Origin of the sequence: Jiella avicenniae, from assembly GCF_021390325.1 — a bacterium.
Lineage (GTDB): Bacteria > Pseudomonadota > Alphaproteobacteria > Rhizobiales > Rhizobiaceae > Jiella > Jiella avicenniae.
In genome coordinates, this window is the sequence record NZ_JAJUWU010000009.1 from 56,397 (window position 1) to 109,671 (window position 53,275).

At 64.0% G+C, this 53,275-nt stretch carries 67 protein-coding genes and 1 pseudogene (2 of these 68 only partly in view); 52 read left to right on the top strand and 16 right to left on the bottom strand.

The window, feature by feature from the left end; genetic code table 11:
• Positions 1-1,043, bottom strand: the 5' portion of a protein-coding gene (locus LZD57_RS10555; RefSeq protein ID WP_233719584.1) for a YcbK family protein. The gene continues 4 nt to the left of window position 1, outside the view; only the first 1,043 of its 1,047 coding nucleotides appear in the window; its start codon is at positions 1,041-1,043; its stop codon lies beyond the left edge, outside the window.
• A 258-nt stretch (positions 1,044-1,301) separates the two neighbouring features.
• Positions 1,302-1,742: a VOC family protein gene (locus tag LZD57_RS10560; protein ID WP_233719585.1), complete on the bottom strand. Its 441-nt coding sequence runs from the start codon at positions 1,740-1,742 to the stop codon at positions 1,302-1,304.
• Between the two features lie 538 nt (positions 1,743-2,280).
• Here LZD57_RS10560 and LZD57_RS10565 point away from each other — a divergent pair.
• Together LZD57_RS10565 and LZD57_RS10570 are read left to right on the top strand one after the other, a co-directional pair.
• Entirely contained in the window at positions 2,281-2,856 is a 576-nt protein-coding gene (locus LZD57_RS10565) for a cold-shock protein (RefSeq protein ID WP_233719586.1), read from the top strand.
• Positions 2,857-3,040: 184 nt separating this feature from the next.
• Positions 3,041-3,505 (top strand): DUF192 domain-containing protein, encoded by a 465-nt coding sequence (locus LZD57_RS10570; RefSeq protein ID WP_233719587.1) that lies wholly within the window; start codon positions 3,041-3,043, stop codon positions 3,503-3,505.
• A gap of 218 nt (positions 3,506-3,723) precedes the next feature.
• On the opposite strand, the gene LZD57_RS10575 is transcribed toward LZD57_RS10570, so the two are convergent.
• From LZD57_RS10575 to LZD57_RS10625, 12 genes and pseudogenes are all read right to left on the bottom strand, one after another.
• Positions 3,724-4,833: a tyrosine-type recombinase/integrase gene (locus tag LZD57_RS10575; protein ID WP_233719588.1), complete on the bottom strand. Its 1,110-nt coding sequence runs from the start codon at positions 4,831-4,833 to the stop codon at positions 3,724-3,726.
• Between the two features lie 20 nt (positions 4,834-4,853).
• A pseudogene (locus LZD57_RS24240) lies at positions 4,854-5,141 on the bottom strand (hypothetical protein); the annotation flags it as partial.
• Positions 5,041-5,355, bottom strand: coding sequence for a hypothetical protein (locus LZD57_RS10580; RefSeq protein WP_233719589.1), 315 nt, complete (start codon positions 5,353-5,355; stop codon positions 5,041-5,043). The pseudogene LZD57_RS24240 and the gene LZD57_RS10580, both read right to left, overlap by 101 nt.
• Positions 5,348-5,599 (bottom strand): hypothetical protein, encoded by a 252-nt coding sequence (locus LZD57_RS10585; RefSeq protein ID WP_233719590.1) that lies wholly within the window; start codon positions 5,597-5,599, stop codon positions 5,348-5,350. Before LZD57_RS10585 ends, LZD57_RS10580 begins: the two co-directional genes overlap by 8 nt.
• Positions 5,596-6,228 carry a hypothetical protein gene (locus LZD57_RS10590; protein ID WP_233719591.1) on the bottom strand — a complete coding sequence of 211 codons (633 nt, stop codon included), beginning with the start codon at positions 6,226-6,228 and terminating at the stop codon, positions 5,596-5,598. The genes LZD57_RS10585 and LZD57_RS10590 overlap by 4 nt, the downstream gene beginning before the upstream one ends.
• A 35-nt stretch (positions 6,229-6,263) precedes the next feature.
• A complete protein-coding gene (locus tag LZD57_RS10595; protein WP_233719592.1) occupies positions 6,264-6,605 on the bottom strand; it encodes a hypothetical protein in 342 nt (113 codons plus the stop codon).
• Positions 6,602-6,751 (bottom strand): hypothetical protein, encoded by a 150-nt coding sequence (locus LZD57_RS10600; RefSeq protein WP_233719593.1) that lies wholly within the window; start codon positions 6,749-6,751, stop codon positions 6,602-6,604. The genes LZD57_RS10595 and LZD57_RS10600 overlap by 4 nt, the downstream gene beginning before the upstream one ends.
• Positions 6,748-7,062 (bottom strand): hypothetical protein, encoded by a 315-nt coding sequence (locus LZD57_RS10605; RefSeq protein ID WP_233719594.1) that lies wholly within the window; start codon positions 7,060-7,062, stop codon positions 6,748-6,750. Before LZD57_RS10605 ends, LZD57_RS10600 begins: the two co-directional genes overlap by 4 nt.
• On the bottom strand, positions 7,059-7,247 hold the full coding sequence (locus LZD57_RS10610) for a hypothetical protein (RefSeq protein WP_233719595.1): 189 nt from the start codon (positions 7,245-7,247) through the stop codon (positions 7,059-7,061). The genes LZD57_RS10605 and LZD57_RS10610 overlap by 4 nt, the downstream gene beginning before the upstream one ends.
• Positions 7,247-7,993 (bottom strand): DUF7666 domain-containing protein, encoded by a 747-nt coding sequence (locus tag LZD57_RS10615; protein WP_233719596.1) that lies wholly within the window; start codon positions 7,991-7,993, stop codon positions 7,247-7,249. The genes LZD57_RS10610 and LZD57_RS10615 overlap by 1 nt, the downstream gene beginning before the upstream one ends.
• A 63-nt stretch (positions 7,994-8,056) precedes the next feature.
• Entirely contained in the window at positions 8,057-8,350 is a 294-nt protein-coding gene (locus LZD57_RS10620; protein WP_233719597.1) for a hypothetical protein, read from the bottom strand.
• Between the two features lie 97 nt (positions 8,351-8,447).
• On the bottom strand, positions 8,448-9,068 hold the full coding sequence (locus LZD57_RS10625; RefSeq protein WP_233719598.1) for a S24 family peptidase: 621 nt from the start codon (positions 9,066-9,068) through the stop codon (positions 8,448-8,450).
• A gap of 182 nt (positions 9,069-9,250) precedes the next feature.
• Between LZD57_RS10625 and LZD57_RS10630 the strand changes: the two genes are divergently transcribed.
• The 34 genes from LZD57_RS10630 to LZD57_RS10790 all read left to right on the top strand — a co-directional run bounded on the left by LZD57_RS10630 (position 9,251) and on the right by LZD57_RS10790 (position 34,975).
• Positions 9,251-9,481 (top strand): helix-turn-helix domain-containing protein, encoded by a 231-nt coding sequence (locus LZD57_RS10630; RefSeq protein WP_233719599.1) that lies wholly within the window; start codon positions 9,251-9,253, stop codon positions 9,479-9,481.
• Positions 9,482-9,779: 298 nt separating this feature from the next.
• Entirely contained in the window at positions 9,780-10,130 is a 351-nt protein-coding gene (locus tag LZD57_RS10635) for a hypothetical protein (RefSeq protein ID WP_233719600.1), read from the top strand.
• A gap of 18 nt (positions 10,131-10,148) precedes the next feature.
• Positions 10,149-10,553 carry a hypothetical protein gene (locus LZD57_RS10640; RefSeq protein ID WP_233719601.1) on the top strand — a complete coding sequence of 135 codons (405 nt, stop codon included), beginning with the start codon at positions 10,149-10,151 and terminating at the stop codon, positions 10,551-10,553.
• Positions 10,554-10,644: 91 nt separating this feature from the next.
• Positions 10,645-11,181, top strand: coding sequence for a RusA family crossover junction endodeoxyribonuclease (locus tag LZD57_RS10645; RefSeq protein ID WP_233719602.1), 537 nt, complete (start codon positions 10,645-10,647; stop codon positions 11,179-11,181).
• Entirely contained in the window at positions 11,162-11,971 is an 810-nt protein-coding gene (locus LZD57_RS10650; RefSeq protein ID WP_233719603.1) for an ATP-binding protein, read from the top strand. Before LZD57_RS10645 ends, LZD57_RS10650 begins: the two co-directional genes overlap by 20 nt.
• Before the next feature lie 12 nt (positions 11,972-11,983).
• A complete protein-coding gene (locus tag LZD57_RS10655; RefSeq protein WP_233719604.1) occupies positions 11,984-12,532 on the top strand; it encodes a DUF669 domain-containing protein in 549 nt (182 codons plus the stop codon).
• A 95-nt stretch (positions 12,533-12,627) separates the two neighbouring features.
• Positions 12,628-12,927, top strand: coding sequence for a hypothetical protein (locus LZD57_RS10660; protein ID WP_233719605.1), 300 nt, complete (start codon positions 12,628-12,630; stop codon positions 12,925-12,927).
• Positions 12,927-13,181 (top strand): DpnD/PcfM family protein, encoded by a 255-nt coding sequence (locus LZD57_RS10665; protein ID WP_233719606.1) that lies wholly within the window; start codon positions 12,927-12,929, stop codon positions 13,179-13,181. Before LZD57_RS10660 ends, LZD57_RS10665 begins: the two co-directional genes overlap by 1 nt.
• The gene (locus LZD57_RS10670) at positions 13,178-13,576 is read left to right on the top strand and encodes a zinc-finger-containing protein (RefSeq protein ID WP_233719607.1); all 399 of its coding nucleotides are present in this window, start codon (positions 13,178-13,180) and stop codon (positions 13,574-13,576) included. The genes LZD57_RS10665 and LZD57_RS10670 overlap by 4 nt, the downstream gene beginning before the upstream one ends.
• A complete protein-coding gene (locus LZD57_RS10675) occupies positions 13,576-14,538 on the top strand; it encodes a hypothetical protein (protein ID WP_233719608.1) in 963 nt (320 codons plus the stop codon). The genes LZD57_RS10670 and LZD57_RS10675 overlap by 1 nt, the downstream gene beginning before the upstream one ends.
• Positions 14,535-14,882 carry a transcriptional regulator gene (locus LZD57_RS10680; protein ID WP_233719609.1) on the top strand — a complete coding sequence of 116 codons (348 nt, stop codon included), beginning with the start codon at positions 14,535-14,537 and terminating at the stop codon, positions 14,880-14,882. Before LZD57_RS10675 ends, LZD57_RS10680 begins: the two co-directional genes overlap by 4 nt.
• The gene (locus LZD57_RS10685) at positions 14,879-16,030 is read left to right on the top strand and encodes a DNA polymerase III subunit beta (protein WP_233719610.1); all 1,152 of its coding nucleotides are present in this window, start codon (positions 14,879-14,881) and stop codon (positions 16,028-16,030) included. Before LZD57_RS10680 ends, LZD57_RS10685 begins: the two co-directional genes overlap by 4 nt.
• Before the next feature lie 14 nt (positions 16,031-16,044).
• Positions 16,045-16,671: a hypothetical protein gene (locus LZD57_RS10690; protein WP_233719611.1), complete on the top strand. Its 627-nt coding sequence runs from the start codon at positions 16,045-16,047 to the stop codon at positions 16,669-16,671.
• Positions 16,668-18,077, top strand: coding sequence for a helicase-related protein (locus tag LZD57_RS10695; RefSeq protein WP_233719612.1), 1,410 nt, complete (start codon positions 16,668-16,670; stop codon positions 18,075-18,077). Before LZD57_RS10690 ends, LZD57_RS10695 begins: the two co-directional genes overlap by 4 nt.
• Complete coding sequence (locus LZD57_RS10700) at positions 18,074-18,973, top strand: DNA-methyltransferase (protein WP_233719613.1); 900 nt, start codon at positions 18,074-18,076, stop codon at positions 18,971-18,973. Before LZD57_RS10695 ends, LZD57_RS10700 begins: the two co-directional genes overlap by 4 nt.
• Positions 18,970-19,461, top strand: a complete 492-nt coding sequence (locus tag LZD57_RS10705; RefSeq protein ID WP_233719614.1) for a hypothetical protein — start codon at positions 18,970-18,972, stop codon at positions 19,459-19,461. Before LZD57_RS10700 ends, LZD57_RS10705 begins: the two co-directional genes overlap by 4 nt.
• Positions 19,454-21,070: a DEAD/DEAH box helicase gene (locus LZD57_RS10710; RefSeq protein ID WP_233719615.1), complete on the top strand. Its 1,617-nt coding sequence runs from the start codon at positions 19,454-19,456 to the stop codon at positions 21,068-21,070. The genes LZD57_RS10705 and LZD57_RS10710 overlap by 8 nt, the downstream gene beginning before the upstream one ends.
• A complete protein-coding gene (locus tag LZD57_RS10715; protein ID WP_233719616.1) occupies positions 21,070-21,420 on the top strand; it encodes a DUF2493 domain-containing protein in 351 nt (116 codons plus the stop codon). The genes LZD57_RS10710 and LZD57_RS10715 overlap by 1 nt, the downstream gene beginning before the upstream one ends.
• Entirely contained in the window at positions 21,417-21,842 is a 426-nt protein-coding gene (locus LZD57_RS10720; RefSeq protein WP_233719617.1) for a helix-turn-helix domain-containing protein, read from the top strand. Before LZD57_RS10715 ends, LZD57_RS10720 begins: the two co-directional genes overlap by 4 nt.
• Positions 21,823-22,206, top strand: coding sequence for a hypothetical protein (locus tag LZD57_RS10725; protein ID WP_233719618.1), 384 nt, complete (start codon positions 21,823-21,825; stop codon positions 22,204-22,206). Before LZD57_RS10720 ends, LZD57_RS10725 begins: the two co-directional genes overlap by 20 nt.
• A 2-nt stretch (positions 22,207-22,208) precedes the next feature.
• Positions 22,209-24,572: a bifunctional DNA primase/polymerase gene (locus LZD57_RS10730; RefSeq protein WP_233719619.1), complete on the top strand. Its 2,364-nt coding sequence runs from the start codon at positions 22,209-22,211 to the stop codon at positions 24,570-24,572.
• Positions 24,573-24,996: 424 nt separating this feature from the next.
• Positions 24,997-25,536 (top strand): transcription termination/antitermination protein NusG, encoded by a 540-nt coding sequence (nusG, locus tag LZD57_RS10735; protein WP_233719620.1) that lies wholly within the window; start codon positions 24,997-24,999, stop codon positions 25,534-25,536.
• Positions 25,537-25,716: 180 nt separating this feature from the next.
• Positions 25,717-26,253: a terminase small subunit gene (locus LZD57_RS10740; protein WP_233719621.1), complete on the top strand. Its 537-nt coding sequence runs from the start codon at positions 25,717-25,719 to the stop codon at positions 26,251-26,253.
• On the top strand, positions 26,234-27,472 hold the full coding sequence (locus tag LZD57_RS10745) for a PBSX family phage terminase large subunit (RefSeq protein WP_255699899.1): 1,239 nt from the start codon (positions 26,234-26,236) through the stop codon (positions 27,470-27,472). Before LZD57_RS10740 ends, LZD57_RS10745 begins: the two co-directional genes overlap by 20 nt.
• The gene (locus LZD57_RS10750; protein ID WP_233719623.1) at positions 27,472-28,908 is read left to right on the top strand and encodes a DUF1073 domain-containing protein; all 1,437 of its coding nucleotides are present in this window, start codon (positions 27,472-27,474) and stop codon (positions 28,906-28,908) included. Before LZD57_RS10745 ends, LZD57_RS10750 begins: the two co-directional genes overlap by 1 nt.
• A 670-nt stretch (positions 28,909-29,578) precedes the next feature.
• Positions 29,579-30,694, top strand: a complete 1,116-nt coding sequence (locus tag LZD57_RS10755) for a DUF2213 domain-containing protein (protein ID WP_233719624.1) — start codon at positions 29,579-29,581, stop codon at positions 30,692-30,694.
• A 3-nt stretch (positions 30,695-30,697) separates the two neighbouring features.
• The gene (locus LZD57_RS10760) at positions 30,698-31,159 is read left to right on the top strand and encodes a structural cement protein Gp24 (RefSeq protein ID WP_233719625.1); all 462 of its coding nucleotides are present in this window, start codon (positions 30,698-30,700) and stop codon (positions 31,157-31,159) included.
• A 12-nt stretch (positions 31,160-31,171) separates the two neighbouring features.
• A complete protein-coding gene (locus tag LZD57_RS10765) occupies positions 31,172-32,101 on the top strand; it encodes a DUF2184 domain-containing protein (protein ID WP_233719626.1) in 930 nt (309 codons plus the stop codon).
• A gap of 2 nt (positions 32,102-32,103) precedes the next feature.
• On the top strand, positions 32,104-32,454 hold the full coding sequence (locus LZD57_RS10770) for a hypothetical protein (protein ID WP_233719627.1): 351 nt from the start codon (positions 32,104-32,106) through the stop codon (positions 32,452-32,454).
• Between the two features lie 4 nt (positions 32,455-32,458).
• On the top strand, positions 32,459-32,932 hold the full coding sequence (locus tag LZD57_RS10775) for a DnaT-like ssDNA-binding protein (protein ID WP_233719628.1): 474 nt from the start codon (positions 32,459-32,461) through the stop codon (positions 32,930-32,932).
• A gap of 3 nt (positions 32,933-32,935) precedes the next feature.
• Positions 32,936-33,355, top strand: a complete 420-nt coding sequence (locus LZD57_RS10780; RefSeq protein ID WP_233719629.1) for a hypothetical protein — start codon at positions 32,936-32,938, stop codon at positions 33,353-33,355.
• A complete protein-coding gene (locus LZD57_RS23995; RefSeq protein WP_255699900.1) occupies positions 33,355-33,480 on the top strand; it encodes a hypothetical protein in 126 nt (41 codons plus the stop codon). Before LZD57_RS10780 ends, LZD57_RS23995 begins: the two co-directional genes overlap by 1 nt.
• On the top strand, positions 33,480-34,526 hold the full coding sequence (locus tag LZD57_RS10785) for a phage minor head protein (RefSeq protein WP_233719630.1): 1,047 nt from the start codon (positions 33,480-33,482) through the stop codon (positions 34,524-34,526). Before LZD57_RS23995 ends, LZD57_RS10785 begins: the two co-directional genes overlap by 1 nt.
• Positions 34,523-34,975: an HK97 gp10 family phage protein gene (locus tag LZD57_RS10790; protein WP_233719631.1), complete on the top strand. Its 453-nt coding sequence runs from the start codon at positions 34,523-34,525 to the stop codon at positions 34,973-34,975. Before LZD57_RS10785 ends, LZD57_RS10790 begins: the two co-directional genes overlap by 4 nt.
• On the opposite strand, the gene LZD57_RS10795 is transcribed toward LZD57_RS10790, so the two are convergent.
• Positions 34,968-35,231 carry a hypothetical protein gene (locus LZD57_RS10795; protein ID WP_233719632.1) on the bottom strand — a complete coding sequence of 88 codons (264 nt, stop codon included), beginning with the start codon at positions 35,229-35,231 and terminating at the stop codon, positions 34,968-34,970. The genes LZD57_RS10790 and LZD57_RS10795 overlap by 8 nt on opposite strands.
• 18 nt (positions 35,232-35,249) lie before the next feature.
• On the opposite strand from LZD57_RS10795, the gene LZD57_RS10800 reads away from it, so the two are divergent.
• The 12 genes from LZD57_RS10800 (at position 35,250) to LZD57_RS10850 (ending at position 49,898) form a co-directional block, all read left to right on the top strand.
• Complete coding sequence (locus LZD57_RS10800; protein WP_233719633.1) at positions 35,250-35,666, top strand: phage tail terminator-like protein; 417 nt, start codon at positions 35,250-35,252, stop codon at positions 35,664-35,666.
• Between the two features lie 28 nt (positions 35,667-35,694).
• The gene (locus LZD57_RS10805) at positions 35,695-36,879 is read left to right on the top strand and encodes a phage tail tube protein (protein ID WP_233719634.1); all 1,185 of its coding nucleotides are present in this window, start codon (positions 35,695-35,697) and stop codon (positions 36,877-36,879) included.
• Between the two features lie 18 nt (positions 36,880-36,897).
• A complete protein-coding gene (locus tag LZD57_RS10810; protein ID WP_233719635.1) occupies positions 36,898-37,152 on the top strand; it encodes a hypothetical protein in 255 nt (84 codons plus the stop codon).
• 110 nt (positions 37,153-37,262) lie between these two features.
• Positions 37,263-37,694, top strand: coding sequence for a hypothetical protein (locus LZD57_RS10815; protein WP_233719636.1), 432 nt, complete (start codon positions 37,263-37,265; stop codon positions 37,692-37,694).
• A gap of 116 nt (positions 37,695-37,810) precedes the next feature.
• The gene (locus LZD57_RS24245; protein ID WP_420844794.1) at positions 37,811-38,056 is read left to right on the top strand and encodes a phage tail assembly chaperone; all 246 of its coding nucleotides are present in this window, start codon (positions 37,811-37,813) and stop codon (positions 38,054-38,056) included.
• Between the two features lie 7 nt (positions 38,057-38,063).
• A complete protein-coding gene (locus tag LZD57_RS10820) occupies positions 38,064-41,822 on the top strand; it encodes a phage tail length tape measure family protein (RefSeq protein ID WP_233719637.1) in 3,759 nt (1,252 codons plus the stop codon).
• 3 nt (positions 41,823-41,825) lie between these two features.
• A complete protein-coding gene (locus LZD57_RS10825) occupies positions 41,826-42,251 on the top strand; it encodes a hypothetical protein (RefSeq protein ID WP_233719638.1) in 426 nt (141 codons plus the stop codon).
• Positions 42,242-42,802 (top strand): hypothetical protein, encoded by a 561-nt coding sequence (locus tag LZD57_RS10830; RefSeq protein WP_233719639.1) that lies wholly within the window; start codon positions 42,242-42,244, stop codon positions 42,800-42,802. Before LZD57_RS10825 ends, LZD57_RS10830 begins: the two co-directional genes overlap by 10 nt.
• 9 nt (positions 42,803-42,811) lie before the next feature.
• Positions 42,812-43,156, top strand: a complete 345-nt coding sequence (locus LZD57_RS10835) for a hypothetical protein (RefSeq protein WP_233719640.1) — start codon at positions 42,812-42,814, stop codon at positions 43,154-43,156.
• An 88-nt stretch (positions 43,157-43,244) separates the two neighbouring features.
• Positions 43,245-43,661, top strand: a complete 417-nt coding sequence (locus LZD57_RS10840; RefSeq protein WP_233719641.1) for an NlpC/P60 family protein — start codon at positions 43,245-43,247, stop codon at positions 43,659-43,661.
• 269 nt (positions 43,662-43,930) lie between these two features.
• On the top strand, positions 43,931-47,362 hold the full coding sequence (gene gpJ, locus LZD57_RS10845; RefSeq protein WP_233719642.1) for a TipJ family phage tail tip protein: 3,432 nt from the start codon (positions 43,931-43,933) through the stop codon (positions 47,360-47,362).
• On the top strand, positions 47,283-49,898 hold the full coding sequence (locus LZD57_RS10850) for an SGNH/GDSL hydrolase family protein (RefSeq protein WP_233719643.1): 2,616 nt from the start codon (positions 47,283-47,285) through the stop codon (positions 49,896-49,898). The genes gpJ and LZD57_RS10850 overlap by 80 nt, the downstream gene beginning before the upstream one ends.
• A 4-nt stretch (positions 49,899-49,902) precedes the next feature.
• Here the strand turns inward: LZD57_RS10850 and LZD57_RS10855 are convergent, their stop codons facing one another.
• Positions 49,903-50,745 carry a class I SAM-dependent methyltransferase gene (locus LZD57_RS10855; protein WP_233719644.1) on the bottom strand — a complete coding sequence of 281 codons (843 nt, stop codon included), beginning with the start codon at positions 50,743-50,745 and terminating at the stop codon, positions 49,903-49,905.
• Here LZD57_RS10855 and LZD57_RS10860 point away from each other — a divergent pair.
• The 4 genes from LZD57_RS10860 to LZD57_RS10875 form a co-directional block, all read left to right on the top strand.
• Positions 50,711-52,141 carry a phage tail tip lysozyme gene (locus LZD57_RS10860; protein WP_233719645.1) on the top strand — a complete coding sequence of 477 codons (1,431 nt, stop codon included), beginning with the start codon at positions 50,711-50,713 and terminating at the stop codon, positions 52,139-52,141. The two genes, LZD57_RS10855 and LZD57_RS10860, sit on opposite strands and share 35 nt — an antisense overlap.
• Positions 52,142-52,219: 78 nt before the next feature.
• Positions 52,220-52,756, top strand: a complete 537-nt coding sequence (locus LZD57_RS10865; RefSeq protein ID WP_233719646.1) for a hypothetical protein — start codon at positions 52,220-52,222, stop codon at positions 52,754-52,756.
• Between the two features lie 2 nt (positions 52,757-52,758).
• The gene (locus tag LZD57_RS10870; protein WP_233719647.1) at positions 52,759-53,127 is read left to right on the top strand and encodes a hypothetical protein; all 369 of its coding nucleotides are present in this window, start codon (positions 52,759-52,761) and stop codon (positions 53,125-53,127) included.
• A gap of 22 nt (positions 53,128-53,149) precedes the next feature.
• Positions 53,150-53,275: the 5' portion of a spike base protein, RCAP_Rcc01079 family gene (locus tag LZD57_RS10875; protein WP_233719648.1), read on the top strand. 141 nt of this gene lie beyond the right edge of the window; only the first 126 of its 267 coding nucleotides appear in the window; its start codon is at positions 53,150-53,152; its stop codon lies off the right edge, out of view.

Below are 53,275 nucleotides of genomic sequence, written 5' to 3' on the forward strand. Positions count from 1 at the left end.
CGCCGGCGGCAGCGCCAGTTCCAGTCCCGCTTCGGCCCGACGTCGACATGGATCGCGTCGGTGTGGCAGTAGGTGCCGACGCCGCCGCGGCCGGGGAGCGATCGGGCATAGGCCGCGACCGCCAGATGGTCGGCGCCCGGAATGAAGAGGTCGGCCGCCTTGCAACCCATGTGCTGGGAACGCCGGGCGCCGTTGACGCGGCGATTGTGGTCGGGGCTGCGATAGCCCGACGTGATCACCGCCTTGGAACCGAAACGCCGTTCGAGCGCGCGGATCTGCGCGACCAGATCGGCCGGAAAGCACGAGGTCTGAACGTCGTCGCGGGCGACGCGCAGCCCGTTCGGCGACAGCCGCGCGAAGCCGCCGAGCGAGGCGACGCGGTAGGACGTCGACATCACGTCGTCGATGGCATCCGCTTCGTTCGCCGAGGCCTTCTGGCCGATCTCGAAGAGCGAGGAAGGATCGACGCCCGGCAGGTTCTCGATGCCGCCGGGAGCATCGGCGGGCTCGTCCCGCTTCAGGACGATCCGCCGGCCTTTGCTCTTCTCGGCGTTGGCGATGGGCGTGCGCGCCTTTTCCTGGGCGAAGAGCGAGGCGAAGAGCGACTGCTGCGCCGGACGCTCGCCGCGATCCCCGGCGATCGCGTCGCCTTCCGAAACGGTGCCGCCGGCATAGGCGGCGACGGGTCTCGCCGTGGTCATCCGGTCGCGCAAGGTGGCGGCTTCGGCCGCCTGCATAGCCTCGGCGGAAGAGCCGTCGTCGGATGATCGAGGCGCGGTCGGCCGCTGCGGATCGACGGACGCGACCTCTGGCCCCTCCGCATCGGCAGCTTCCGCGACGGCCTCGGCTGCGCTCTCGCCGCCGGCAGCTCCATCGCCCGGCGACGTCGCCTTGCTGGCCGTTGCGCCGGCGAAGCCGAAGGCCGAGGTGTCGTCGACCGCCGAGACGCAAGAGCTGAGGAAGGGCAGGGCCGCAAGAAGGGCTCCCGCAAAGATTGCCGAACCGACCAAGCGGCCCGTGGCGACCGGTGATCTGGCCGTCAACGTTTCCCTCTCCGCAACGGACCGACCCCCGATCCGTCATCCCCCAGGCGCGTGATCGCGCCGATTGACCGTTTCCGGAGACCTTTTCGGCCAGCCGGCATTTCTTTCGTCGTCCCCGATGCCGCCGCTTTCCGATCCCCATCGGAAGCCGCAGGGTCATCCCTGCGGCACGAGGCCATGAGACGTCGGGTTGCTTCGTATGTCCAGAATGTGGCGATACGACGTTTACAACTTTTTCATGAAGATGGCGAGTCGCCGTTACCAGGATCCGGTATTCTGCATCGAGGCCCAAGGTTCGGCCGCGTCCTTCGCCTCGCCTTTCTGCAGGAGCTCGAAGGAGATGCCGTCCGGCGACTTGACGAAGGCCATCCGCCCGTCGCGAGGCGGCCGGTTGATCGTCACGCCGGCGTCCATGAGGCTCTGGCAGGTCGCGTAGATGTCGTCGACCTCGAAGGCGAGATGGCCGAAATTGCGGCCGCCCGAATATTCCTCCGGATCCCAGTTGTAGGTGAGCTCCATCAGCGGAGCCTTGGTTTCCTGAGCCCCCGGCATGTCGCCCGGCGCGGCGAGGAAGATCAGCGTGTAGCGGCCCTTTTCGCTGTCGATGCGGCGGGTTTCGACGAGGCCGAACTTGTTGCAGTAGAAATCGAGGGATTCGTCGATGTCCGTGATCCGGACCATGGTGTGGAGATAGCGCATCATCGCTCCTGAAGTGGGCGGCCTCGTTCGCGCGGACTTTCGGCGTCGCGGCGAGCGAATGCAAGCGGCGTCGGCCAAAGCGTCGTCGCATTGGTTCGAATTCCGGCACCTGCCGCTGTGGGCTCGCATGGTTCCGCCGTCCAATCCCGTCCTTTGTCTCGCCGGCAGGCGACGGCGGCCCGTATCTTAGGGCCGATGGTGCGCCCGCCAAGGGCCTTCGCCGCCCCTGCGGATCGTCGTGCCGCCGATCCGGGACCCTGCCCGGAAGGTGGAGGCGGGCGAGGAATTGCCGCAGTTCGATGGCATGAGGGGCCACGGGGCGATCGGCAGTGCGGCGACGACGACGGAAAGGTTGCGAAAGCATCCGCTGACGGGAGCGTTGCTTCTGCCGATAGAGCCTAATCTAGTGAACGGGAAGAGTTTGGGGATTTTCGGGTGAGACAAGCCATTTTACCCTACGGCCTCTTGCGGTCCATGGCACAGTTAATGCTAAGTTTCATGTTCGCGATTCGGTTGGCGTAGAAGGCGGAACCCCCGAATGCCGGAAAGACTTTCGACACAGATCCGTACCGGTGGTGACGAGGCCGCGAGCGGCGACGTCGGCCTCACCGTCGTTTCCGGACACATCAAATGGTTCGACGCATCGAAAGGGTTCGGCTTCATCGTGCCGGACGATCACGGGCCGGACATTCTGCTCCACGTCACCTGCCTGAGGCGCGACGGCTATGCGGCGGCGCCCGAGGGCGCCCGTCTCGTCTGCGAGATCCAGCGCGGCGAGAAGGGTCTGCAGGCCTTCCGCATCCTCTCGATGGATCATTCGACCGCGGTCCATCCCGCGCAACTGCCGCCCTCGCGCACCCACGTCAGCGTGGTGCCGGAAAGCGACCTGGTCCCGGCCGTGGTCAAGTGGTTCAACCGGACGCGGGGCTACGGCTTCCTCACCCGCGGCGAGGGGACGGCCGACATCTTCGTCCACATGGAGACGCTGCGCCGATACGGATTGTCCGAGCTTCGCCCCGGCCAGGAGGTGATGGTTCGCTTCGGCGCGGGCGACAAGGGGCTGATGGCGGCCGAAGTCCAGGCCATGAACGGCAGCGGCCCGGCGATCCACTGAGCGTCGCCCGCACCCGCCGCGGCGGATCGGGCGGGGAGGGCCGGTATGCCCCGACGGGCCCTCGGGGTGATCGCTTCGCACGCATCCTCTGGCGCGGGGCGGCAAAACCGTGCATGAAAAGGCCGCCGCCGGCGCGCGCGCGTCGGCGGGTCGGGATTGCAGAACGCTGGGGCGCGGGGTCCGAATGAAACCGAAGAAGCTCTTCGCCGGTCTTGCCGCGGCGATCGTCGCGGTCCTTGCGGCGGGCTATCTCGCCTTTGCCGCCGGCGATCTGTCGAAGGCCGTGCTCCACACCAAGGGCGGCGAGCGAAAGATCATGGTCGAACTGGCGTTGACGCCCGAGCAGCGCGAGGTCGGGCTGATGAACCGGTCGCAGATGCCGCAGGACCAGGGCATGCTCTTCCGCTTCGACGAGACGCGAAACGTCGCCATGTGGATGAAGAACACGCTGATTCCGCTCGACATGCTGTTCATGGACGAGAGCGGCGAGATCGTGACGATCAAGACCAACGCCCAGCCGCTGTCGCTTGCCATCATCCCGTCGGGCCAGCCGGTGCGCTACGTGCTCGAACTGAACGGCGGCGCGGCGGCCCGCTACGGCGTCTCGATCGGCGACCGTCTCGAACACGACGCCATTCCGCCGGAGTGACGCCGCCCGCGTCTCCCTGCGGGGACGCGCCGGCAACGGCGCCGCATGGCGATCGGCAAACGCCGCTTCAAAGCTTGACTCGGCGGGCAAAGCTCGGCAGATCGCTGATGGCGAACGGGTCACCCCGTGCGGAGCGTAGCGCAGCCTGGTAGCGCATCTGGTTTGGGAGCTTCGAGGCTTCCGAAAAATCCGCCAGCGATTTCAAGATCATGCGACAATTATTGCGCCTTGCGGGCGCTTGTTCCGGGACTATTCCGGGATTTGGCGTTGAGGCCCTCGAAGAGATCCTCGTCGAGGACATGGGCGTAGCGCATGGTCGAGGTGATCGAGGAGTGGGCAAGCGCCTTCTGGACGAGGGCGATGTCGCGGGTGGCGCGCAGGAGTTTGGTCGCAAAGTCGTGGCGCATGTCGTGGCGGCGAAAGTCGGTGACGCCGGCGTTCTTCAGCGCGGTCTCCTGGCTGCGGCGATAGCCGGTGAGGGTGAGGGGGCGGCGCATGCCCTTTTCGCGGCCGCGCTGGACCTCGTAGGTCCAGACCTCGGGCAGCGGCGACTTCTTCATCTCGCCTTCGATCAGGGCGGCGTCGGCGTCGGAGATCGGCGTCCAGCGCAGGCCCTTGCCCTTGATCCAGACCCTGATCCGTCGCCGCGGCAGGTCGACGTCGAGCTTCTTCAGGCCGAGGGCGGCGGCGAGGCGGAGGCCCCGGCCGAGGAGGAATGCGGTGAAGGGGTGGAAATCCGCGCGCAACTCCCGCCAGAAGGCGGCCGCCTCCTCGTCGGTCAGCTCGCGCTCGCGGGGCGCGGCCTCGCGGCGGCGGAGCTTCGGCCAGTCGATCCTGTGGGGTTCGCAGCCGACGCCCCAGACGCGGGCGGCTCTGGTCATGACGGCGCGCATCGGCTCGATGACGTTGCGGTTGACGGTGGCGCCGGAGACGAGCTTCGGGTTCTTCCTGCCGTGGGTCTCGGCGGCGCGTCTGAGGACGGCCTCGGCGATGTCGTTGGCGGTGATGTTGGCGAGGCGGCGATCGCCGCCGATCAGGCGCTCGCAATGCTGCAGGCCGATGACCGTGTCGAGGCCGCCCGGCTTGTCGGCGAGAACCTCGCGGGCGTAGCGCTCGATCGCCTCGGTCAGGGTGAGGTCGTCGTTCGGCCCGCTTCTGAGGACGCGGCGGCGCTCCTTCGCTTCTGCCGCTTCAGCCGCTCTAACAGTTCGCTCCCCTGTCGACCCGTGAAAGCGACGACGTTCGCCGTGGATCTTGACGGTGAAATCGAAGTGGAAATAGGGCGTCTTGAAGTTGCCGTCCTTGTCTTTCGGCCGGTAGACGGACATGCGGCGTCCCTTTTCAGATAGGCCTCGATGTCCTCGCGGGCATAGACCCGGCGCCGGCGGCGGAGGCGAAAGGCGATGTTCCCCTCTTCCCGCTCGCGGCGCAAGCTCGCCGGCGAAAAGCCGATGATCCGGGCGGCCTCGGCCTCGGAGACCAGCGGACCGGCGGCGAAGGCTGCGTCGAGGCTGGCGAGGAGGGAGGGCGGGAGGTCAGGCATCGCCGCCGCCGTGGCTGATCGTCGGCGCGGCGCCTCCATCCTTTTCCCGCCGGATGGCGTCGGCGATGCTTCGAGCCGCAAAAACCTCGTCATGCCACGAAGACTCCAGCCATTGTTCCGCAATCTCCGCAGCCCTCTCCATCCCCTCAGCCCTAGCGGCAGCAAGGCGGGCGTCGGAAGTGCGGTCTTTGAGTATAGCCTCTGCGATAGGGTCTGTTTGGTCGGCGTTTGGCGTCTCGGTGTTGCACGCCTCTTGTGCAGCAAGCCACGCCAGCGTCATGACGTCCTGCGGGATCTCGTCAGCCATGGTCTTCGCCCTCCTTGCTGGTGAGGGCGGCGAGGCCTAATGCGGTGAGTGAGTAAACCCTGACAGTGTAATCCGGGCCTTTCCCCATTGAAGGATGTCGCTCGGTCCACTCACGACGGAGTTCAACCAATCCCTTGCGTTCTAACGATTTCGCAACCCGTAGATTGTCAGCGTGACCTCGCGCAAACTGACGTTTATCACCAATGATATTCAATTCGCGGCGCTGCTTTTTCGTCAGCTTCACCTTATCGCTCCCTTGCTGGCGAGGGCGGCGTCGATTTCAGCGAGAACGTCCTGCGCTGCGTGATCCCCTCGGTCACTGACGATCTCACGCGCGGCCATCAGCGCCTTCTCCGCCCGATCCAGCCGGGCAAGGGCGTCTTCGTAATCCCTTTGCATGCTGGCAAACGGGCCGCATGGTTCCGAGAAGTCTTCGATGCAGCAGTTGCTTTCGATGGCGCCCTCGCTGTCCTGCTGAAGACATGCGAGGATGCGGCGCTCGGCCTCCAGAATGATGATCTCGACGACCTCGATGGTCGGCCGTTCCCAGTTCTGTTGAGCGACGACGCCAGCAACATCCTCCAGCATCGTGATCGGGAGCGTCCAGCCTTGACTGCTCTGGTCTGATGGGGCGCGATCCAGAGGTTTGACACGCGCCGGCTGGTCGAGGCTGGCGGCGGCAAACCCCGACAGCGCGAAGTCGCGATAGGTGTCCTTCTCGACGTCGAGGGCGTTGAGCATCCACTGATCCTGGGGATGCCATTCGGTATGGCCGAACCAGACCCGCTCGGGGATGATCGTCCGGTCCGCCGTCTCGCCGCGCCAGTTCGTGTAGCGCAGCGTGATTGCCAGCGGTTTCGTCTTCTCACTCATGCTGCCTCCGGCGGCTTGAAGGTCGCGGGCGGGCCTCATCGCGGATTCCTCCGGTCAAGGCCGCAGGCGACGAGGGCGCGGAAGAGAAGGTCGTAGACGCCGCGGCGGGTGCGGTGGTGGCCGGTGACAAGGGCGGTGATCAGCTTTTCGTCCTCGCCGGCGATGGCGCCGTTCAAAGCGGCGTCGTCGCTGGTCACGCGGCCCTTCTTCCAAGCCGCGCGCAGCGCGCCAGCAAAAGGCGGCGTCTTTTTCAGGGCAACGGCGTAATCCGCCGTGCCGTCGAGGCGCGTCGCGACATTGGCGATCTCCATGATGCCGATCGTGCGGGCGCGGGCTTCATCGCCGCCGGGCAGGAGGTCGAAGGTCACGCGGATCATCGGACAATCCCCCGATAGGCTGTGAAGCGCTCCTGGTCGGCGGTGTCGACCGCGCCGAGGCGGGCGTTGCCGGTGGCGAGGCCGAGGAGGAACAGGAGGGCGGCGAGTGTGAGCGCGCCGGTGCGGCGAGTGGCGCGGGCGGTCATTCTGCTGCCTCGATCATGCCGGTCTCTGCGAAACGTTCGATCCGAGGGCGCCCGTTGGCAACGTTCCGAACATTGATCCAGACGCGGCCGTAAACGGCATCGGCAGTCGAGACATCGCCACCAAACAGTCTGATCGTTGCCTTCACGATCTTCGGGCGGCGCATCACGACGTCCAGATCGTCGAACGTCGGAGCGCTCGCCACGTCCGGGTCCTTCATCACCTCGGAAATCTGCGACCCGGTGACGACACAGTGGCCGAGATCTCGCGCTGTCTCGGCAATGAACGCGGCGTCGGTGAACGGAACCATCATGCAGCCCTCCTGATAGCGCTTTCGGTTGCGGCAATGGGTGGTAGGAACGGTGCGGCGAGGTCGTGATCGGCGACGCAGAGACGGCCGAACCTGTTCAGCCATGCGGCCCAGAACATTTCCTCGATCATCCGCTGCATCACCGCCTCCCCGGCGGTGTTGCGCTCTTCCTGGGTGCGGGCGTCCATCACGCCGCCTCGGCCGGAATGAGCTTCCCGCCTTCGCAACGGTACAGGACGCCTGCCTTGATGCCGTCCTTGCCGGTCACGCCGAACGCCGCGTCGAAATGCGCGTAAGTCGAGCCGTTCCATCGAATTTCGTGGATGCAGAGAACGCACCCGTCCTTGTCGGCGCGAACGCGAACGTCTTCGCCGGTCGCCATGGAGCTTGAGGCGTCGCCGGACGTGGCCGCCGTGCTCCGGTCGCCGGACGTGGCCGCCGTGCTCCGGTCGCCGGACGTGGCCGCCGTGCTCTGGTAGCCGGACGTGGCCGCCGTGCTCCGGTCGCCGGACGTGGCCGCCGTGCTCCGGTCGCCGGACGACGTCTGATCCGCCTTCATCGCCTTCACCTTGGCGAAGACGAAATCTATTCCACGACGGATAATCTCCGGCAGCGCCACTTCAGCCTTGATGGTGATTTCGGCCGACGCGATCTTGCTGTCATCGTCATGTCGGCAGAGCGAGCCGCGCTGATCGACATCGGCGAAGACCGAAGTCGCAGCCGGGTAGTACCAGAACACCTCGAACGGGTTGCCCTCAATGGCGTGAAAGCCGGCGCGGCAAGCCTCGACATGTCCATCGTGCTTGTAGGTCTCGCCGATCGCGTACTGAAACCCGCGACAGGTCCAGTCCTTGTTGAAGCCTTTGATCGCCGTGACGACCTCTTCGGCTGCCGCTTCCGACACTACTGCGGTTTCTGTTGTCTTCTTTACCATTTGCCTGATCTCCGTTGCATGGCCTTCAGTGCTCGGCGCCCCTGACGCGCCGAGTGGAGAAGGTCACGCCGCCTCGGCCGCGCGGGGCTGGGTGCGGACGACGAAGAAGGGCTCGCTCTCGCGGTCGAAGACAGCGACGACGTCCTTGCCAAAGCGGTTTTCGAGCCCCTTGCGGTCGAGCGTCTTGCGGCTCTGCAGGGCGATGGTGGCGATAAACTCGTCGCCTCCGACTGCATCGCGCTCGCCGGCCATGTCGATGATCTTGGCCTTGAGCGCTTTCTCACGCTCCTGCAGCTCGGCGATCTTGGCCTTGACGTCGACCAGCTCGTCGACAGGGTGGCGGTTCGTCTGTGGCATTAGGCGGCTCCATCGGTTTGGGTGTCTCGATGAGCCAACAAATACGCTTCGTATTAACAGCAGTCAATACCGATCGTATGAAAAAATGCGATGCGTATCAGATTGCGGTGATGCGGCCTCGGACGCGGCCGATGATCCGCGCTTCCCCCTCGACGACCTCGTAGGGCTCGTAGTGCGGATTGCGGCTCGACAGGCGCAGGCGGACAGGCTCCGAGCCGCGAACGACATCCACCAGCTTCACGACAAGGCCAAGGCCATCGTGAACAAGGAAGGCGCCGGGCGGACTAGGGCGCGTGTCCGAAAGATCGACGATTACACGATCGCCGGGGAAGAGTGAGCCGGGCGCATAGGCGTTGTCGGGATTATAGCCGCTATCGCCGGTGACCTCGATCACGGCCGCGCGGCTGGCGGTCATCCGCAGTTCCGAGCGCAGATAGTCGTCGGGCAGGCCCCATCGGCTGCGGATCACGTCGGCCGAGATGATGACCTGGCCGGATGTCGCCGCCATCTCTCCGCCGGCCATGCCGCCGCCGCCGGCTCCGGCGCGGATGTCGATCTCCGGCACGCCTGCGGAAGCAATCTCAGTCTGTCGAGCAACGCCAAAGAGCAGCCATTCCGGCGTCGTCTTGAAGCGCCGGGCATAGGTCACGGCATCGTCCGGCCCGTAGGCGCGCGTACCGTTCTCGTGATGGGTATAGGTCGGAATGCCGACGCCCATCGACCTCGCCGCGTCGGCCACGCTCGCAAAATTCGCCGCTACCCGAGCCGAGCGCAACCGCGCCGCCCGATCTTCCTTCGTATCGCTCATCCGATACGCTTCGCAGCTTTTTTAATACGGCGGGTATTGACGCGCATAAATACGCAGCGTATTTGTCTCCTCACTGAAACCGGAGAGGCGAGATGACCGGCAGCGAAGTTTCCATGACAGGCAAGCAGGTGAAAGCGGTCCGCACTGCGCTGGGCGAAAGCCAGGCGAAGTTTGCCGCGCGCCTCGCGGTCAGTCAGCCGGTCATCCATCGTCTCGAGAAGCGTGGCGGCGAAGTGCTGCGTGGCCCGGAGATCATTCTCATTCATCAGATTGCTGTCGAGCATGGCCTGATCCGTGATCCGGCCGGAGCTGTCGCAGCATGATCGCCGCACTCGCCCTTTCAGCCTCCGCGTTCTGCGCCGGATCTGCGCTCGTCATGCTTTTGTTTGAAACGCGGCGAGGCGGGTCGGCTCTCGCCTCCCGCTCTCCGCTTTCTGATTTCGGCGACGATCGTTCCCGCGATCTCTCCGATGCTTCTCGGCCCCGTTTCGCTGCTCTGCGTGGTGGGCCTCTGGCAGTTGGCAATCTCTCGCTCCGTTCTGGTGTGTCCGTCCATGTCCGAGACATTGGCACGGAGAACCAAGCATGGCGTGCGGAGAAACTAAGTATCCGGTACGGAAAATGACCGCCGCAACGAAACAGTACATCGATCGCATGATCGCGATGGAAAGTCGCGGGTGGGGCGATCAGAAGAACGCAATCGAACGACTGGCGAGACGCTACGGGCTGCCGTTCTGGTCTCTAGAACACGCCAGGACGCGGGCAAAGACATTCCGAGACGACTTCGCGGCCATGGTGCGCACCGCGTACCTCGCCGAGTGCGAGCGCCAGATCGTCGCTTTGCAGAACGAAATCGCCGCCGAGCGCGCGAAAGGTCGGATCGATGCTCTGGAAGATTTTGAGATTGAGGCTGCGGCTTTGGCTGAACGCCTTGCTGCGGCGCGACAGGGCTCGCTTCCGCGAGCGCGATGAAACCGAAGGAGACCCAACGTGAAGCGTTCTCTGGCCGTCATTGCCGGCATTTCCATTCCATCCGGGCACGACGAGGTTGTCGCGTTGCTGCGCAGCAATGACCTCGCAGTCGAGCCCGTCGTCGACACGATCCTCGGCAACGTCACGTTCGAGAAGTCGTGGATTGGCGACATCTTTTCTCACCACACCATGCGCCGGGTCGCTCGCGACTTCGTAGAGCGTGTGAAGGTCGAGATCATCAGTTCGGAGAATGAGGGAGGCCAGCGCACCGGTGTGGCCCAACATCAAGTTGCCTCTCCATTCTCCGATGCGCAGCGGGACCATTTGAAATTTGCCACCCAGCGAACCTCTGTCCCGTCGCGCCCTCTTCTGTCACCGTCTCGGCGAACCTCGCTGCCCGGCTCGGCATGGCGCAAACCGTGACCAACCCATCCGCTTCAGCGGGCGGGCGAGACCCAACGGCATGTGAAACCCTACGTGGCTTTGTCTCGCCCGCATTTTTGGAGGCCGCAGAGTGACTGCGGCGCTCGCCAAGACCGGAGCCCGGAGACGGGGGATCGGTGAGCCGGGCGAGGGGGCGGCGGATGCCGTCGCTCCTTCCCTGCCGGTGTCCTTCACGATCCCGACGCCTCCGAGCGCGAACCACTTGTTTCGCAATGTGAAGGGCGTCGGGCGGGTCAAGGCGAAACACTATGAGGACTTCCAACGCATGGCCGTCGCCGCCGTGCGCCGGCAGAAGGTTCCGTCCTTCGACGGCCGCGTGATTCTCGTGTTCGGCATCGAGCGCATGGATGACCGGTCGGACATCGATAATCGGCTCAAAGGCGCGATCGACGCGCTCGTGGTGGCCGGCATCATTCAGGACGACCGGTTCGTCACCGCGCTCTGGGCAGCATGGCTGCCGCCCGCGAACGGACTGACGCACGTCATCATCGCGCCGGCCACGGAGCCGCTGCGCGTCGAGTTCAGGCCCGCGACTTCCGGCGCGTGCGGGTCCTGGTTCTTAGCGCCGTCGAACGAAGGAGATCACGATGGCCATCAGCCTCAGTGATTTGCGCACCGTGCGGGCCGACAAGCCTCCGCGCGTGCTCATCTACGGCAACGAGGGCGTCGGCAAGACCACGCTCGCGTCCGAATTCCCGAACCCCGTCTTCCTGCAGGCAGAGGAGGGCACGCCGGGCGAACTCGAGCTGTCGTCCTTCGGCACCCTGCCGACCTTCGGCGCGGTCATGGAGGCGATGGAAGCGCTCTACAACGATGAGCACGACTTCAACACCGTCGTCGTCGACAGCGTGACCGCGCTGCAGCGGCTGATCTTCGTCGAGACCTGCCGGCGCGGCGACGAGTACGGCAACGCGAAGGCCCGGATCGAGGATTTCGGCTACGGCAAGGGCTACGTCAACGCCAAGGTTGTGCTGCGGGAGTTCCTGGAGGGCTGCGATCTCCTGCGGCGCGACCGCGGCATGGCGATCGTCCTCATCGCCCACAGCGTCGTCACGACGTTCAACGATCCAGAGACGGCGAGCTACGACCGCTACGAGATCGACCTCCACAAACAGCTGCTCGGCGAGGTGACGCGCGATCTGGACGCGATCCTGCTCCTCAAGAAGCCGGTGAAGACCGAGGAGGAGAAGAAGGGCTTCAACGGCACCCGCACCCGCGCGTCCGGTGCAGCCACCGTCGTCCTGATGCACCCGATCGGCAAGCCGGCCTTCGTCGCCAAGAACCGCTACGGCATGCCCGAGAGCCTGCGCTTCGATCGCGGCAAGGGCTTCGAGGCGCTGGCCGGCTACTTCCCGAATTGGACCGAAACCACCGCGACGGCCAAGGCCGCGGCGTAAGGAGCAACGAACATGGTCAACATCGCAGGAAGTTACGACGAGCAGGCCGAGGCACAGGGCGAATTCGAGCCCATCCCCGCCGGCGATTATCGTGCCAAGATCATCGAGGCGTCGATCGAAGACGTGTCGCCCAACGACGACAAGGGTCGGTGCCTCAAGCTGACGTGGCAGATCGAAACGGGCACGCACGACGGTCGTCTCATTTGGCAGCGGCTCAATCTGTGGGCCAAAAACTTCAAGAGCAAGAAACCGAATAAGACGGATGCGCAGGTTCTGCAGGAATCCATCTCAATCGCCAACTCGCAGTTCGCCGCGATCCGGCAGGCCTGCGGCAAGCCGATCGTGCAGGACACGGACGAGCTTCTGCACATCCCCTGCACGATCCGGGTGAAGCTCCGGAACGATCCGCAGTACGGCGCGAGCAACGAGGTCGGCAGCGTTAAGCCGGTGGCCGGCGCCGGGCCTACGCAAGGAGGCGGCGCGCCGCAGCGCTTCACTCCGCCGGCGAACAGCGCGCCGCAGCAGTCGTCTAACGGCTGGCCGAAGCGCAACACCGCGTGACGCGGCGGCCGGGCGGGTCCTGAGATTGGCGTCCTAGCCCGCCCGGCACTCTCCCACCCCGACACGAAACTCGCATCGCGAAGGAGGCTTCTGCGATGACAGGAAATCTTTGCCCAGAAAAGGGCAAGCGCCCGAGCCGCACCGGCTGGCTCAAGAACCCCAAGATGGCGCGCAAGGGTGAGACAATCGGCGGCGGCTGGTTCGTCTTCCGCCGCGGCGACGACACCCGCCGCATCCGGCCCGCCTGGTGGCCGTTCGAATATGGCAGCCGTGAAGAGGCCGCCGCCGAGGCGCGCCGGCTCGCCACGCTCAATCCCGGATACCGCTTCGATGTGGTCGGTGTCGCCGACAGCTTCACGATCGCGGCCGTGGCGCGGACGGCGGAGGCGGCGTGATGGCTCGCTTCATCGTCTCCTACACGTTCCACGCCAGTGCGAGCGACTCGATAGAGGCTGCCTCAAAAGAGGAGGCGGAACGTCTCGTCTCTGAGCGCATCGAAGCCGACGATTTCCAGCTCGACGCCGATGAGATCGACGATGTGGATTTCTCCGTTCAGGAGTTCCACCCGGTCACGCGCGACGGCAAGCAGATGTGGACGACCCACGTCCGCGATGGCGACACGCCGGGACATGTGGAGGCCGGCCAATGACCTCCCGCTCAATCTGGTGCTGCGGCTGCGGCGCCGAGGTCTCCGCTTGTCTGACGGACGGCGGAGAGGTCTATCCGCATCGCCGTGACTTGGCCGACCTGCCGTTCTGGAAGTGTGACGGCTGCGGCAACTTCGTCGGCTGTCACCACAAGACGAGGAAACGAACGCGCCCGCTCGGCTGCATCCCGACGCCCGAGATCAAGAACGCGCGGCAGCACATTCATCGGCTGATCGACCCGCTTTGGAAGAGCGGAGCGATGTCGCGTCGGGGCGTATACACGGCAATTGCCGACGTTCTCGGCATCCCGGAATTCCACACCGCCGAAATCCGATCTGTCGAAGAGGCGCGTCGTGTCTATGCGGCAGCGCAGTCGATCGCGAAGGAGGCCGCCTGATGGTCGCGCTTCCTTCCACCGCCATCTCGCCGACCATCGCGGCGATCGATGCGCATTATGAGGCGCATCAGGACACGAAGCATAATCAGCGCCTGACTGGCCGGATGCTGGCGGCTGAATGCGATCGTCGGATCTGGCTCGAGTTCCGATGGGCGGCGGAGCCTGCATCGTTTCCGGGATATATCGTCCGCGCCAATTTGCGGCGTGACGATGCCATCCAGGACGTCGTTCAAGCGTTAATCAGCCTTCGGATCTCCGTCCCTGATCTGGTCGTCGATCTCGTCGACCGGAAGACGCTTCGCGAGTTTCAGATCACCGCGATCGACGGTCATTTCGTGCAGAAGGTTCACGGAATGATCTCTGGGCTAATCGAAGCCCCGAAACGCGTGCATCTACTCTACACCGACAGACAGCGAGAGAAGGCGTTCAACCAGATCAGAAAAATGGGCCTCGCCGAAGCGGCTCCGGCCCGGATGCCCGCCATCCAGATCGGCATGCACTTCTTTGGCTTGGAGCGAGCATTTTACGTCGTCGAGAACAAGGACTCGAACGAGCTTCACGGCGAGCGCATCCGCTATGACGCGGCTCATTGCTACGCTCTGATGGCACGGGCGGATCGCGTCGTCGAAGCGTCGCGACCTCTGCCAAAAATCAGCGATGAACCGGATCACTGGATCTGCAAACGCTGTCCTTCGCATCCCGTCTGCCACGGCGGCGCCTTCGCACTCCGAAACTGCCGGACGTGCCTCCATAGCACTCCTGTCCCTGGCGGCGACGCGAAGTGGTGGTGCGAGCGCGACGGCCGCGAGCTGTCGATCGACGATCAGCGGGCCGGCTGCGGCAAGCACCTGTTTTTGCCCGATTTGGTTCCCGGAGATCAAGTCGACGCGGCCGAGGACGGATCGTCGGTCACGTACCGCATGCCGGACGGGTCCGAGTGGATCGACGGGAGGGCTGCGTGACCTCCTACCGTTTAAACGCCGAATGCCTTGAATGCGGGCGCCGTTTCACGCGCCTGCCGTTCCAGGCCCGCGAGTTCTGCTCGGCACAGTGCCGGCAGGGCTGGAACAACCGTCGCCTCCAGCGCGGCGCCGAGCTCTACGACCTCTACATGGCGCACCGCTTCGAACGGGCCGATGCGAAGGCGCTCGGCGTGTTCCAGGCCATCAACCGTCTCGCGTCCGACTTTAGGGCCGAGGACCGGGAGCGCCGGGCCGGGCGCCGCTCATGGCGCAAGCCGCGCGCGGTCATCGCCGAGCGGCCGTACCTCAAGGCAATCGCAACACAGGTGAGGGCAGGACGATGAAGCTCGTCACGACTGCAAACGATCTCCGTGCCGCCCTGGCAACCGTCAAGCCGGCGGTGACGAAGTGGGCGACGATCCCGATCCTGCAAACCGTCCTGTTCGACGGCGCAAAGGTCGCGGCGACCGATCTCGACATGACCATCGAGACGAAGGTGGCGGCGAGCGAGGCGAGGGGCCGGGCCTGCATCTCGTTCCGACCGCTGGCGGCGCTGTGCCGGCATCTGCCGGCGGACGAGGTGATCACGATCGAGGCGAAGGGAACGACGGCGACGATCCGGTTCTCGTCCGGCATCTACAACCTCCCATCGCTGCCGGCGGACGACTTCTCGACGATGGCCGGGCCGGAAGCCGAAGCGAAGCCCTTGGACGGTGAGGCTTTCGCCAAGGCGCTCCGGTTCGTGGCGCCGTTCATTTACGGCGAGGACATCCGATACTACCTCAGGGGCGTCTGCCTCAGCGCGGATCGCGATGAGAATTTCGGCCTTTTCGCGACGGACGGCCATCGGCTCGCCTTCCACCCGCTCGAATATCCGGCTGACTGGCAGGGGATGATCGTCCCGCACTATGCCGTGGCCGCGCTGCTCAAGATGCCGCCGGTCAAGACGGCCGCTATGCGCGGCGCGAAGGCCCGTTTCGACTGCGGCAGCGTCACCCTGACGACGAAGCTGATCGACGGCACCTTCCCGGACTGGCGCCGCGTCGTGCCGGCGATCGAGCCGGGCGCTCCGGCCATCTCACTCGACGTCGCGGAGACTTCGGCGGCGCTGCGGCGGATTGGCATGGCGAGGAAAGATCGCGGCGTCCCGCTGACGATCGCCGCCGACAGGCGCGGCGTCGTTGCGCAGATGGGTGGCGAGTATTCCGAAGCGCAGGCCGTCGAGCGGCTGACGAGGGCGCGGTGCGATGCAGACGCCACGGCAGTGACGTCGTTCAACCCCGCCTATCTACGCGACATCCTGGGCGTCCATCGCGGCGCGGAGACGGTGCGGCTCTGGCCGAGCCATGACGGCCCGATGATCGTCCAGCAAGGCGAGGCCGATGCCTTCGCCGTGCTGATGCCGATGCGCGGCGGCGACGATGCGCGCGCTACTGCGGCTCTTGAAGAGTGGGCGCCTGAGGCTGCGCCGCTTCGGGAGGCGGCAGAATGATGGCGACCCCATCCATGCGCGTTCTCGTCGCCTGCGAATTTTCCGGCACCGTGCGCAATGCGTTCCTCGATCGCGGACACGATGCATGGTCCTGCGACCTTCTGCCGAGCGAGGACGGCAGCAATCGGCATATCAGAGGCGACGCCCGCGACATCCTTGAAGACGGCTGGGATTTGCTCATCGTCGCGCACCCGCCGTGCACTCGCCTCTGCAACAGCGGCGTCCGCTGGCTTTCGTCTCCGCCCCCGGGGCGGACGCGCGCCGAAATGTGGGCCGAGCTTGAGGAAGGCGCCGCGCTGTTCTCAGCGTTCTGGAACGCCCCGATCGAGCGCATCGCGGTCGAAAACCCGGTCATGCACCGGCACGCCAAAGAGCGGATCGTGAACTACGCCGAACCGGCTCAGTCGGTGCAGCCATGGCAGTTCGGCCACGGCGAGACGAAGCGCACCTGTCTGTGGCTCAAGAACCTTCCGAAGCTGACGCCGACCAACATCGTCGAGGGGCGCGCGCCGCGGGTGCATCGCATGTCGCCCGGGCCGGACAGGTGGCGCGAACGGTCGCGCTTCTTCACCGGCATCGCCGAGGCCATGGCTGACCAGTGGGGCGGATATACCGTCGAGCAGATCGCGAGGGCAGCATGAGCGACCTCTCCGCCTATCACGACCTGATCGCGCGCAAGGCGGTGGCGTTCCGGCCGCAGGGTTTCACCTCGTTCGACGAGGCCGAACTTCCGGACTGGATGTTTCCGCACCAGCGGCACGGCACGGCGTTCGCGCTGCGCGCCGGAACGGCAGCGCTGTTCTACGATACCGGCCTCGGAAAGACCGGCATGGCGCTCGCCTGGGGCGACGAGGTGGTTCGTCGGACCAACAAGCCGGTCTTGATGCTCGCGCCGCTTGCCGTCGCTGCGCAGCACGTCGCCGAGGCCGAACGCTTCGGCATCGTAGCCGCTCAGTCCCGCACCGGCGCCGCCCCGGTCGATCCGAAGATCGTCGTGACGAACTACGAGCGGCTCGACAAGGTGAATCCGGAACTGTGGGGCGGCGTCATCCTCGACGAGTCGTCTATCCTCAAATCCTTCACTGGCAAGACGACGCGCAAGCTGATTTTGACATTCGAGCGCACGCCATATCGCCTCGCCTGTTCCGCCACCCCGGCGCCGAACGACCATACCGAGCTAGGTCAGCACTCCGAATTCCTCGGCGTGATGCATAGCCCGGAAATGCTCTCGCGTTGGTTCATCGCGGACCAGACGAACATGGGACGCTACCGGCTCAAGAAGCCGGCCGTTCGGCACTATTGGGACTGGGTGGCGAGCTGGGCACGCTGCGTCTCGAAGCCGTCCGATCTCGGACTGTCCGATGCCGGTTTCGAGATGCCGCCGCTGAACATGCACCGGCACCTCGTCAGTGCCGATCGCGGCATCGACGCCGGCGAGGAGAAGACGGGGCAGGGCATGCTGTTCCGCATCCCCGATCTGTCGGCAACTTCCGTCCATCGCGAAAAGCGGCTGACGACCGCGGCGCGTGCGGCGAAGCTGGCCGAGATCGTCACTGCCGAGCCGGCAGAGCCGTGGGTGATCTGGGTCGAGACGGATTATGACGCCGACGCGGTGAAGGAGGTCCTGCCGGATGCCGTTGAGGTGCGCGGATCGATGCCGATCGACAAGAAGGAGGAGAGGCTCCAGGGGTTTGCCTCCGGCGCGATCCGGATCCTCCTGACCAAGCCGTCGATCGCAGGCTACGGGCTCAATTACCAGCACTGCGCCCGGCAGGCATTCATGGGGCTCTCGTTCTCCTATGAGAGCTTCTACCAAGCTGTCCGCCGGTGCTGGCGCTTTCGCCAGACGCGCCCGGTCGACGTGCATGTCATCTGCGCCGACACCGAGGACGCGATCTGGCAGGTGGTCAGCCGAAAGGCCGGCGATCACGACGCAATGAAGGCCGAAATGGCCGCCGCAATGGCGCGCGTCGCCCTGACTTCCCGAACCCTTCAGACCTATCAACCCGAGATGGAGGCCGCGCTTCCCGCGTGGATGCTGCCATGAAAGTTCTCGACAAAGCTCAAGGCGACGGATGGGCCGCCTACAATGCCGACACGGTTGAATTCACCGCCGGCATGCCATCCAACTCGATCGACTTCAGCGTCTACTCTCCGCCGTTCTCGTCGCTCTACATCTATTCGGAGAGCGAGCGGGACATGGGCAATGTCTCGTCGCACGACGAGTTCTTCGAGAGCTATCGGCCGCTGATCCGCGACAAGCTGCGCGTGACCCGGCCGGGGCGCCTGACGGCGATCCACGTCAAGGATCTGGTCTACTACTCGAACAGCAGCGCCAAGGGCGATCGCGGCCTCTACCACTTCACCGGCGACTGCATCCGTCATCACGTCGATCTCGGCTGGACCTTCCATCGCCTGATCACGGTCGAGCGCTGCCCGGTCAAGGAAATGCAGAAGACGAAGGCGGACCGCCTTCTCTACAAGCATTTCCGCGAGGACGCTGCGCGGACCGGCGGCGGCATGCCGGAATACATCGCCGTGTTCCGAAAGTGGGCGGATGGAATGACCGACACCGATCCAGTTCTGCATCCGCCGGCAGAATTCCCGCTCGACGTCTGGCAGGAATGGGCGAACCCAGTGTGGCGCGGCTTGCCCGAAACGGACGTTCTCAATGTCGGCGCGAAATCCGACGAAGAGCGCCACCTTTGCCCCATGCCCCTCAACCTGACGAGGCGGCTCGTGCTCCAATACACGAACCCGAACGAGACGGTCTATTCGCCGTTCCTCGGCATCGGCAGCGAGGGGTACGTGTCAATCCGGCACGGCCGAAGGTTCATCGGCACCGAGCTGAAGCCGGAATACTTTCGTCGAGCGGTGCACAATCTGAAGGAGGCGGAGGGCAACCGCCTGGTCGGCGACCTTCTAGCGGGAGCGACGGCATGATCAGGAACGCAATCATTAAGCTGGCGCCTCGCCTGATTGCGATGGCTTCCAAACGTCCGCCGAACGTCGAAATCGGCGGTCGCCGCGATCCATACCTTCGCCGATGGTTCCTCATCCCGCGCAATCGATGGTTCAACGTCTACCTGCACGAGTTCTGCCGGTCCGACGACGACCGAGCGCTTCATGATCATCCGTGGTGGAACCTGTCGATCCTTCTCCGGGGGCAGTATGTCGAGCACACGATATCGGACGGCGGCATTAACGTTCGAACGCGCCGCGTGGCTGGCGATATCAAGTTCCGAAAGGCCAGCGCCGCCCATCGCATCGAACTGACCGACGGCCATTGCTGGACGCTATTCATCACCGGGCCGCGCTTGCGCGAATGGGGGTTCCACTGCCCAAAGGGTTGGGTGCCGTGGCGCGTATTCACATCCGGCCCGAACGGCGAGACCGTCGGCCGCGGTTGCGGGGAGGATGACCATGTTTGAGCTTCGCCCGTACCAGCGCGCCTCTCTCGACGCCCTCTACAGCTACTGGGACTGCGGCGGCGGTAACCCGCTCGTGGTCCTGCCGACAGGCGCCGGCAAGTCGCTCGTCATCGCGAAGCTCGTCGAAGAGGTGATGGAGCAGTTCGATATCCGCGTCGCCATCGTGACGCATTCCAAGGAGCTGATCGAGCAAAACTTTCAGGAGCTTCTGCGGCTATGGCCGAGCGCGCCGGCGGGCATCTACTCGGCCAGCGTCGGGCGTCGCGACAGCCATGCGAAGATCCTGTTCTGCGGCATCCAGTCGGTATGGCGGAAGGTCGATCTGATCGCGCCTCGGCAGCTCGTCATCGTGGACGAGGCGCACCTCATCCCGCGCAACTCGGCGACCATGTACGGCAAGTTCTTCGAACGGATGCGCGACATCACGCCGGATATGCGTGTCTGCGGCCTGACGGCGACGCCCTATCGCCTCGACAGTGGCCGGCTGGACAGCGGCGCCGACGCGATGTTCGACAAGATCGTCTACGAGGCAAGCGTCATTGACCTGATCGAGGGCGGGTATCTGTCGCCGCTGATCAGCAAGGCGAGCGCGGCGCAGGTCGATCTGTCCAAGGTGTCGGTGCGGGGCGGGGAGTTTCTGCCGGCGTCGCTTGAGGCCGCCTCCATGGCCGGCGATCTCGTTGACCGGGCCGTCTCGGAACTCGTCGCCTACGGTCAGGGCCGCAAGGCGTGGCTGGCGTTCTGCTCGGGCATTGGACACGCCAATGCCGTCAGAGACGCGATCCGGGCGCGCGGCGTCACCGCCGAGACGGTCGACGGCACGATGGATAAAGGCCAGCGGGAGAGCGTCATCCGGCGCTTCCGCAATGGCGAGATCCGCTGCCTAACTTCGGTCAACGTGCTTTCGATCGGCTTCAACGTCCCGCATGTCGATCTGATCGCGCTGATGCGAGGAACGCAGTCGACCGGCCTCTACGTCCAGCAGGTGGGCCGTGGGTTCCGCAGGGCTCATGGCAAAAAAAACGCCCTGATCCTCGACTTCGCCAACGTGATCCGGATGCACGGCCCGATCGACGCCGTGTCGGTTCTTCCGACAGGATCCTCTTCCGGTGAGGAGAAAGCCACCGTCTCCGATGTGCGCGCAAAGGAATGCCCGGAGTGCGAAAGCCTCGTCGCGCTGAACGCCAGCCGGTGCCCGCATTGCGATCACGAATGGCCGCGTGAGGAGAAGCCGAAGCACGAGGCCGAGGCGGACGGGACCGCCGGCATCCTCACCACGGAGCGCGTGCCGCCGCAGATGATCCCGGTTGTCGACTGGGAATTGAAGCGGTGGACCAAGGCGGGCGCGCCGGACAGCATCCGTGTCGACTACCTGGCCGGCCTGCAGCGCTATCCGGAGTGGGTGTGTCCGGAGCACGGCGGCTATGCCGGTCACAAGGCTTCGGAGTGGTGGGCGGCCCATGGCGGCGCCGCTCCGTTCCCGAAGACGGCCGACGAGGCGCTGGAGCGTGCTGGCGAGCTGACGGCTCCGGCCACAATCAGCGTCCGGCCGGACGGCAAGTTCTTCCGCATCGTCGGGCGGACATTCGATCAGAGGAGGGCGGCGTGATGCGAGTTCTCGTTTGTGGCGGGCGTGACTTCTCGGACGAAAACGCGGCGTGGAACAATCTTTCGCGGCTGTTTGATGAGATCGGCGATCCGTCGATCATCATCCACGGTGGATCGCCTGGGGCTGACAGCATTGCCGAAGACTATGCGCAGCGGACGAACTGCCGCTCCCATGCCTTCAGGGCAAATTGGAAGAAGCACGGCAAGGCGGCCGGTCCGATCTGTAACCAGCGCATGATCGATGAAGGGAAGCCAGACGTCGTTGTCGCGTTCCCCGGCGGACGTGGAACTGCGGACATGGTTCGTCGGGCGAAGGATGCGGGCATTCGAGTGATCGAGGTGTCAGCATGACCTTCACGGCTCACTCCTCCTTCACGCAGCGAGGCATCGAACGCATCAGGCGAGAGCGAGGCATGAGGCTATTGCCGCCGCCGGAAAGCTCAGCCGTCTTTGCTCCTGATTACTACCGCCTCGTGGTCGACACATTCACGCTTCCCAAGCCGCGAGAGCGGTTCACCATGCGGGAGATCATGGACCGGATCGCCAAGGCGTGCGGTGTGACGGTGATGGATATTCGGAGCCCTGGTAGGTCGAAGCGCCTGATCATTCCGAGGCAGGCGTTCTACTACTGGGCAAAACGCCTGACCGGCAACTCCTATCCGCAGATCGGCCGCTTCTGCGGCGGTCGCGACCATTCCACGGTTCTGTATGGCGTCGTGGCCTACCAGAAGAAGCGCGGGGAGATGGGACGCCATGTCCGCTCCATCGCGTGATCTTCCACCCGCTCGCCTCGACGACGCTGCATGCTGCGTCTGCGCCCGGTCGGCCATCGGCTTCGGCTATGCGCCGCGCGACAGTCACGGCCGGGTCGGATCGCCCATCATCTGGGTGTGCGACGACCCGGATTGCCTCGATATCGCAAAGGACAGCTACGAGATGAAACAGGGCGAGTTCGACCGCGTCGAGGCAATGGCTGTCATCGACGGGCTGGAGTGCGGCCGCAGGCAGGCGATGGAGATCGGCACGTCCGATCTCGCCGAGATGACCGACGATCAGCGTCTCGACTTCGCGCGCGCCATCGTCGCCGGCTACCGGTCGGCGTTGAAGGTGAAGATACGCGACGAGGCGCCTTTCTGACCATGGGCATAGACGCACCACCACCGCCCGGCGAGCCGGCCAATCTCGTCGTCGCCCTGTCGCTCGCGGCCAAGGGGCTTGCGGTCTTCCCGGTCCATTCCGGCGGCCCGAAGGCCAAGGCGCCGATGCCGTTCTTCCGCTGGCGCGACCAGAGCTCGACGGACGCGGCGACGATCCGCGAGTGGTGGCGCCGGTGGCCGGACGCCGCGCCCGCGCTGGACGTCGGGAAGTCCGGCCTGTTCGTCGTCGATGCCGACCGGCACGACCCGGAGCACGACGGCGTGGAGGCGTGGTCCGGCATAATGGCCGAGGCCGGCGCTTCTCCGGACGGCATCCCGATCGTCGCGACACCGAACGACGGCAGCCATTGGATCTTCCGCCAATCCGGTGGCCTGCGCAACAGCAAGGGGCGGCTGCCTAAGGGTGTCGATGTTCGCGGCGACGGCGGCTACATCGTCGCGCCCGGCGCCGTCATGGCTGACGGCCGGATGTACGAGCTGGCCGGCGATCTTGATACCGCTCCGCCGGTGCCTGACTGGCTGACGAAATGGCTGGAGAAGGGTGAAGAGGGGGCGGCCGGTCTTTCCGATAAAGAGGGGCTGAAACCGCTGCCGCAAAGGGCTTTGAGCCCCGCCGGAACTCATGCAAATTTTGCATCAGTTCGAACCGAAACCTCGCTCGACGAGATCCACGACCTCCTCAGCCACATACCGTCTGACGTCGGCTATCACGAGTGGGTGCAGGTGCTGATGGCGCTGCACGCCGCGACCGGCGGATCGTCTGATGGCTTGTCGCTCGCCGATGCCTGGAGTGCGGGCGGATCGAAGTACAAGGCCGGCGAGGTGGCGCGGAAGTGGCGCTCGTTCAAATCGCAGGGCATCAACGGCGCGACCATTGCGGCCATTGCCCAGCAGTTCGGAGCTGACCTCAGCGCCATTCGGATCAGGCATCTTCCACCGCTGCCGGAGGTGACGGCCGAGGAAGAGGCGCAGAGCCGCGCGATCGTTGCGAACATGACGGTTGGCGGGAAGAAGGTGTTTGCCGCCCGGCAGCTCCTTCAGCACGACGACGGCACGCTGACCGACGAGGACGGCGTCATTGTCGAGGCAAAGCTGCCCGCAGCGACGGCGCCACCATCGGACACGCCATTCCCGCCCGGGCTCGTCGGCGAGATCGCCGAGTGGATCGTCGGTACGGCTCTGAAGCCCCAGCCAGCTATTTCGATCGCGGCGGCCCTGACCATCGTCGGTTGCGCGGCCGGGCGCCAGTTCCAGGGACCGACCGGCGCCGGGACCGCGCTCTACGTCCTCGGCCTGGCGCCGACCGCCCAGGGCAAGGACACGCCGCTGAAGCAGATCGGCCGCGTCATGCAGGGAGCGGGCCTCACGATGCACCTCGGGCCGGACGAGTTCATGTCGTTTTCGGCCGTGGTCAACACGATGAAGCGCAAGCCGCTCTGCCTTGCGCCCATGGACGAGTTCGGCGACTTCATGCGCCGCGTATTCGATCGCAAAGGGTCGATCCATGCCCGGGCGATCCCGAAGGTGCTGCGATCGCTCTGGGGCGCGAACTTCGACATGGTGGCGACAGCGGAATGGGCGGACAGGCCGAGCGAGCCGCTGCCGGCGCCGCACTTGTCCATCTTCGGCGTCTCGACGCACGAGCAGTTCTACACCGCGCTTGAGAACGGCGCCGTGGCCGACGGCACGCTGAACCGTTTTCTGATCGTGGAGGGCGTGCGGCGGCCGAAGCGGGTCAAGCCCGATGTCGAGCGCGAGATCGTCCCACAGACTATCATCGACGGCGTCCGCGGAGTCTACCTCGCCAGCGGAGAGATGCCGGCACTTTCGCGCAACGACGTCAGCGCCAACCCGGCCGACCATGGCCGGACGCGGCGCATCGGATGGGGGCCTGGCGCGGAGAGGGCGTGGGAAGCGTTCGGCGCCGAGGTCGAGCAGCGCATGTTCGATGTCCCGGCTGAGGCAGACCTTCTTGGCCGGACGGTCGAGATGGCGGTGCGGATCGCCACCATCGTCGCGGCCGGGCGCGGATCGGCCAGCGTTTCGGTCGAGGACATCGCTTTCGGCATCGACCTGGCGCGCCAGTCTGCGGACACGATGATCGCCGGTGCGGCCGACTTCATGGCCGAGAACGAGCAGGAGGCGAACTGGCAGAAGATCGTTCGGATGATCCGGGATGGTGGCGGGCGTGTCGTCTATCGGTCGATCTTCAACCGCATGCGGCACATGCGCAGCCGAGACCTGCGTGAACTACTCGCCCACATGGTCGATACCGGCGTGATCGTCGAGGAGGAGGTCACGTCGTCCAGCGGGGGGCATAAGGCGAAATGGTACGCTGTCGAGTAGACGCCGACGTGACCCATCGAACGACAGGAGCCGGCCTTCAAGCCGGCTTTTTTCGTTACGCACTCGCCTACGCACTCGCCACGCACTTGACGCACTCGATTGACGTCCGCGTAAAGCAAGTGCGTAGAGCGGTACGCACTCGGTTACGCACTTGACGCACGATAAGTCTTTGAAAAGACGAACTAAAAACCAAGTGCGTCAAGTGCGTAGATATTGTGAGGAGTCAGAGGACTTCAACCAGAGAGAGGGGCGTATAGGGGAAATTTGCAACCGGTGATCATTGTATTTGGGGGTATTACGCGTGTGCGCACGCACTTGCCTCACTCGCCCGGCACCGCTTGACCGCCGCCGCGTCTCGCGCCATCATCTGCGCGCTCACCGATGCCACGCCTACGGGCTCCTCACCGCCACACGAGGAGCCAGCATGACCAGCACAGCCGATCACCGACCAGCGAGTTGGTATGTCGTCAGAACCAACCCACGCTGTGAGGCGAGGGCGAAGGCTTCGCTGGAGGCCGAGGGGTTCGTGACGTACCTCCCGACAATGAGGTACGAGTTCCGCCACAAGCGGACGAAGATGTGGGTCGAGCGTACCCGCTCACTTTTCACCGGATATCTCTTTCTCGGCATGCCAGGCATTCGCCACTGGGGCGTCGTGCGCCAGTGCGACGGCGTGGCCAAGGTGCTTGAGATTGGGGGGAACCCAGTTCCTATCGGCGCCAATCTCGTGGACGGCGTCCGTCGCGATCAGGAGGCAGGCCGCTTCGACGTCATGAGGCGATCGAGTGTGAAGCGCATGTTCACGGCTGGGCAGCGTGCGTTGATCGCCGCAGGCCCGATGGCCGGATTGGAGGTCGTCGTCGAAGCGCATCGCAACAGCCGGGAGGTCAAGGTCATTGCCGACTTCATTTCCGCGACCGGAGACGTGATTGTGAATGTCGACAACTTGCGAGACGCCGCTTGACATGTGGGCGTCTTCACCGCATTTTTCCGATCGACTGATTTGCTCGACAGCAGCGGGGCCGCGTCAGACGCGAGTTGCACGCCGGGGCAAGGGGAAGACGATCGTCACTTCCTGATTTGGTTTTCTATGGGGCTCGCTTCGGCGGGCCTTTTTCGTCTCCCGACATTGCGAGGATAAGTCATGGCGCTCGGCGAGAAGCGGGGACGCTTCGTCGAGGAATATCTCCACGACTTGAATGCGACCCAGGCGGCTATCAGGGCCGGCTACAGTGCGAAGACGGCATACTCACAAGGGCAGAGGCTGTTGAAGGATGTTGAAATCCTTGCTGCCATCTCCGAGGCCAAGGCTGCTCGCTCCGAACGCACGAAGATCGATGCCGACTGGCTTCTGCGCCGGCTTGCTGACGAAGCCGAGGCCGACGTCGCCGATCTCTACGATGAGCAGGGCTCTTTGAGGCCAGTGAGCGAATGGCCGCTCATCTGGCGCAAGGGTCTCGTCGCCGGCCTCGACGTCGAGGAGATCAAGTCCGAGGGCGTCACAATCGGAATCATCCGCAAGGTGAAGCTGTCCGACCGTGTGAAGCGCCTGGAGCTGATCGGCAAGCATGTCGAGGTGCAGGCATTCCGCGAGCAGGTCGGGCATGGAAATCCCGACGGCTCGCCTCTCGTGACCCGCATCGAACTCGTCTCGCCCGGCGATGGCGACAGCGAGGCTTGAGCTTCCGCCGCGCTTGATTCCGGTCTTTCAGGGTGACGCGCGGTATCGTGGCGCCCGCGGCGGCCGAGGGTCTGGCAAGACGCGCTCGTTCGCCAAGATGACGGCGGTCCGGGCCTACATGGCCGCGGCACAGGCGACGTCTGGTGTCGTGCTTTGCGGGCGCGAGTTCATGAACAGCCTCGACGAAAGCTCGATGAGCGAGGTCAAAGCCGCGATCGCCGAGACGCCATGGCTGACGCCGTTCTTCGACGTCGGCGAGAAGTTCATCCGGACGCAGGGTCTGCCGGGTCGGGTCGACTACCGCTTCGTCGGGCTTCGTCACAACATCGACAGCCTGAAGTCCAAGGCGAAGATCCTCATCGCATGGATCGACGAAGCCGAGGCGGTTTCGGAATCCGCCTGGGTGAAGCTGATCCCGACAGTCCGAGAGGCCGGATCGGAAATCTGGCTGACATGGAATCCGGAGAGCGACGAGAGCCCGACCAACAAGCGCTTCGTGGTCAAGCCGCCGGCGGACGCGAAGATCGTCGAGCTGAACTACCACCACAATCCGTGGTTCCCGGGCGTCTTGGAGGCCGAACGGCGCTCTGACCAGGCGCGTCTTGATCCGAACACCTACGCGCATGTCTGGGAAGGCGCCTACCTCGTCAACAGCGACAGGCAGGTGTTTGCCGGCAAGTGGCGCGTCGACGAGTTTGAGCCCGGATCGGACTGGGACGGTCCGTACCAGGGCGGCGACTTCGGCTTCTCGCAGGACCCGACCGCCGCGGTGCGGTGCTGGGTGCATGGCGACAGGCTGTTCGTGGAGCATGAGGCCGGCAAGGTCGGGCTGGAGCTCGACGATACGGCGAAGTTCATCACCGACCGCATTCCCGGCTTCGAGGAGCATGTCACGCGCTGGGACAGCGCCCGGCCGGAGTCGATCAGCCATCTCCGCCGGCATGGCCTGTCGCGGTCGGAGGCGGTCGAGAAGTGGAAGGGCAGCGTCGAAGACGGCGTCGCCTTCCTACGCTCCTTCCGCGAGATCGTGGTTCATTCGCGCTGCAAGGAGCTGGCGAAGGAGATGCGGCTCTACAGCTACAAGGTCGATCGGCTGAGCGGCGACATCAAGCCGGACATCGTCGACGCCTGGAACCACTACATCGACGCACTTCGCTACGCAGTCGGGCCGATGATCCGGCAAGGCTTCACCTACGGAATGCTTGAGGCTCTGGACTGATGCTCGGATTTGACGGCCTCCGCAGCTTCGTGACCGGCATGGCCAATTCATTCGGCCTCGGAGGTGATCGCGACAAGCGCGCCGGCATGGGCTTCGGTTTGACGCTGATCGACTCGGCCGAGCTCGATGCGATGTATCGGTCGGATTGGCTGTCGCGGAAGATCGTCGACATCATCCCGAACGACATGACGCGGGAATGGCGCGACTGGCAGGCCGAGAAGCCGCAGATCGAGGCGATCGAGGCCGTCGAGAAGGCGCCGCAGATCGATCTGGTGCGCAAGGTCAACCGGGCGCTGCGCAAGTCGCGGCTGAAGGGTGGCGCAGCCATCTTCATCGGCATCCGCAACGCCGACCATTCCACGCCGCTGGAGCCCGACGCAGTCGCTAAGGGCGCGCTCGAATACTTGCATGTCCTCGGCCGCGACGAAGTGACGGTCGGGCCGGCCATTCTGGACGTTACGAGCCCGATCTTCGGCGAGCCGGAGTGGTACGAGGTCCGCAGCCAGTCCGGCCAGACGACGCAGGTGCATCCGTCCCGCATGGTTCGCTTCGTCGGCATGGAAATCCTCGACAGCGAGAGCATGCGGTCTCAGGACGGCTGGGGCGATAGCGTCCTTCAGGTGATTTACGGCGCGATCCAGAACGCTACCTCGGCGCAGGAGCACGTCGCCGCGCTGATCCCGGAGGCGAAGCAGGACATCATCTACATTCCCGGCCTGTCCAAGGCGATCGCCACGACCGGCGGCGAGCAGGCGGTGACCAAGCGCTTCACCTACGCGGCGCAGCTCAAGTCAATGTTCTCGACCATTCTCCTCGAGGGGAACGGCGCGAACGGTGATCAGGCCGCGGGCGAACGGTGGGAGCAGAAGCAGATCAATTTCGCTCAGCTGCCAGAGCTGATGCGGCAGTATCTGCAGGTGGCCTGCGGCGCGGCCGACGTGCCGACCATCCGCCTTCTCGGCGAGGCACCATCGGGCCTCGGGTCGAACGGCGAGAGCGCGCTGACGGCCTATTACGACAACGTCGGCGCCAGGCAACGCACGGAGCTTTCTCCGCAGCTTCACCGGCTCGACGAGGTGATTATCCGCTCGGCGCTCGGCTCGCGCCCGCCGGACGTCTACTACGAATGGTCGCCGCTCTACGGCCTTTCCGAGAAGGACAAGGCCGAGGTCTTCTCCAAGGTCGCCACCGCGGCTCGGTCGATCATCGGCACCGGAGGCGGGCAGCCGTCGATCATCGCGCTGGAGCCATTCTCCGAGGCGCTGGTCAACACCATCGTCGAGATGGGCGTGATGCCTGGCCTCGACAGCGCGATCGACAGCTACGGCGGCACGCTTGAGGAGCCGCCCACGGCTGAGGAGCAGGCTGCGGCGCTGGCGATGGCCGCGGCAGAGCAGGGTGGGGCCGATCCCAACGGCGGCCAGCAAGGACAGTGACATAAAAGAAGGGTTCTGCTATAAGAAACGGGCCGATTTGGTGCTGGACACACCGCCTCGGCCCTGACCACAACATGGAGGTGACCCATGCCGATGGCTCCAAAACCATTAGCAGAATTGCTCGGCGGTGAAACCCGTTTCGGACGGTTGGCTGTCCTTGGAGAAGATGCACCGAAGCTATATCGAGGTCGCCGGATTCGCTATGTCCGGTGCCTGTGCGACTGTGGCAATGAGCGTTCCGTGATCTACACGTCTCTGACGGGCGGCAGGACTACAAGCTGCGGCTGCCTGCACGACGAGATGGCGGTTGCAAAAATCCAAGAGGCTAGGGCGGGATGGACCCGCCACCGCCATGCTGCCGGCGACCATCAAAGCCCGGAATACCATGCGTGGACGGGCATGAAGTATCGGTGCCAGACGCCTACTGCCCACAACTACGAGCGATACGGCGGCCGGGGCATCTCTGTATGCCAGCGATGGAACGACAGCTTCGAGGCCTTCTTCGAGGATATGGGGCCGCGACCATCGCCTGAACATTCGCTGGACCGGTTTCCAAACAACGATGGAGACTACGAGCCCGGCAATGTTCGTTGGGCAACTCCGGCAGAACAGGCCAACAACCGAAGACCTCCGAGGCGCCGATAAGGCGCCTTTTTCATAGGGCGCCCACATGCTCATCACCGACACGGTAACGCTCGGCGACGTTCGAGTGAACGATGCTGGCTATCTCGAGACGTTCGCACATACGGCGCGGACAGGCGTTCAGCAGTACCTCGGGATTGAGGCAGGGCGGCCGGACCTTGCGATGGTGAACGTCTACAGGGACGAACGAGAAGTCTTCTCTCGGCGCTCGCTGGACACGTTTTCGAAGATCCCGATCACGATTGATCACCCTCCCACCGGCGTCAACTCAGAGAACTGGCGGAAGTTCGCTGTAGGCACCACCGGAGAGGAGGTGCTTCGGGACGGGGAAAGGCTGAAAATCGGTCTAAAGATCACAGACAAGGCGGCGGTAGAAGCCGTCAGAGCCGGCAAGCGCGAACTCAGTGTCGGCTATTCAACGGAACTGGTTTGGGAAGATGGCGTGGCGCCGGACGGGACACCGTTCCAGGCGAGACAAACGAACATCATCGCGGACCACATCGCAATTGTGAGTGCCGGCAGAGCCGGCCCGCAATGTCGCATCGGCGATAGCTGGGCGACCGTCAGTGAACCAAAAAAGGAGCCAACCATGGCTGATCTGACCACCGTGGTCGTCGGGGATAGCGCGGTGCAGATCGCCGCCTCCGACGCCACAAAGCTGGAGGCCTTCAAGGCATCCATGAAGCAGTCTCTCGCCGACGCCGAGACGAAGCACGCCGACGACCTGAAGGCGAAGGATGCCGATCTCGCCAAGAAGGATGCGGAGATCGACGCGCTGAAGGGCAAGATCCTGTCCGACGCCGATCTCGACAAGCGCGTCAAGGCCCGCGCCGATCTGATCGCCACCGCCGGCAAGATCGCCAAGGACGTCAAGACGGCGGGCCTGTCCGACGCCGCGATCCGCAAGGCTGTGGTCACCGCCAAGCTCGGCGATGCGGCGCTTTCCGGCAAGTCCGAGGCCTACATCGACGCCCGCTTCGACATCCTCGCCGAGGAGGCGAGCAAAGTCGTGGACGGCTTCAAGGCCGTTATCGAGGGCGGCGTTCGGCCCACAAACCCTGTCACCGATTCCGCTTCCGCCTATCAGGCGATGCTCGATCGCGACCGCAGCGCCTGGCAGACCGCCGGCAAGCAGGAGGCCTGATCTATGGCGTTCCCCACTGTCAACTACAATCGCGAGCCGACGGCCAAGGGATATCCCGGCATGATCGCGACCACTGAGCCGCACTGGATCACGTCGATGATTGGCGAGGTCGGCACCGGTGATATTCCGTTCGGTTCGGCCGTCGTCTACGGCGCCACCGACGACACAGTCAAGAAACCGACTGCGGGCGGCAAGTTTGCCGGCATCGCCGTCGCCGACCGGACCGTGCTGAATGCGCAGGGCTCCGTTTTCAAGCAGTACGACCAGTTCGGCTGCATGCGGAACGGCACGATCTTCGTCACGGCAATCGCTGCCGTCGCGCAGGGCGATCCGGTCTATATGACGCCGACCGGCGGTCTGACGAACGTTTCGACGAGCAATGCTCTGCTCGCCAGCGCTGAATGGATGGACACGACGACTGGTGCGAACCAGCTCGCCCGTGTCCGCTTGAACGTCACCAAATAAGGGGAGGGCGACATGCTCACCATGGACGCGCCTTCCCTGGCGCTGAACTTCCTGCGCACCGCGCAGAACTACATCGAGCCGGGCATCTACGCGCGCCAGTACCCCGACTTCCAGTACCGGGAACTGGTCCCTGTCGACAATTCCGCGCCCGAATGGATCAAGCAGATCGAGTTCTTCTCGATGGGCGACGACATGGGCGAAGCGCGTGAGTTCGCCGCCGAGGGCGACGACATCCCGTTTGTCGACTTCCAGCTCGACAAGGGTGACAGCCGTGTAACGATGGCTGCGATCGGCTATCGGTATAACCTCGAAGAACTGTCGCACGCTCAGCAGTACGGCATCCGGCTGACGGACGAGCGTGCCGACGCGGCCCGTCGCGCTTATGAGCGCTATGTCGACAACACTGCCTTCCTTGGCCGTGCGAAACTCGGCAAAACCGGTCTCGTCAATGCAGGGAGCGTCACGGTCATTCCGGCCCCGACCGGCGACTGGTCGGACCCTGCTACGACGCCCGACCAGATCCAGGCCGACGTGAACGCCGGCCTGTCCGCCATCTTCATCGGCACCAACGGGATCGAGCAGGCCGACACCATGCTCATTCCGCAGGCGCAGTATGAGGCATTGGCGACCCGGCGTCTCGACCCGACCATGACGACCACGATCATGGAGCATATCCAGCGGACGAACGTCTACACGATGCGGACCAACCGCCCGCTGACGATCCGCGCCGTATGGGGCTTGGAGACGGCAGGCGCTGCGTCGGCGCCGCGCGCGGTCTTCTATCGCCGTGATCCGGCAGTGGTAAAAATCCACATCCCGATGCCGCTGCGATGGCTGGAGGCCGAAAAGCGCCTTCTCAAGTACGAGGTGCCCGGCATCTTCCGCCTCGGCGGTGTCGAAGTCCGTCGCCCTGGTGCGATGCGTTACATGGATGGGGTGTGACCATGGCCACGATTACGAACAAGTACGGTTCGCCTCTTACGATCGTCGGCGTGAATATCCGCCCCGGCGCATCGGAGGACGTTCCGAACTGGAGCGAGGCGAAAAAGAACCGCACCATCTCCAAATGGATCGACGGCGGCATCATCGCGGTGTCTGGCGATGCCGATCCCAAGAACCAGAGCGGCGGCACGTCGGCCTATGCCGTGAAGGACAAGGGCGCTGGCTGGTACGTCATCACCAAGGACGGCGCCGAGGTCACGAAGTCGCTCCGCAAGGACGCGGTCGAGGGCTTCGACGCCAAGACCGACGAGGCCAAGGCCGCCTTCGTCGAGGCGAACAAGGCCGAGGACTGATCAAATGGCGGGCTATGGCGACAACGACGGTCTCATGACCTATGCCTCGTCGGTCGGGTACACCATCTCGGATGGTGCTGACCTCACCGTGGCCCGCCAGATCGGCAGCACGTACATCGACAGCCTGTACGGCGATCGCTTTCCCGGCGAGCCGACGGGTGGAATCGAACAGGACAGGGAATGGCCCCGCACGGGCGCCACAGCCTACGGCTCGACGCTTGCCAGCGACGTAATCCCGACACGGGTCGTTAACGCCTCCTATGAGGCCGCGATCCTGCAGATGAAGACGCCGGGCTCGCTCTCCGCCTCCTACACGCCCGGCACGCGCAAGGTTCTGACCGAAGTCAAGGGCATCAAGTGGCAAGTCATCGGCACAGGAACCGCTGAGGAGCGGGCCTATCTCGTCTCCGAGACGATCGAGGGCATCCTCACGCCGCTCCTCATTCCGCGCTACCTGCCCGCGATCTTGGTGGTGTGATCCATGGAAGATTGGGCCGCAATAGCCGCAGAAGTCGAGAGCGCGCTCGTCGAGATCGCCGACGTCTCGCAGCCGGCGGGCTACCCTGTGACCATCCGCAGGGTGACCGCGGGGAATCCCTACGATCCCGACGACGATGGCACGAAGACCTACCACGCATTCCATTGCGTCCAGGAGACGAGACAGTTTCGCGACGCATCAGGAAGTCTTGTTGGCGAGAGCATCACGACGCTACTTCTGAACGCCACAGGTGACATCACGCCTTCTGAGGCCGACACAATCCTCCCCGGCACGAAGAAGGCCGACATCGAAGCCTTGCCGGATGCAGCCGCCGACGCCCTCGGGTGGCAAGAGATCGGCGACGTTCGGGAAGTCTCACCCGCCGGCGTGCCGGTGCTATTCGAAGTCGACTTGGCGAACTGATGTCCTTCCTCTCCAAGCTTGCCGGCCTCTTCGATGTCGCGAAGGAGCGGATCAAGACCACGTTCTTTTCGGCGATCGACGATGTCCGCAACAGTGTCACGCTGAAGACGGTGCGAGCTAGGTGATGGCATCGCAGCGCGAAATCATCGCCGGCCTCGTCGCGAGGTATGAGCCGCAGGTCAGACAAGCCTTCCTAGATGCGATCAGCGATGTCCGCGACGCTATCACCCTGCGCATCGTTATTGATCGGCTGGAGAGGAACGACATCAATGGCGCGGTCGAAGCGCTTCACCTCGATCACGAGGCGTTCGCGAGGCTGGAGCAGTCGATCACAGATGCCTACACGGGCGGCGGCCAGGCCATCGTCCAGACGCTCCCGAAGCTTCGCGACCCCGGCGGCGACCTGTTGATCTGGCGCTTCGGTGTTCGCAACACGCAAGGGGAGCTGGAGCTTCGCCGCAGCCTAGAGGTTCTGTCGACGAACCTGACGACGGAAGCGCGAGAGGTTGCGCGGACGAAGCTTGTGGAAGGGCTGGCCGCAGGACGCAACCCTACGCAGACTGCAGTGGAGTTGGTCGGCAGGGTTAACCGCGCGAGTGGCAAGCGCGAGGGTGGGATCATCGGACTTTCCCGGCCGCAGGCGCAATACGTTCAGAACGCGCGTGACGAGCTACAATCCGGAGATCCGAAGCGTCTTCGAAACTACCTCACACGAGGCCAACGAGATAAGCGCTTCGACAGGGCCATTGAGAAGGCCATCAGGGAGGGGAAGCCTCTCCCGCAGGACTTGGTTTCCAAGATTGCCGGACGCTACTCTGACGGCCTTCTGAAGCTCCGCGGAGACACCATCGCCCTCGACCAGACCATGACCGCAATGGCGCGGGCAAAGGATGAGAGCTATCGCCAGCAGATCGCCAGCGGGAAGGTCGATCAGCGGTTTGTTACCAAGACGTGGCACCACTCGCCGGAGGAAGACCCAAGGCTCAATCATCTGGCTCTTGACGGCAAGACTGTCGGTTATAACGAGATGTTCGACATGGGGAACGGCACGATGATGCGCTACGCCCATGACCCCGAAGGCGGCCCGAAGGAAAACCTATTCTGCAAATGCCGCACGGAATACCGCTTCAGCGCCGTTGATGCCTTGGTATCCAGGATGGGGCGGGCATGAAAACGATGAACTTCGCCGCGCAGGTGGCCGATTGGGTGCATGAGGTGGAAGGCGCCATCGAGGCGATCTACACTGACAGCGTTCAAGACCTCCTGGAAGAAGCACAGAAGAATGCCCCGGTGAAGACGGGCTTCCTCGTCAACTCGCTCCTGCTATCGACAACGGCGATGCCGGCCATCAAAGAGACTGAAAAGCCAGCCGATGGTGCGAAATACGCCCCGGCCGAAATCAGCGCATCAATTATTGGAGAAGGTTTCGGCAGCGTACTGTATGCCGGCTACACTGCGGCTTATGCGGCGCGGCTCGAGTTCGGCTTCGAAGGCGTGGACACCCTCGGCCGGGTCTACCGTCAATCGCCCAGAATGTTTGTCGGCTTGGCTGCACAGAACTGGCCGAACATCGTCCAAAGGAATGCGCAGCGGCTTTCGGCGAAAATCGCCTTCAGGTAGGCCGCTTCATTAGGTCGCCGAAATCGACGCCGTGAATCTCGCTGACACGCCCCGATCGGACTTCATCGTACATGGTCATAAGCCGGAGAAGCCGACGGTCGGTCTGGCGCCTCGCCTCTAGCACGGTTTCCGCAAAATCATCGCCCCCCTGTACACCCATCAGCGCATCATAGTGGGCTCGCAGCAGGTCGTAGACCTGATCTCTTGTAAGGACGGGTTTGCGGTCGTCGTCGGAAAGCGGGTCGCGGTCGGCCATCACGGGAACGGATAGCACATGCCGGCCTCTGGAATAAACGGCAAGATCGGCGACGCCCTGGAGGGCCATCTCGTCGCCTTCGTCACCGATCGAGCGCTGCCGGTCTACTGGCTGAACAAGACCGGGCCGTCGCCGACGCCACCGACCTATCTGGAAACCTCGCTCACGCGGAATAACACGCGGCCGACGGCGTTTCGCACCGACACGCTCAAGGGCCTGTTTCAGATCTCGGTCCGCTCGCCACTCGGCGTCGGCAACAACCCGGCGGACGAAATCGCCGACGCACTGGTGACGCTCTACGCCCGCGGAACGTGGATCACTCGCGACGGCATAACGGTGCGGGTCGCCAACTCATGGGCCGCAGGCCCCTTCAAGGACGACACACGCTGGCATGTCCCGGTGATCGTCGACTGGTTCGTCCAGAACAACCTCTGACCTCGCAATTTTGCAAGGAGAATTCGCAATGGCCTACCAGACGGCAAGGCAGATCGAGGTCGCCTATGCGCCTCAGACGACGATCGGGACCAAGCCGGATGCCGGCACGTCCAAGGGGTTTCGCGCCAATACCGGCGGCTTGAACCTCACCAAGTCGCCGATCGAATCCGGCGAGAACCGCCGCGACGGCATGACGACGCGGGGCAGGCACGGCACCCGATCCGTCACCGGCAGCTATACCGGGGATATTTCGGTCGGCACGTTCGACGATCTGGTCGAGGCCGTCTTCTGGGGCGCGTTCGATACCCCGCTCGCGTTGACGGGCCTGTCCCTCACTGCGGACTCGTCGGCCAAGACGATCACCCGCGCAAGCGGCTCCTGGATCACAGACGGCGTTCGTGTCGGCGACGTCGTTCGCTTCACCGGCTTCACAACCACGGCCAACAACAGCCGCAACTTTCGCGTCGTTGGTCTCACCGCGACCGTCATTACCGTTGCTGAAGCGCCGACGACCGTTGCCTCGGCGGAATCGAGCATCAGCATGGCCCGTTCCAAGAAGGTCATCCAGGGCACGACCCGGCGGGCGTTTTGCATCGAGGAGCGCGAGATCGACATCGACGGTTCCGAGGTGTTCGACTGGTGCCGGGCCTCGTCGATGGCGGTCAACCTCCAGCCGAACGGCATGGGAACGCTGCAGTTCAACTTCGTCGGCCGGAACATGGAAGTTCTGGAGGACGCGGAGAGCCCCTACTTCACTTCGCCGGTCTACACGACTACGCAAGGTTTGACGGCGGTCGAGGCGAAGATCGTCCTTGGCGCCACCGAGGTCGTCGACCTGACCAGCCTGACGCTGAACTTCGATCGCCGGGCCGCGGGCCAGCCGGTCGTCGGCTCCGATCTGACGCCGGACGTCTTCGATAATACCGCTCAGATGACGGGATCGATCACCGGCCTTCGGCAGGACTTCACCCGCACCCAGGCGTTCCTGAACGAGACCGATCTCAGCCTGCACCTGCTGTTCGCCGAGAACGAAGCCGAGCCGGCGGATTTCGTCTCCTTCGTCGTGCCGTACCTAACGCTCTCGTCTTCGTCGAAGTCGGAACTCGGGCAGGACGGGCCGCGAACACAGACGCTCGACCTCATGATCGGCGCCGACCCCCGCGGCGGGGCCTATGACCCGGCGATGATGATCTTCCAGTCCAGCGCCGCGTAACCCTCAGGAGAAACGACCGTGAACAGCAACGAAGCCGAGACGAAGGTCCGCAAGGCCGCGGCAGATCTGAAAAGCGCGATCCTTGCGGCCCGGGATGCCGGCCTGAGCGTCGTATGGCCGGCGCGCGTCGCCGATCTCGATTCCATCGTCGTCAGCGAGACCGGCAAGGCGAAGGTGACGGTCTCCGTCGAGGCCGACGTACCGCCGGAGACGGCCGACAAGGCCGCCAAGGCCGCACAGAAGGCCGCCGACAAGGTCACCGGCACCTCCTGACGCCGAACCCGCCCGACAGCGGACAAGCTCGCCAGTGGCGAGTGTTGCGCAACAGGCGAGGGGTGGTGTCGGCTTCCCCTCGCCATCCTTCCGACAAAGGACCATAGACCATGGATGATTTCGACCTCGATCAGATCGACGCGGCCGACGAAGCCGAGATGCGGGTGATCGCCAACGGCAATCCGACGGAGTGGATCTGGCGATTCGCCGGCCCCGGCCACGATCGGACGATCGCCCAGACCAATCGCCTCTCGCGCGAGCGGCTTCACCGGGATCGCGAGCAGGAACAGGCCCGGGTCAACGGCAAGAAGTGGAAGGCGCCCGACGAGAGCGTTGACGAGATCCGCGAGCGGAACGTCAAGTTCGTCACCGATCGCCTGCTCGGCTGGTCGCCGGTGAAGATGGGCGGCGAGGATTACCCGTTCACACCCGAGAACGCCAAGAAACTGCTGCTCGACCGGCGCAAGAGCGCTCTGCTCGTTCAGGCGCTCGAATTCCTCGGTGAAGACCAGTCTTTTACGAAGACCTCGGCGATCGGCTGAGAGCCTTCGCCGAGAAGACTTTCGAGCTTGGGTCGCGCGACAAGGACGGGCATTCGGCGCGCGATCATTTCGAGGGCCTGCTGACGCGGGCTCGCCGATCCGGCAACGCCAAGCGCATCGACGAGCTTGAGGCCGCGCTGCACGTTCCACCGATCCCCTCAGCCCTCGAATACCTATGGGCGGCATATCACCGCATCAGGCGGCGCAAGGCGTGGGGCTTCAACGGCCCCGCGCCGATCGAATGGCCGGACATCGACGCCTTCGTTCGGCATTCCCGCAATCCGCTCGCGCCATGGGAGGTCGCTTTGATCGAAGACATCGACGACCTGTACCTCGCCGAGTGCGCGAAGACGAAGGACTGAGGGAACCATGACCTTCGCGCTTGGCCTTTCCGTCGACAGCTCTGGCGTCAAATCCGGCACGTCCGATCTCGATCGGCTCACCGCTGCGTCGGCGAAGGCCGAGGCGGCTGCGCTCAAGCTCGGCAGCGGCGTCGAGGAAGCGGGCCGTCGCGTTGCCAACGGCGGGAAGAACGCCGAACGCATGCTTGCCGCGATGGAGCGGATCGAGAAAGCGATCATGGCCGTCGAGCGCACCACTGCGCCGCTGGCCGGCGGGATCGGGCGGATGGAAGCGGCGATGGCTGCGGCATCCCGGACGACCGATGTCATGGCGGGGGCCAACCGGCGGCTCACTTCCGACATGGCTGCGGTGGCGCCTGCTGCCGCAGCTTCGGCGGCAAGCATAAAGGCGGTCAACGACAACGCGCGCTTGACGTCGAACCAGATGTTGAACCTGTCCCGCCAAGGCAATGACGTCGTCACGATGTTTGCGCTCGGCGCCGCGCCGATGCAGATATTTGCCAGCCAGGCTGGTCAGATCTACGATGCAATCGCCGGTGGGCAAGGGGGGCTTTCAGGCGGACTTAAGGCGCTCGGTGGGTCGCTTCGCTCGGCGCTTATCGCAGTCGGCCCGCTCGGGCTCGCCATTGGCGGCTTGGCCACGGCTGTCGGCGCTTATGCCTATTCGATCCGCAAGGATTTCCCCGATCTCGCCAAGGCATTGGAGGCACAGGAAAAGGCACTCGCGGCGATCGAGAAGCGGTACGGCTCGCTCAGCGACTCCGTGACGAAACTCGGCGATCGTCTGCAGCCAACTTCGATCATCGCCGGGAAGGCCATCCGCGATCTTCAGATGCTCCAGCGCGAGCAGCAGTCAGCTCTTGATCGGCAGCTTTCGGCCGCGTCCGGCATTGGCGGCGCCGGCATGGCAGCGACCGCTGCGGGTGCGGCAGAAGCCGGCATCGACCTTTCCGGCGAACGTGCGCCGACCGCCAGTCGGTTCGCGAAAATCCGCGACACGGTCGATGCATTCCGCAACAGCCTCAACGCCGGAAGCGGCGATATCCTGTCGTTCTATTCTGATCTTGAGAGGATGTACGCCCGCGCCGGCAACGACAAGGAGATGCAGAAGGCCATCGAGGCGGCGCGCCAATACGGATCGAACCTGTTCGACATCACCGTCAAGCTGAAGCAGCTCGAACGCGCTCAGTGGGAGGCGAACAACGGCGTCGCCAAGTTCCGCCAGACCATGGCGACCTTCAACGATGCAGTCGGCGGCATGCGATCGGTCGTTCCAGACATGCGCACCGATGCGCAGAAGATCGAGGAGAACTATCAGGTCGCCATGCGCACCGCCCGGACGGAGGCGCAGGTCACAGCCGCGACCGAGGCTCGCACCGCGGCCCTCAATCAGCTTGCCTTGACCGAGGATCGACGCCGCCAGGGCGTTGCCATCGATCTCCAGGCCATCAGCGCTCGAACGACGGCGGAGAAGGCTGCCATTGCTTCGCAGCAGGCTTTCAACGAAGCTCTGTCCGACCCAAGCCTCGATCAGCACGCTCGATCCCTCCGGGCCGCAGAAGCCGCGATGCGCGTCTATGCCGAGGCGACGAAGGCGGCTAACGACAACCTTCGCGCGGCCTCTCAGGCCAACACGCTCGCCGGTCTCGACGGCTATGCCGCGACCATTGCCGAGATCAACGCCCGCTATGACGAGCAGACGGCGCTCTACGGCGCCAACACTGAGGCTGCGCAGGCGAACGAGCGCGCCCGCGCCTTCGAACTCGACACGGCCCGCATCACCAATCTGAAGGCTGCCAACGAACAACTGCGGCAGGCGGAAAACGCCTACAAATCGGCAGGGCTGGAAGGCTACGCGGCTGGTCTGGAGAAGATCAATCAGGACTATGCCCGGCAGATCGAGTTGTCGGCCGGGAACGCGGAAGCGGTCAAGCGGCTGAACGCGGCCCGCAACCTTGAACTCGCCACCTTGGCGAAGACGGCCACCCGCGACCTGTACCGACCGCAGCAGGACCGCCTTGCCGATCTGGAGGCTGAAGCCCGCGGCATGACCATGTCAGCCGATGCTGCGCGCCGGATGGCGGAAGAGACTAAGGCGCTCAACGATCTGCGTTCGGCTGGGATCGACGCCCTCAGCGAGCAAGGCCAAGCCTATCTCAAAAACGCCCGCGCGCTCTCGGATTATGAGGAGCAGATCCGCAAATCGGCCGACGCGTGGGGCGAGGTCCAGAAGGCCGGCGGCGACGCCATCGACAAGATCGTCGATGCGTTGAACGGCGGCGACATCGAAGGCGTGTTCGACGAGATCCTGAAGGAGGTGCAGTCCTCGCTGCTCGAATTCGGCGTCAAGAACCCGCTGAAGAACGCGCTGACGGGCACGAACCTTCCGACCATCATGGACCTGTTTGCCGATCCGAAGGCGCCGAAGCTTTCCATGCCTGAGATCCAGTCGACGCCGCTGATGAACGTCACGGCGTCGGTCGTAAACCTCGGCGGCATGGGGCTGTCCGGTATTCCCGGTCTCGGCGCTGCGAATTCGAACGTGCCGGGCGCCGTGCAGCGAAGCGGGGCGCTGGCGCCGGTCGCCGCGATGGATGCGGCGTCGCAGCGCGTAGCGGACGCATGGTCCCTTACGGGCAATCAACTCGTCGACGGCATCAATCAGGCTGCGCAAGCGCTCGGCATCCAGGCGAAGGATCTGGCAACCGCGATCTCTTACGAGACCGGCGGGACGTTCGACCCGATGAAGCGTGGGCCGACGACGCAATGGGGCCAACACCGCGGTCTGATCCAGTTCGGTGAGCCTCAGGCACGTCGCTTCGGTGTGGATTTCTCGTCGCCAGAAAGCGCGCTGTCTTCGCAACTCGGCGCCAATGGAGCGATCGTCAAATACCTCCGCAGCACGGGCGTAAGGCCCGGCATGGGGATGATGGACATCTACTCCGCGATCAACGCTGGAGGCGTTGGGCGCTATGGTGCTTCCGATGCGAACAATGGCGGCGCGCCGGGAACTGTTGCAGACAAGGTCAACTATCAGATGGCCGCTCACGCTGCGAAGGCTGAGGCGTTGCTTGCGCAGAGCACCCGAGTAACGTCGGCGCTTACCGATGCGTCGTCGCAGATCGCTACCACGGCACCGCAGTTCGCGACCAGCCTCGGCCAGCAGTTGAACGGCACGATCGTCGGCGGTGCCGGCCAGATCGCCGATCAGTTTGTGCCCGGCCTTGGCGGCGTCGTTCAGACGTTCCTCCAAGCGTTCCAGAACGCGGCGCCTGGCGGGGGGGCAGGCGGAATTGGAGGATGGATCGCAAGCGCGTTCGGTGGAGGTGGATCTGATCCTTGGGCTGGGCTTCGTTTTGCCGATGGCGCAGCGTTTCCCGGCGGCATTGCAGGACATTCGAACTCGATCGTCAGCCGTCCCACGGTTTTCGCTTTCGCGAACGGTGCCGGCCTGATGGGTGAGGCTGGACCGGAGGCGATCATGCCGCTCAGTCGTGGCCCCGGCGGGCGTCTCGGTGTGACCATGGCAATGCCAGACATGCCGCGCATGCAGGCGCCGGCCAATTCGCAGTCGCAGCCGCTCAACCTCCAGCAGACATTCGTCAACGCTCCCCCGGTCAAGGAGACGCGGGAGGAAAGCGACGGACGGGGTGGTCGCCGGCAGACCATCGTCTTCGACGAGATGGTTTCGAAGACCGTCAAGGGTGGGCCAAAGACCGGCCGCGCGCTCGGTCAGCGCGGCGCCAAGCCGCCGTTGGTGAGGTAAGCCGTGCCCTACCCCGTATGGCCGGCTGAACTGCCGCAGTACCCGAGTGAGAACGGCTATCAGCGTGGGGCGCGGGATGGTCGGTCCTTCACCAAGCCGCAAAATGGCCCGCCGAAGATCCGCCGCCGCACCTCGGCGGCGGTGAAGCCCGTGTCCGTCACGTTTCGGATGGACACCAACCAACTTGCCCGGTTCGAACGCTTCTTCGAAGAAGACACTGGCGGCGGACTGATGTTCGTCATGCCAGATGCCGCTTTTCATGGGCAGCCGCTTCTGACGGAGGCCGGCCAACCGCTTCTGACAGAGACGGGGAAACCCATCCTGATCTCCGCTTGGTGGTTGGTGGTTTTTGATGAAGAAGCGCCCTTGGTGACGGACGCCGGCTGGCCATTCTATGATGTCTCATTCTCGGTGCTGGTATGGCCGTGAGGAACGGGCGCGTCGTCAGCCTCAACGCGAGGACGGCACTGGAGCAGCAGGTTTCGCCGGACACGCCGATCACTCTGATCACCATCCGGCACCTGGAACTTGATGGTCCGCTGCGGCTGTCGACCGATCCAACCGTGCGGACGTCGACCGACCCGCTGACCTACGGCACTTGGTCGAGAATGCTCTCGCCGGCCATCACGTCGGACGTCTTCAATCTGGCGACGGCCGCGCAGTTCGATTTCGTGCTGATGTCGGCGGTGCTGCCTGAGGATCGGGAGGATGGCACGTCACCTGTGGACATGGTGATCGAGAACGTTGCATCCGGCATGACGGCCATGGCGCGGAAACTGAAGACGCCGGCACAGGTCGATTTCGCGGTCGTGCTGGCGGCGACGCCCGACTATGTCGATTTCGCCTGGACCGGCCTCTACACGGTCGGTTCCGATTGGGACGATCGGGCGATCACGATCCCGGTCTCGCGCGAGGTCATCCAACGGCTGAGCTATCCGTTCGGGCGGATGACGCGGTCGTTCTTTCCGGGGCTGTTTTGAGAGGTTCCTATGCACATCACCATCGAAAACAAGGTTCCTGGCATCGACGTGAAAGTGATCGATGTTGGTAGCGAAACGGTCGTGACCGTGCAGCGCGGAGACGGCTTGAATGAGATCGTCACGGATAAGCACCCCCTCGACATTTGGCGTGACGCGTTCCGCACCCACCGCGCAGCCATCGGAAGCGGCGGGCCCGAAGCAGTTATGCCGGCAAGTCTTACGCCAATGGGGCGTGTGTCCATTGGCGCAGTCGTGGTCGCAGCGCCGTTCACGGAAACCGTCTCCGACGACTCGTTCACTATCGTCAGCGTCGATATCGCCGACGGTGGCCCTCTGAGGCTGTCGGGCGACTGATGCGATCCACCATCCGCCTCGCGCTCTTGTGGGTCGCCATCGGGTGCGCCGCCAGCATCGCCGTCGAGATCGCAAGAAGGTGCCCGTCGTGACCCATTGGTCTACCCCCTACATAGGCCTTCCTTTCGAAGCGCGGGGTCGCGAGGTGCGCGGCTTGGACTGCTACGGGCTGGTGCGGCTGGTGCTTCTGGAGATGCACAGGATCGCGCTCCCGAGCTTTGCCGAAGCCTATGTCAACTGCGCCGAGCGCAAGATGATCGCCGCCGCACTCGACGCCGGCGAGCGCGATCTGCCGCTCCGCCCGTTCTGCCGCGGCGAGGAAGCGCCGTTCGACATCGTGGAATTCGTCAGAGCAGGCATCTCGGATCACGTCGGCATCGTCGTGGAGCGTGGGCGCATGCTGCACATCGAGGCGGGCAAGGAAAGCGTGATCGAGCGCTATGACGTCGGCAAGTGGCTGCCGCGCCTCAAGGGCTTCTACAGGCACCGGGATCTGATCAGGTGAAAAGCATGAAAACATGGCGCGAACTCATTTCAGAGGAGATGACTGATCAAGCCGAAGGCTGGTCCGATGTAGATGGCTGCACCTTAAGCGATGCGGAACTCGACCAACCCTTTAGCTCGGAGAGTCATCATCTTGAAGGAAAGCCCTTCACTCTATGGACGAAGGGTCGCGTCTATTTCCCATCCGGCCAATACGGGACTGAATACGTCGTATCCGTTCCTCGAAACCCGTGTGAAGAGGCGACGGATCACGTCGGGAACGCTGATTAAATGAGTCAACTCGTCCCGGTTCGGCAGGCAGATGATGGGGTCGCTTCGGCGGCCCTTTTTCATGAGCCGAAGACGCTGTCCGTTCTCGCTCTGCCGACGCTCGACATCGGCAACCGGCGTGAGGTGACACGGCCCTACGGCATGACGGTGGCCGAGATGGTGGCGGCCGAGTTTCCGGGCCTGCCGCCCGAGCGCATGGCCATGGTGCGCGTCACGATCGGCGAGTGGGTGATCAGCGCCGCCGTCTGGCATCGTGTCCGGCCGCAGCCAGGATGGACCATCGTCATCCGGGTTGTGCCGCAGGGCGGGGCACTGAGAAATATCCTCAGCGTCGTCGTCTCGATCGCGGCGATTGCGCTCGGACAGTTCTATGTCGGACCGCTGCTCGCCGGTTCGCTTGGCCTCTCTGCCGCCGCCGCCGGAGCGTTTGCCACGGCGGCACTCGGTTTCGCCGGGCAGCTTCTTCTGCAGGCGCTGATTCCGATCAAGACGCCTCAGGGTGAGAGCAACTCGCCGACCTACGACGTCGAGGGCTGGACGAACGTCGTCAACAAGAACGGCCCCGTTGCCGATCTGATGGGACGGCATCGGTGGGCCCCGCCGTCGCTGGCGTCATCCTTCACCGAGACAATCGGCGACGAGCGGTGGATCACCGGTCTGTTCGGCGGTTACGGCCCGCTGGAGATCGACGTCGACTCCATCAAGATCGGCGACACGCCCATCACCGATCTGGAAGAGGACGAATACGAGCTCGAGATTCGGGAGGGCTACCCCGACGACGAGCCGCTGTCGCTCTATCCGACGCAGGTCAGCGAGGTGCAGGTCGGTATCTCGCTGCAGGCGCGCGACGATGACGACAAATACTATCCGGTCACGCGGGTCGCCCCACCCGATGCCGAAGAATTGTCGGTCGATATTTCATTTCCTGGGGGGCTTCTCGATACCGATGATGAAGGCAACGAGGAAGAGCAGTCGGTAACGATCACCATTGAATACAGGCTGGCCGGCACGAGCACTTGGGTCTTTCTTCAGGACGGGAATGGGAACGATTTTCACCGCATTTTCGGTAAGACGAGAAATCCAATTCACCGCGGCTTTCGATGGACGCCAGCCGTTCGGGGTCAGTACGAACTGCGTCTGAAGCGGACTAGCGGTGAGAATTCCAAGGCTTCGCAGGAAACCGTCTGGAATTGCGTCCGCGCGCACCGTCCGGAATACCCGCTGAATTTCCCGCATCCGATGGCGATGATCTGTGCCAAGGTAAAGGCGACCCGCCTGACGAACGGGCAGTTGAAGGAGCTGAACTTCGTCGCGCAGCGCGTCTGCCAGGATTGGGACGCCGCCACAGAGACGTGGATCGAGCGGGCGACGAGCAGCCCGGCGTCACTGCGGCGTTGGACGCTTCAGGGTCCGGCCAATCCGAAACCGCTCGCTGACGCCGAAATCGATCTGGCCTACCTTGCCGATTGGCATGAATGGTGTGCGGACCTCGGCCTCGAATACAACCGGATCCACGACTACGACGCCTCAATCGAGGAGGTGGCGCAGGACGTCTGCCGGGCTGGACGCGCGACGCCGCAGAACTACGGCACACAGGAGACCGTCTGCATCGATCGGCAGCAGACGGAAATCGTCTCGCACATCGGCCCGCGCAATGCATGGGACATCAAGGGCAGCGTCCAGTCGATCGATCCACCGGATGCGTGGCGCATCCCGTTCCGAGATGCGTCGAACCTTTGGGAAGAGCACGAGCGGATCGTCCCGCGGCCGGGCCTTGTTGGGTCGCCGCAGCGCATCGAGGAACTGAACGCCGACGGCATCACCGATCCGGCGCAGATCTGGTACTACGGCCGTCGACGCTTCCTGGAACTAGAGTACCGTGCCGAGACGTGGACAGCCTCGATGGACATCGAGAACCTGATCATCGTCCGGGGCAATCTCGTGAAGCTCTCGCTTTTCGATGGGCAGACGAGCGCGCGCGTCGTGAGCGTCACCGGCAGATACGTCGCGATCGATGAACTGGTCGAGATGGACGAGGGCGTCGACTACGGCATCCGGTTCCGTCTGCGCGACGGATCATCGGTCACATGGATCGTCACGACGGTCGGCGGAGAAACGCGCGGGCTCAGCCTCGTGTCGATTTCGAACCGCTACGCGATCGATAGTGACCCTGGCTATCGGCCGACCGACGACGATTGGCTGCCGGAGGGTCGCGGCTACATCGATGACGATCGCTACGACGGCGACCTCGCATTCTTCGGACCGCTGAACGGCGAGACCGTCGATGCCATCGTGAAGGATGTGGAGAACGGCGAGGACTTCAGCGCTGTCGTCACGCTGATGCCAGCCGCGCCGGAGATCGACGCATTTCTCGCGACCGACACACCGCCGGCGTGGGACGGCAGAGTTGGCGCCGAGGTCGAGATCGACATGGTTGCGCCGTCTACGCCGATCATCGTCAGCGTCCGGTCCGGCGAAGTGGCGCGGCGCGAGACGGACGACCCGAACGATTATCCGCCGATCCGTGCCATCGTAACGGCCACCGGCGCAACCCTCGTGACCGCCTACGAAATCCAGCACCGTCTGCAGGGGTCGTCGACCTGGAGCCCGACGCCGGCGATCGGCTACGCCTACGCAGGAACGGTAGAAATCGAGGGGTACGCAAAAGACGACATCGTCGAGATGCAGGCGCGGTCGGTTGGGCAGACCGGCCTCGTCAGCGCGTGGGGCGCCACTACGACGGTTACGGTCGGGGCGGAGGATCCGACGGCTCTCCTATCCGTTCTGAACGTGGAGGTCTCGATCAATGACGACGAGGCATCCATCACATGGCTGAACCCGAACGAGCAGCGCATGGTGGGCGTGAGGGTTTACAGTGCTCCGATCGGGACAGCCTATGAGGATCTGACCGCGGCGGACATCCTTGCCACCGTCTACTCGGCTCCGAATGCTTCTCCGCCTGCCGTGGTCGACACGGCAGGCTACGGTGATCGCGTCTACTATCTGACGACCTTCTCGAATGACGCTGAGGCCGAGCCTGCTTCTGTCGAAGCAACGCTACTTGGGCCACAGAAGATCACGAACGGCGGCTTCGACGCCGATACCAGCTACACCAAAGGGCCGGGCTGGACGATTTCTGGCGGCACGGCCAATCATGCGGCAGGAACCGCCAGCAATTTCTTCCAGACGATTTCGCTGGTTGCTGGTGTAACCTACCGCGGAGAAATCACGATCACGAGCTACACGAGCGGGACGGTTCGTCCCGTTCTCGCCGGCGGAGCTACCACTGTACTTGGGCCAGTTATTTCGGCCGTCGGCACATACGAATTCGACCTGACCGCAACGTCTGGGAATGACCGAATTCAGTTCATCGCGTCATCTGATGGCGCATATTCGATGGACAATCTTTCGCTTCGCCAAGTTTCCCCTTAAGCACGAGCAAGCACCCGGAGAAGTAATGTCTTCGACTGTAAACCTGCCGTCTTCCGCGACCGTATCGGAACTGGTTGGCAACGCCGACGTATCTGGCGTCAAAACTACCGTCCGTGTCGCCTATGACGATCTATCGGCTCAGCTCTTGGCGAGCGGGCCTCTTTCGGACACTATCGAAGCGCTGAGCGCCGCCGTGGGCGATCCTGACGCACTGCAGGACATCCTGGACGCGATCTCGAGCAATCTACAGCTCGAAACCCGTCTCAACACGACGATCGACGGAACGGTCGCCGCCGGCCTGCCGTCCCTGTCTGTCACGACGAAGACGTCCGTCGGAACAACCGGGCACACCGACAGTATCGCGGACAACACGTTCTTTTGGTCGCCGATGATCGACGGCGCCTTGACGGATCGGTATTTGACCGGTCTCGATATCTCGGTTGCGGCGGCAACAACCGGAAAGGCGATCGTGGTCTCGCCGGGGAACGTGGTATCGGCGGAGGTTGCGCTGAATCTGCCGTCCAGCGGGGTCAACGCCCTGACGCTGGATCGTCCGATTTTCGTGCCCGCCGGAGGGCGAGTGTTCGTCCAGATCGCAGCGGGCTTCCACTACTCGACCGGAGCAAGTGGCTCGTCGGTGTTCTTTGCCGCTTCCGACTATAACGGCACGGTAGGAGACACGGTCGGGTTCTCGGGCACCAATACGCCACTGCTCGACTTGGTGCTGAGATTCTCTGTTCCGGTTGGCACGCCCCTCGCGTCCCGCGTCGCGGCGAACGAAGTCAAGTCCGCCAAAGTCTTCGCCGGTCTGCCCTCGGCCGATAGCACCGGCGCCGCAACCGGCACGTGGGGCATCGGCGCGCCTGCGATTACCGTTTTCGAAAAGGCCTATGACGGCGGGGTCGATATCGCGTCAGGCGATGTGATCACGGCGATTTTCGCCGATCTGATCGCGGCTGCGACCTGCGACCACTTCCTGTTCATGATCTGCAAGCGCGCCACATCGGTCGGCGATGGTGCCTACGACTTCGGGGCGAGCGGGCCGGCCATTCGCGTCGCTCGGCGCACTCCTGCTCAACTTGGCCTCACTCCCGGTGTCGGCGCGACGGCGCGCGTGTCGATCCCGGTCGACCCCGTCATCGTGGAGGCGGGGCAAAGCTATTTCATCTTCGTCGCCAGTTGGGGCGCGAATCAGCTCTCTCGAGTTTCGATGGGGCTCGGAAATCAGGCATCGACCGATCCTCGCCAGCGCCGCCGCGGACGATACACCGGGCTCACCTCGGCGACCGCGACGCCCACGACGAACGTGACGGCGCTGTTTCAGGGCGCGGTCGGCTTCACCTACGCGAAGAGCGCGACTTCGGAGGGTCTCGGCTTCGATACGGTCGATGCGGAGATTGCATCGGCGACGATCGGCGTCACCGGGACGACCTACACCGCATCGGGAACCATCGAACAGTCCGGCGGCAACACGGCGTTCTCGGGCTCCGGCTCGGTGAGCCTCGCGGCGTCCGGCAATGCCCGCTACGATCTGCTCTATGTCGACATGACGAGCGGCGCGATGGGCGTCCAGACGGGCACCGAAACTCCGGCCGCGCCCGGCGAGTACATCCCGGCGATCGCCTCGCAATCCCGTCGCGCGGTGGCGCATCTGCGGGTATCCGACAGCGTCGTGACACATGTGCCCGTGTGGGATCTGCAGGACCATGAACCGCGCGATCTGATCGAGGCGCTGAGAGTGGAGCGCGAGCGCTCGCGGCGGTGCCTGCCGAAGACGATCGCAAAGATCCGGCGCGGCGACCCGCTGCATATCGTGGTGATGAGCGACAGCATCCTGGCGTGTCAATCGTCGGCGCCCTCCAAGGCGACGCCGAACGGTGCGACGCGAGACCGTCCGGAATATTTCTCGGCCAACATTCCGTCCGCTCTCGTCGACAGCAAGCCGAAATATACCGCCGTCGAACTCGGCCGGGCGGATGACGGTGCGGGTTCGGTCCACGTCGCGGAGACGTTCGTCTGGAAAACGGTTCGCGAGCTTCAGACCCGAGGCATCACCGTCACATACGACAATTTCGGCGTGGGCGGCGCGGCCACGGCGGATGTCGTCACCGATGCCGGGGCGCCGGTCGATAGCGGCGGCGGTGTCTATTGGTTGGACAACGCCGTGGCGCTCGGCGGGGACTTGGTGATCCTGCACTTCGGCATGAACGAAATCGCCAATGCCGGCACGGCTGGTCGCATGTTCCACATCATCAATACGTACAAAAATGACGGGAGAGAGGTCATCGTCTCCGGTGTTCCTCGCCGGCAGGGCAACGTCGACGTCGGCTGGCGATACACGAACCAGGCCCTCGCCCGCGTCGCTCGGTTTACGCAGTCGGCCTTCCTGTCCGATCTCTCGATCTATGAGGACACCTATCTCGGTGCGATCGGGATCACGCTCGCCGACGTGTGTTCCGCCAATAATTTCAATCATCCGGGCTTCGTCGAGAACGGGGCCAGAGGCCGCGCCCTGACGCGGCTTCTGGTGGGGTGAGCAACTACGACATCGCTTCGGTGATGAATGCCTGCCGCTTGCCCTGCGGTGCTTTCTCGAAAACGGCGATGCTGTCGTAGATGGAGATCGACTTCGTCGACCGGGTGAATGCGCTGACCTTGAGTTCGCCGTTGGTATAGGTCGCATGCAGATCGTCGAGGCGGTCCTTGACGAACTCCATCCACGAGCCTTCCCGCCGCAGGCCGCCGTCGAACTTGCTCATGTAGCAGGTGTGCGTGTCCTCGACGAGATAGACGCCGTTCGGGCTGATCCGGGGATAAAGGTGCTCGAAGGTCGCGATCATGTGGCGCATGACGTGACTGCCGTCGTCGATGACGATGTCGATGGACGGGTTTTCGGCGAGGACGCGATCCAGAAGGGCGGGGTCGTCTTGGCTGCCGATGTAGACGCGGTTCGCGGCACCTGCGACCTTCTCGGTTTCCGGCTTGATGTCGAGGCCGAGGATCGTCGCATCGGCGCCGAAATAGTCCCGCCACATGGCAAGGCTGCCGCCTCCGAAGATGCCGATTTCGAGGATCGTCGGGGCGCGACCCCGAAACTGGTCGAAGTATCGCTCGTAAATGTCGAAATAATGCACCCACTTGTGCAGGCGTCTTTCGCCGTTGTTGAGGAAGTATCGGTGCAGTTCTCCGCTCATCGGTTCTCCTTTTCCAGTATCTGACGCAAAGGCGCCCGCCTCGGGGCCTTCGCTTCCCGCCAGTCCTTTTTGCACGACCGATCGCGATAGGCGAGTCGGTTTTCCCGTGCCCGGCCGCTGCGATGCGCGCCGGGCGTTTTCGTGAGGTGAACCCATGCGGCCAATCAACGAGATCATCGTCCATTGCACCGCGACGCCGGAGGGGCGCGAAGTAAGCGTCGACACGATCCGGCAGTGGCACAAGCAGCGCGGCTGGAAGGACATCGGCTATCACTTCGTCGTTCACCTCGACGGACAGATCGAGCCAGGAAGACCCGTCGATCAGGTCGGCGCGCACGTCGCCGGTCACAACACCGGAACGATCGGCGTCGTCTATGTCGGCGGCGTCGATGCCGCTATGAAGGCGAAAGACACGCGGACGCCGGAACAGAAGGAGAGCCTCAAGCGGTTCCTGTCTGAACTTCTCGTGCGGTTCCCGTCCGTGACGAAGATCAGCGGTCACAACCAATATGCGGCTAAGGCCTGCCCGTGCTTTGATGCGCGACGGGAATATGCCCATCTTCTGAACGCCTCCGCGCCGCAGCCGACTGCTCGCGTCGAGGATGTTCCGGTCTCCGGCACCGGCACCGTGACGGCCTCGACGCTGAACCTGCGCGATGCGCCGAACATGGGCGGACGCGACATCGGCGACCTGCCCAAGGGAACGGTCGTTTCGGTCTACGGCAGCGACGGCGATTGGCTGAAGATCAAGACGCCGGCGGGATATGAAGGCTGGGTTGCGCGGCGCTACGTCGCCACGGATGCCGCTGGCTCGGAAGAGAACGGGGAAAATCCGCAGCTGGCGGGTCCGTTCGCCGAGAAGGCGCCATGGATCATCGCCTCGCTGCTGCGCGACATCCCGGCATGGGGTGAAGAAGACTGCTTCGGCTGCCTCGGCAATCTCGGCCATGAAAGCAACGGCCTCGCGACGATGCAGGAGATCAGCCCGTCGTCCGGGCGCGGCGGCTATGGCTGGGCCCAATGGACCGGCGCACGGCGCGATGCCTTCGAGGCATGGTGCCGCGATCGTCGCCTGCCGCCAAATTCCGACGATGCGAACTATTACTTTCTCCTCCACGAGCTTTTGACGAGCGAAAAGCGGACCGTCCCGGCCGTCGCCGCCGCCGCTGGCCGCTATGGCAAGGTCCGCGCCTTCGAGGCGGCCTTCGAGCGGGCCGGCGTAAAGCATTTCGAGAGCCGCGATCAGTGGGCCGACCGCGCCGCTGCCGCATGGAAATCCGCAACCCCTGAACAGAAGATCGCGCCGTTCGGCGCCAAGGAGGTCGTCGTGCCCGCAGAACCGAAAAACGAGGCTAGTCCGGTCGAGAAGGCAATCGGCGCGGGCAAGGGCGCGGCATCAGGCGCCGTCGCCGGCGTCACCACTGGCGGCGCCATCGTCTTGATCGGCACAACGATGGGATGGCTGCCGCCCGAAGCGAACACGGCCATGTTCGGCGCTGCGGTGACCGGTGTCCTCACCGGGTTTTCGAGCTTCGTCATGGCCGTCATCGGGTCATATCGAGCGCCGGCCAATGGGGGCAATTGATGCGTTGGGCACCAACCATCGCCGTTGTCGGCGCGGCTATGTTCGTCATCGCGCTGCACCTGCTGACGAGGTGACGCGATGATCTTTCTCCGCATCAAAAAGCGGGCGCGTCAGCGAATTTCCGAGTGGTTCGCCGCCTTCAACATTACCGGCTTCGGGTTGTCTCTTCTGGCGCCGGGGGACACCTTCGCGTCGCCATCGTTCCAAGCATTTAACGAGGCTTTCCCGGAGCGTTTTTTCGGTATGTCGCCCGAAGAACAATGGGGCATCATAATCACTCTGACGGGAACGCTGTGGATCGTCGGGTTGATCATCAACGGCGCCAGGCAGCGGGCAACGATGCACATTCGCGCCACTTGCAGCCTGATCGGCGCAGCGGTCTACGGTACACTGGCCCTCGGTTTCTTCCTTCCCTACGCCGTCTTCCTATCCAATCTCGGCATTCTCGACGCGCTCCGAACAATCTTCGGGTTCATCAATCCGCCAAACGCGGTCTACCTGTCGACTGGCGTTTGGAATTATTTCAGCATCTCGATTCTGTGTCTCTATACGATCCATGCGGGGCTTACGGAACCGCAAGAAGAGCACGATCGTCATGGCCGCGATAGGAGCTGAGCATGGAAGGTCAGGCACCCGACCTCCCGGTCTGGCTCGTTTATCTTGGCGGGACTATTGGCGTGGCAGTAGGCGCGGCCGTCTACGCGTTCAACATTCTGAAGAGCAAGCTATCCGCTTCAAATGGGAGCAAGGGTAGCAGCCCAAGTGTTTCCGGCGGCAAGAGCGTCGAGATCGCCGGTGCCATCGTCGATTCATCAGCGATCAAACAGCTTTCAGGCGAGGTGACGGGGCAGGCTATTGCGACGACCGAACAGGCGATGGCGACCAAGGCGCTGACGCAAGCGATAGAGAGCCAAACACGCGCCATCGTCGATCACCGCGAAGAGTTGCAGGAGCTTCGGCACGAGCTCCGTCAGTCCCGCCGCTGATCACCCTCAAAGGAGAACAATCATGCCCATAATTGACCGCTATTCCGCCGTCGGCGCAAACGGCCCCGGCGAAATCTGCTTTCCGATCACACCTGCGGACGGGGCCGATCTACAATACGTCACTCGCGCGATCTACGTCGGCGGCGCC

Bases quoted from the DNA above. Each gene is read 5' to 3' on its own strand.
- LZD57_RS10815 (WP_233719636.1), top strand. From the start codon at position 37,263: ATGGATGATTTCGACCTCGATCAGATCGACGCGGCCGACGAAGCCGAG.
- LZD57_RS10775 (WP_233719628.1), top strand. From the start codon at position 32,459: ATGGCGGGCTATGGCGACAACGACGGTCTCATGACCTATGCCTCGTCG.
- LZD57_RS10600 (WP_233719593.1), bottom strand. From the start codon at position 6,751: ATGACCGCCCGCGCCACTCGCCGCACCGGCGCGCTCACACTCGCCGCC.
- LZD57_RS10560 (WP_233719585.1), bottom strand. From the start codon at position 1,742: ATGCGCTATCTCCACACCATGGTCCGGATCACGGACATCGACGAATCC.
- LZD57_RS10795 (WP_233719632.1), bottom strand. From the start codon at position 35,231: ATGGCCGACCGCGACCCGCTTTCCGACGACGACCGCAAACCCGTCCTT.
- LZD57_RS10590 (WP_233719591.1), bottom strand. From the start codon at position 6,228: ATGAGTGAGAAGACGAAACCGCTGGCAATCACGCTGCGCTACACGAAC.
- LZD57_RS10745 (WP_255699899.1), top strand. From the start codon at position 26,234: ATGGCGACAGCGAGGCTTGAGCTTCCGCCGCGCTTGATTCCGGTCTTT.
- LZD57_RS10765 (WP_233719626.1), top strand. From the start codon at position 31,172: ATGCTCACCATGGACGCGCCTTCCCTGGCGCTGAACTTCCTGCGCACC.
- LZD57_RS10715 (WP_233719616.1), top strand. From the start codon at position 21,070: ATGCGAGTTCTCGTTTGTGGCGGGCGTGACTTCTCGGACGAAAACGCG.
- LZD57_RS10800 (WP_233719633.1), top strand. From the start codon at position 35,250: ATGCCGGCCTCTGGAATAAACGGCAAGATCGGCGACGCCCTGGAGGGC.
- LZD57_RS10740 (WP_233719621.1), top strand. From the start codon at position 25,717: ATGGCGCTCGGCGAGAAGCGGGGACGCTTCGTCGAGGAATATCTCCAC.
- LZD57_RS10670 (WP_233719607.1), top strand. From the start codon at position 13,178: ATGACCTCCCGCTCAATCTGGTGCTGCGGCTGCGGCGCCGAGGTCTCC.
- LZD57_RS10830 (WP_233719639.1), top strand. From the start codon at position 42,242: ATGGCCGTGAGGAACGGGCGCGTCGTCAGCCTCAACGCGAGGACGGCA.
- LZD57_RS10820 (WP_233719637.1), top strand. From the start codon at position 38,064: ATGACCTTCGCGCTTGGCCTTTCCGTCGACAGCTCTGGCGTCAAATCC.
- LZD57_RS10595 (WP_233719592.1), bottom strand. From the start codon at position 6,605: ATGATCCGCGTGACCTTCGACCTCCTGCCCGGCGGCGATGAAGCCCGC.
- LZD57_RS10780 (WP_233719629.1), top strand. From the start codon at position 32,936: ATGGAAGATTGGGCCGCAATAGCCGCAGAAGTCGAGAGCGCGCTCGTC.
- LZD57_RS10570 (WP_233719587.1), top strand. From the start codon at position 3,041: ATGAAACCGAAGAAGCTCTTCGCCGGTCTTGCCGCGGCGATCGTCGCG.
- LZD57_RS10785 (WP_233719630.1), top strand. From the start codon at position 33,480: ATGGCATCGCAGCGCGAAATCATCGCCGGCCTCGTCGCGAGGTATGAG.
- LZD57_RS10575 (WP_233719588.1), bottom strand. From the start codon at position 4,833: ATGTCCGTCTACCGGCCGAAAGACAAGGACGGCAACTTCAAGACGCCC.
- LZD57_RS10650 (WP_233719603.1), top strand. From the start codon at position 11,162: ATGGCCATCAGCCTCAGTGATTTGCGCACCGTGCGGGCCGACAAGCCT.
- LZD57_RS10630 (WP_233719599.1), top strand. From the start codon at position 9,251: ATGACCGGCAGCGAAGTTTCCATGACAGGCAAGCAGGTGAAAGCGGTC.
- LZD57_RS10805 (WP_233719634.1), top strand. From the start codon at position 35,695: ATGGCCTACCAGACGGCAAGGCAGATCGAGGTCGCCTATGCGCCTCAG.
- LZD57_RS10755 (WP_233719624.1), top strand. From the start codon at position 29,579: ATGCTCATCACCGACACGGTAACGCTCGGCGACGTTCGAGTGAACGAT.
- LZD57_RS10760 (WP_233719625.1), top strand. From the start codon at position 30,698: ATGGCGTTCCCCACTGTCAACTACAATCGCGAGCCGACGGCCAAGGGA.
- LZD57_RS10655 (WP_233719604.1), top strand. From the start codon at position 11,984: ATGGTCAACATCGCAGGAAGTTACGACGAGCAGGCCGAGGCACAGGGC.
- LZD57_RS10685 (WP_233719610.1), top strand. From the start codon at position 14,879: ATGAAGCTCGTCACGACTGCAAACGATCTCCGTGCCGCCCTGGCAACC.
- LZD57_RS10665 (WP_233719606.1), top strand. From the start codon at position 12,927: ATGGCTCGCTTCATCGTCTCCTACACGTTCCACGCCAGTGCGAGCGAC.
- LZD57_RS10720 (WP_233719617.1), top strand. From the start codon at position 21,417: ATGACCTTCACGGCTCACTCCTCCTTCACGCAGCGAGGCATCGAACGC.
- LZD57_RS10850 (WP_233719643.1), top strand. From the start codon at position 47,283: ATGACCGAATTCAGTTCATCGCGTCATCTGATGGCGCATATTCGATGG.
- LZD57_RS10835 (WP_233719640.1), top strand. From the start codon at position 42,812: ATGCACATCACCATCGAAAACAAGGTTCCTGGCATCGACGTGAAAGTG.
- LZD57_RS10730 (WP_233719619.1), top strand. From the start codon at position 22,209: ATGGGCATAGACGCACCACCACCGCCCGGCGAGCCGGCCAATCTCGTC.
- LZD57_RS10770 (WP_233719627.1), top strand. From the start codon at position 32,104: ATGGCCACGATTACGAACAAGTACGGTTCGCCTCTTACGATCGTCGGC.
- LZD57_RS10690 (WP_233719611.1), top strand. From the start codon at position 16,045: ATGCGCGTTCTCGTCGCCTGCGAATTTTCCGGCACCGTGCGCAATGCG.
- LZD57_RS10580 (WP_233719589.1), bottom strand. From the start codon at position 5,355: ATGGCTGACGAGATCCCGCAGGACGTCATGACGCTGGCGTGGCTTGCT.
- LZD57_RS10710 (WP_233719615.1), top strand. From the start codon at position 19,454: ATGTTTGAGCTTCGCCCGTACCAGCGCGCCTCTCTCGACGCCCTCTAC.
- LZD57_RS10660 (WP_233719605.1), top strand. From the start codon at position 12,628: ATGACAGGAAATCTTTGCCCAGAAAAGGGCAAGCGCCCGAGCCGCACC.
- LZD57_RS10615 (WP_233719596.1), bottom strand. From the start codon at position 7,993: ATGGTAAAGAAGACAACAGAAACCGCAGTAGTGTCGGAAGCGGCAGCC.
- LZD57_RS10605 (WP_233719594.1), bottom strand. From the start codon at position 7,062: ATGATGGTTCCGTTCACCGACGCCGCGTTCATTGCCGAGACAGCGCGA.
- LZD57_RS10705 (WP_233719614.1), top strand. From the start codon at position 18,970: ATGATCAGGAACGCAATCATTAAGCTGGCGCCTCGCCTGATTGCGATG.
- nusG (WP_233719620.1), top strand. From the start codon at position 24,997: ATGACCAGCACAGCCGATCACCGACCAGCGAGTTGGTATGTCGTCAGA.
- LZD57_RS10625 (WP_233719598.1), bottom strand. From the start codon at position 9,068: ATGGGCGTCGGCATTCCGACCTATACCCATCACGAGAACGGTACGCGC.
- LZD57_RS10610 (WP_233719595.1), bottom strand. From the start codon at position 7,247: ATGGACGCCCGCACCCAGGAAGAGCGCAACACCGCCGGGGAGGCGGTG.
- LZD57_RS10750 (WP_233719623.1), top strand. From the start codon at position 27,472: ATGCTCGGATTTGACGGCCTCCGCAGCTTCGTGACCGGCATGGCCAAT.
- LZD57_RS10870 (WP_233719647.1), top strand. From the start codon at position 52,759: ATGGAAGGTCAGGCACCCGACCTCCCGGTCTGGCTCGTTTATCTTGGC.
- LZD57_RS10790 (WP_233719631.1), top strand. From the start codon at position 34,523: ATGAAAACGATGAACTTCGCCGCGCAGGTGGCCGATTGGGTGCATGAG.
- LZD57_RS10700 (WP_233719613.1), top strand. From the start codon at position 18,074: ATGAAAGTTCTCGACAAAGCTCAAGGCGACGGATGGGCCGCCTACAAT.
- LZD57_RS23995 (WP_255699900.1), top strand. From the start codon at position 33,355: ATGTCCTTCCTCTCCAAGCTTGCCGGCCTCTTCGATGTCGCGAAGGAG.
- LZD57_RS10725 (WP_233719618.1), top strand. From the start codon at position 21,823: ATGTCCGCTCCATCGCGTGATCTTCCACCCGCTCGCCTCGACGACGCT.
- LZD57_RS10695 (WP_233719612.1), top strand. From the start codon at position 16,668: ATGAGCGACCTCTCCGCCTATCACGACCTGATCGCGCGCAAGGCGGTG.
- gpJ (WP_233719642.1), top strand. From the start codon at position 43,931: ATGAGTCAACTCGTCCCGGTTCGGCAGGCAGATGATGGGGTCGCTTCG.
- LZD57_RS10860 (WP_233719645.1), top strand. From the start codon at position 50,711: ATGCGGCCAATCAACGAGATCATCGTCCATTGCACCGCGACGCCGGAG.
- LZD57_RS10675 (WP_233719608.1), top strand. From the start codon at position 13,576: ATGGTCGCGCTTCCTTCCACCGCCATCTCGCCGACCATCGCGGCGATC.
- LZD57_RS10565 (WP_233719586.1), top strand. From the start codon at position 2,281: ATGCCGGAAAGACTTTCGACACAGATCCGTACCGGTGGTGACGAGGCC.
- LZD57_RS10635 (WP_233719600.1), top strand. From the start codon at position 9,780: ATGACCGCCGCAACGAAACAGTACATCGATCGCATGATCGCGATGGAA.
- LZD57_RS10865 (WP_233719646.1), top strand. From the start codon at position 52,220: ATGATCTTTCTCCGCATCAAAAAGCGGGCGCGTCAGCGAATTTCCGAG.
- LZD57_RS10620 (WP_233719597.1), bottom strand. From the start codon at position 8,350: ATGCCACAGACGAACCGCCACCCTGTCGACGAGCTGGTCGACGTCAAG.